The sequence below is a fragment of the Muricauda brasiliensis genome (genome assembly GCF_003057865.1).
Taxonomy (GTDB): domain Bacteria; phylum Bacteroidota; class Bacteroidia; order Flavobacteriales; family Flavobacteriaceae; genus Flagellimonas; species Flagellimonas chongwuensis.
Window position 1 is genome coordinate 1 of the sequence record NZ_QBTW01000013.1, and the last position, 57671, is coordinate 57671.

The 57671-nt window shown below is 40.3% G+C and carries 59 protein-coding genes (1 of these 59 running past the window's edge); 23 read left to right on the plus strand and 36 right to left on the minus strand.

Going from position 1 to position 57671, the window contains the following annotated elements; translation table 11 throughout:
* Nucleotides 1-224: 224 nt before the first annotated feature.
* Entirely contained in the window at nucleotides 225-1067 is an 843-nt protein-coding gene (locus DCK90_RS09875; protein WP_108246048.1) for a 1,4-dihydroxy-2-naphthoyl-CoA synthase, read from the minus strand.
* A gap of 192 nt (nucleotides 1068-1259) precedes the next feature.
* Here DCK90_RS09875 and DCK90_RS09880 point away from each other — a divergent pair, with 192 nt between their 5' ends.
* From DCK90_RS09880 to DCK90_RS09900, 5 genes are all read left to right on the plus strand, one after another.
* A complete protein-coding gene (locus tag DCK90_RS09880; protein WP_108246139.1) occupies nucleotides 1260-2789 on the plus strand; it encodes a prolyl oligopeptidase family serine peptidase in 1530 nt (509 codons plus the stop codon).
* A 129-nt stretch (nucleotides 2790-2918) separates the two neighbouring features.
* Complete coding sequence (locus DCK90_RS09885; protein ID WP_108246049.1) at nucleotides 2919-3503, plus strand: porin family protein; 585 nt, start codon at nucleotides 2919-2921, stop codon at nucleotides 3501-3503.
* Between the two features lie 269 nt (nucleotides 3504-3772).
* On the plus strand, nucleotides 3773-5527 hold the full coding sequence (locus DCK90_RS09890) for a serine hydrolase (protein WP_108246050.1): 1755 nt from the start codon (nucleotides 3773-3775) through the stop codon (nucleotides 5525-5527).
* 60 nt (nucleotides 5528-5587) lie between these two features.
* Nucleotides 5588-6475, plus strand: coding sequence for a carbon-nitrogen hydrolase (locus tag DCK90_RS09895; protein WP_108246051.1), 888 nt, complete (start codon nucleotides 5588-5590; stop codon nucleotides 6473-6475).
* A 1-nt stretch (nucleotide 6476) separates the two neighbouring features.
* A complete protein-coding gene (locus DCK90_RS09900; protein WP_108246052.1) occupies nucleotides 6477-7517 on the plus strand; it encodes an agmatine deiminase family protein in 1041 nt (346 codons plus the stop codon).
* Here the strand turns inward: DCK90_RS09900 and DCK90_RS09905 are convergent.
* Nucleotides 7514-8755, minus strand: coding sequence for a glycosyltransferase (locus DCK90_RS09905; RefSeq protein WP_108246053.1), 1242 nt, complete (start codon nucleotides 8753-8755; stop codon nucleotides 7514-7516). The two genes, DCK90_RS09900 and DCK90_RS09905, sit on opposite strands and share 4 nt — an antisense overlap.
* 62 nt (nucleotides 8756-8817) lie before the next feature.
* A complete protein-coding gene (locus tag DCK90_RS09910) occupies nucleotides 8818-10329 on the minus strand; it encodes a DEAD/DEAH box helicase (RefSeq protein WP_108246054.1) in 1512 nt (503 codons plus the stop codon).
* 241 nt (nucleotides 10330-10570) lie between these two features.
* Here DCK90_RS09910 and DCK90_RS09915 point away from each other — a divergent pair, with 241 nt between their 5' ends.
* Nucleotides 10571-11434, plus strand: a complete 864-nt coding sequence (locus tag DCK90_RS09915) for a sigma-70 family RNA polymerase sigma factor (protein ID WP_108246140.1) — start codon at nucleotides 10571-10573, stop codon at nucleotides 11432-11434.
* 416 nt (nucleotides 11435-11850) lie between these two features.
* Here the strand turns inward: DCK90_RS09915 and DCK90_RS09920 are convergent, their stop codons facing one another.
* Both DCK90_RS09920 and DCK90_RS09925 read right to left on the minus strand, forming a co-directional pair.
* Nucleotides 11851-12204: a hypothetical protein gene (locus DCK90_RS09920; RefSeq protein ID WP_108246055.1), complete on the minus strand. Its 354-nt coding sequence runs from the start codon at nucleotides 12202-12204 to the stop codon at nucleotides 11851-11853.
* Nucleotides 12205-12216: 12 nt separating this feature from the next.
* Entirely contained in the window at nucleotides 12217-12996 is a 780-nt protein-coding gene (locus DCK90_RS09925) for a hypothetical protein (RefSeq protein ID WP_108246056.1), read from the minus strand.
* Nucleotides 12997-13124: 128 nt separating this feature from the next.
* On the opposite strand from DCK90_RS09925, the gene DCK90_RS09930 reads away from it, so the two are divergent.
* A complete protein-coding gene (locus tag DCK90_RS09930; protein ID WP_108246057.1) occupies nucleotides 13125-14411 on the plus strand; it encodes a dipeptidase in 1287 nt (428 codons plus the stop codon).
* On the opposite strand, the gene DCK90_RS09935 is transcribed toward DCK90_RS09930, so the two are convergent.
* The 3 genes from DCK90_RS09935 to DCK90_RS09945 all read right to left on the minus strand — a co-directional run bounded on the left by DCK90_RS09935 (nucleotide 14408) and on the right by DCK90_RS09945 (nucleotide 16463).
* Nucleotides 14408-14827, minus strand: coding sequence for an acyl-CoA thioesterase (locus DCK90_RS09935; RefSeq protein ID WP_108246058.1), 420 nt, complete (start codon nucleotides 14825-14827; stop codon nucleotides 14408-14410). The genes DCK90_RS09930 and DCK90_RS09935 overlap by 4 nt on opposite strands.
* A gap of 170 nt (nucleotides 14828-14997) precedes the next feature.
* A complete protein-coding gene (locus DCK90_RS09940) occupies nucleotides 14998-15897 on the minus strand; it encodes a DUF72 domain-containing protein (RefSeq protein WP_108246059.1) in 900 nt (299 codons plus the stop codon).
* Nucleotides 15898-15983: 86 nt separating this feature from the next.
* Nucleotides 15984-16463, minus strand: a complete 480-nt coding sequence (locus DCK90_RS09945) for a hypothetical protein (protein WP_108246060.1) — start codon at nucleotides 16461-16463, stop codon at nucleotides 15984-15986.
* A 151-nt stretch (nucleotides 16464-16614) separates the two neighbouring features.
* Here DCK90_RS09945 and DCK90_RS09950 point away from each other — a divergent pair, with 151 nt between their 5' ends.
* Nucleotides 16615-17031 carry a glyoxalase gene (locus DCK90_RS09950; protein WP_108246061.1) on the plus strand — a complete coding sequence of 139 codons (417 nt, stop codon included), beginning with the start codon at nucleotides 16615-16617 and terminating at the stop codon, nucleotides 17029-17031.
* On the opposite strand, the gene DCK90_RS09955 is transcribed toward DCK90_RS09950, so the two are convergent.
* Entirely contained in the window at nucleotides 17017-17700 is a 684-nt protein-coding gene (locus DCK90_RS09955) for a DUF2461 domain-containing protein (RefSeq protein ID WP_108246062.1), read from the minus strand. The genes DCK90_RS09950 and DCK90_RS09955 overlap by 15 nt on opposite strands.
* A gap of 92 nt (nucleotides 17701-17792) precedes the next feature.
* On the opposite strand from DCK90_RS09955, the gene epsC reads away from it, so the two are divergent.
* The 3 genes from epsC (at nucleotide 17793) to DCK90_RS09970 (ending at nucleotide 20096) form a co-directional block, all read left to right on the plus strand.
* A complete protein-coding gene (gene epsC / locus DCK90_RS09960) occupies nucleotides 17793-18584 on the plus strand; it encodes a serine O-acetyltransferase EpsC (RefSeq protein ID WP_108246063.1) in 792 nt (263 codons plus the stop codon).
* Nucleotides 18577-19461 carry a cysteine synthase CysM gene (cysM, locus tag DCK90_RS09965; RefSeq protein WP_108246064.1) on the plus strand — a complete coding sequence of 295 codons (885 nt, stop codon included), beginning with the start codon at nucleotides 18577-18579 and terminating at the stop codon, nucleotides 19459-19461. The genes epsC and cysM overlap by 8 nt, the downstream gene beginning before the upstream one ends.
* Before the next feature lie 152 nt (nucleotides 19462-19613).
* Nucleotides 19614-20096 carry a hypothetical protein gene (locus tag DCK90_RS09970; protein ID WP_108246065.1) on the plus strand — a complete coding sequence of 161 codons (483 nt, stop codon included), beginning with the start codon at nucleotides 19614-19616 and terminating at the stop codon, nucleotides 20094-20096.
* Between the two features lies 1 nt (nucleotide 20097).
* On the opposite strand, the gene DCK90_RS09975 is transcribed toward DCK90_RS09970, so the two are convergent.
* The 4 genes from DCK90_RS09975 to DCK90_RS09990 all read right to left on the minus strand — a co-directional run bounded on the left by DCK90_RS09975 (nucleotide 20098) and on the right by DCK90_RS09990 (nucleotide 26115).
* Entirely contained in the window at nucleotides 20098-21567 is a 1470-nt protein-coding gene (locus tag DCK90_RS09975) for a magnesium chelatase (protein ID WP_108246066.1), read from the minus strand.
* A gap of 8 nt (nucleotides 21568-21575) precedes the next feature.
* Nucleotides 21576-22739, minus strand: coding sequence for a vWA domain-containing protein (locus tag DCK90_RS09980; protein WP_108246067.1), 1164 nt, complete (start codon nucleotides 22737-22739; stop codon nucleotides 21576-21578).
* A 118-nt stretch (nucleotides 22740-22857) separates the two neighbouring features.
* Nucleotides 22858-23706: a DUF4249 domain-containing protein gene (locus DCK90_RS09985; protein WP_108246068.1), complete on the minus strand. Its 849-nt coding sequence runs from the start codon at nucleotides 23704-23706 to the stop codon at nucleotides 22858-22860.
* Between the two features lie 3 nt (nucleotides 23707-23709).
* Entirely contained in the window at nucleotides 23710-26115 is a 2406-nt protein-coding gene (locus tag DCK90_RS09990) for a TonB-dependent receptor (protein WP_108246069.1), read from the minus strand.
* Between the two features lie 163 nt (nucleotides 26116-26278).
* Here DCK90_RS09990 and DCK90_RS09995 point away from each other — a divergent pair, with 163 nt between their 5' ends.
* From DCK90_RS09995 to DCK90_RS10015, 6 genes are all read left to right on the plus strand, one after another.
* Complete coding sequence (locus tag DCK90_RS09995; RefSeq protein ID WP_108246070.1) at nucleotides 26279-26818, plus strand: RNA polymerase sigma factor; 540 nt, start codon at nucleotides 26279-26281, stop codon at nucleotides 26816-26818.
* Nucleotides 26818-27360 carry a hypothetical protein gene (locus DCK90_RS10000; RefSeq protein ID WP_108246071.1) on the plus strand — a complete coding sequence of 181 codons (543 nt, stop codon included), beginning with the start codon at nucleotides 26818-26820 and terminating at the stop codon, nucleotides 27358-27360. Before DCK90_RS09995 ends, DCK90_RS10000 begins: the two co-directional genes overlap by 1 nt.
* Nucleotides 27344-28429, plus strand: coding sequence for a hypothetical protein (locus tag DCK90_RS10005; RefSeq protein ID WP_159075805.1), 1086 nt, complete (start codon nucleotides 27344-27346; stop codon nucleotides 28427-28429). The genes DCK90_RS10000 and DCK90_RS10005 overlap by 17 nt, the downstream gene beginning before the upstream one ends.
* A 69-nt stretch (nucleotides 28430-28498) precedes the next feature.
* Nucleotides 28499-29164: a hypothetical protein gene (locus DCK90_RS10010; RefSeq protein WP_159075806.1), complete on the plus strand. Its 666-nt coding sequence runs from the start codon at nucleotides 28499-28501 to the stop codon at nucleotides 29162-29164.
* Entirely contained in the window at nucleotides 29164-29310 is a 147-nt protein-coding gene (locus DCK90_RS16985) for a hypothetical protein (protein WP_159075807.1), read from the plus strand. The genes DCK90_RS10010 and DCK90_RS16985 overlap by 1 nt, the downstream gene beginning before the upstream one ends.
* A 43-nt stretch (nucleotides 29311-29353) precedes the next feature.
* On the plus strand, nucleotides 29354-30073 hold the full coding sequence (locus DCK90_RS10015) for a head GIN domain-containing protein (protein ID WP_108246074.1): 720 nt from the start codon (nucleotides 29354-29356) through the stop codon (nucleotides 30071-30073).
* A 13-nt stretch (nucleotides 30074-30086) separates the two neighbouring features.
* Here the strand turns inward: DCK90_RS10015 and hisIE are convergent, their stop codons facing one another.
* From hisIE to DCK90_RS10120, 21 genes are all read right to left on the minus strand, one after another.
* On the minus strand, nucleotides 30087-30683 hold the full coding sequence (gene hisIE, locus DCK90_RS10020; RefSeq protein ID WP_108246075.1) for a bifunctional phosphoribosyl-AMP cyclohydrolase/phosphoribosyl-ATP diphosphatase HisIE: 597 nt from the start codon (nucleotides 30681-30683) through the stop codon (nucleotides 30087-30089).
* Nucleotides 30684-30781: 98 nt separating this feature from the next.
* Nucleotides 30782-31537 (minus strand): imidazole glycerol phosphate synthase subunit HisF, encoded by a 756-nt coding sequence (hisF, locus tag DCK90_RS10025; RefSeq protein WP_108246076.1) that lies wholly within the window; start codon nucleotides 31535-31537, stop codon nucleotides 30782-30784.
* A 37-nt stretch (nucleotides 31538-31574) separates the two neighbouring features.
* Entirely contained in the window at nucleotides 31575-31901 is a 327-nt protein-coding gene (locus DCK90_RS10030; RefSeq protein WP_108246077.1) for a DMT family transporter, read from the minus strand.
* Between the two features lie 17 nt (nucleotides 31902-31918).
* A complete protein-coding gene (locus DCK90_RS10035) occupies nucleotides 31919-32437 on the minus strand; it encodes a DinB family protein (protein ID WP_108246078.1) in 519 nt (172 codons plus the stop codon).
* Nucleotides 32430-33161 carry a 1-(5-phosphoribosyl)-5-[(5-phosphoribosylamino)methylideneamino]imidazole-4-carboxamide isomerase gene (gene hisA, locus DCK90_RS10040; RefSeq protein WP_108246079.1) on the minus strand — a complete coding sequence of 244 codons (732 nt, stop codon included), beginning with the start codon at nucleotides 33159-33161 and terminating at the stop codon, nucleotides 32430-32432. The genes DCK90_RS10035 and hisA overlap by 8 nt, the downstream gene beginning before the upstream one ends.
* Nucleotides 33162-33164: 3 nt before the next feature.
* Complete coding sequence (locus tag DCK90_RS10045) at nucleotides 33165-33581, minus strand: GNAT family N-acetyltransferase (protein WP_108246080.1); 417 nt, start codon at nucleotides 33579-33581, stop codon at nucleotides 33165-33167.
* Nucleotide 33582: 1 nt separating this feature from the next.
* Nucleotides 33583-34167: an imidazole glycerol phosphate synthase subunit HisH gene (hisH, locus tag DCK90_RS10050; RefSeq protein WP_108246081.1), complete on the minus strand. Its 585-nt coding sequence runs from the start codon at nucleotides 34165-34167 to the stop codon at nucleotides 33583-33585.
* An 81-nt stretch (nucleotides 34168-34248) separates the two neighbouring features.
* The gene (hisB, locus tag DCK90_RS10055) at nucleotides 34249-35385 is read right to left on the minus strand and encodes a bifunctional histidinol-phosphatase/imidazoleglycerol-phosphate dehydratase HisB (protein ID WP_108246082.1); all 1137 of its coding nucleotides are present in this window, start codon (nucleotides 35383-35385) and stop codon (nucleotides 34249-34251) included.
* The gene (hisC, locus tag DCK90_RS10060) at nucleotides 35385-36434 is read right to left on the minus strand and encodes a histidinol-phosphate transaminase (RefSeq protein WP_108246083.1); all 1050 of its coding nucleotides are present in this window, start codon (nucleotides 36432-36434) and stop codon (nucleotides 35385-35387) included. The genes hisB and hisC overlap by 1 nt, the downstream gene beginning before the upstream one ends.
* Before the next feature lie 32 nt (nucleotides 36435-36466).
* Nucleotides 36467-37756 (minus strand): histidinol dehydrogenase, encoded by a 1290-nt coding sequence (gene hisD, locus DCK90_RS10065; RefSeq protein ID WP_108246084.1) that lies wholly within the window; start codon nucleotides 37754-37756, stop codon nucleotides 36467-36469.
* Between the two features lie 61 nt (nucleotides 37757-37817).
* Entirely contained in the window at nucleotides 37818-38675 is an 858-nt protein-coding gene (gene hisG / locus DCK90_RS10070) for an ATP phosphoribosyltransferase (RefSeq protein WP_108246085.1), read from the minus strand.
* Between the two features lie 199 nt (nucleotides 38676-38874).
* Nucleotides 38875-39690, minus strand: a complete 816-nt coding sequence (locus DCK90_RS10075; protein WP_108246086.1) for a prohibitin family protein — start codon at nucleotides 39688-39690, stop codon at nucleotides 38875-38877.
* 15 nt (nucleotides 39691-39705) lie between these two features.
* Complete coding sequence (locus DCK90_RS10080) at nucleotides 39706-41739, minus strand: VWA domain-containing protein (RefSeq protein ID WP_108246087.1); 2034 nt, start codon at nucleotides 41737-41739, stop codon at nucleotides 39706-39708.
* 4 nt (nucleotides 41740-41743) lie between these two features.
* Nucleotides 41744-42493 carry a 3-oxoacyl-[acyl-carrier-protein] reductase gene (gene fabG, locus DCK90_RS10085; protein WP_108246088.1) on the minus strand — a complete coding sequence of 250 codons (750 nt, stop codon included), beginning with the start codon at nucleotides 42491-42493 and terminating at the stop codon, nucleotides 41744-41746.
* Nucleotides 42494-42600: 107 nt separating this feature from the next.
* Nucleotides 42601-43473, minus strand: coding sequence for a succinate--CoA ligase subunit alpha (gene sucD / locus DCK90_RS10090; protein ID WP_108246089.1), 873 nt, complete (start codon nucleotides 43471-43473; stop codon nucleotides 42601-42603).
* Nucleotides 43474-43535: 62 nt separating this feature from the next.
* Nucleotides 43536-44471, minus strand: coding sequence for a UDP-3-O-(3-hydroxymyristoyl)glucosamine N-acyltransferase (locus tag DCK90_RS10095; protein ID WP_108246090.1), 936 nt, complete (start codon nucleotides 44469-44471; stop codon nucleotides 43536-43538).
* A 5-nt stretch (nucleotides 44472-44476) separates the two neighbouring features.
* On the minus strand, nucleotides 44477-45043 hold the full coding sequence (efp, locus tag DCK90_RS10100) for an elongation factor P (protein ID WP_108246091.1): 567 nt from the start codon (nucleotides 45041-45043) through the stop codon (nucleotides 44477-44479).
* Between the two features lie 4 nt (nucleotides 45044-45047).
* On the minus strand, nucleotides 45048-45833 hold the full coding sequence (gene lpxA, locus DCK90_RS10105) for an acyl-ACP--UDP-N-acetylglucosamine O-acyltransferase (protein WP_108246092.1): 786 nt from the start codon (nucleotides 45831-45833) through the stop codon (nucleotides 45048-45050).
* The gene (locus DCK90_RS10110) at nucleotides 45834-47246 is read right to left on the minus strand and encodes a bifunctional UDP-3-O-[3-hydroxymyristoyl] N-acetylglucosamine deacetylase/3-hydroxyacyl-ACP dehydratase (RefSeq protein ID WP_108246093.1); all 1413 of its coding nucleotides are present in this window, start codon (nucleotides 47244-47246) and stop codon (nucleotides 45834-45836) included.
* Nucleotides 47227-48264, minus strand: coding sequence for a UDP-3-O-(3-hydroxymyristoyl)glucosamine N-acyltransferase (gene lpxD / locus DCK90_RS10115; protein ID WP_108246094.1), 1038 nt, complete (start codon nucleotides 48262-48264; stop codon nucleotides 47227-47229). Before lpxD ends, DCK90_RS10110 begins: the two co-directional genes overlap by 20 nt.
* A gap of 23 nt (nucleotides 48265-48287) precedes the next feature.
* Nucleotides 48288-49511, minus strand: a complete 1224-nt coding sequence (locus DCK90_RS10120; RefSeq protein ID WP_108246095.1) for an HD domain-containing protein — start codon at nucleotides 49509-49511, stop codon at nucleotides 48288-48290.
* A gap of 37 nt (nucleotides 49512-49548) precedes the next feature.
* Between DCK90_RS10120 and porX the strand changes: the two genes are divergently transcribed.
* From porX to DCK90_RS10145, 5 genes are all read left to right on the plus strand, one after another.
* Nucleotides 49549-51093 carry a T9SS response regulator signal transducer PorX gene (gene porX / locus DCK90_RS10125; protein WP_108246141.1) on the plus strand — a complete coding sequence of 515 codons (1545 nt, stop codon included), beginning with the start codon at nucleotides 49549-49551 and terminating at the stop codon, nucleotides 51091-51093.
* Between the two features lie 7 nt (nucleotides 51094-51100).
* Entirely contained in the window at nucleotides 51101-51517 is a 417-nt protein-coding gene (gene tsaE, locus DCK90_RS10130) for a tRNA (adenosine(37)-N6)-threonylcarbamoyltransferase complex ATPase subunit type 1 TsaE (RefSeq protein ID WP_108246096.1), read from the plus strand.
* Nucleotides 51518-51919: 402 nt separating this feature from the next.
* Nucleotides 51920-52471 (plus strand): hypothetical protein, encoded by a 552-nt coding sequence (locus DCK90_RS10135; RefSeq protein ID WP_108246097.1) that lies wholly within the window; start codon nucleotides 51920-51922, stop codon nucleotides 52469-52471.
* Nucleotides 52472-52516: 45 nt separating this feature from the next.
* Nucleotides 52517-53716, plus strand: a complete 1200-nt coding sequence (locus DCK90_RS10140) for an alanine dehydrogenase (RefSeq protein WP_108246098.1) — start codon at nucleotides 52517-52519, stop codon at nucleotides 53714-53716.
* A gap of 4 nt (nucleotides 53717-53720) precedes the next feature.
* Nucleotides 53721-54101, plus strand: a complete 381-nt coding sequence (locus DCK90_RS10145; protein ID WP_108246099.1) for a DUF4258 domain-containing protein — start codon at nucleotides 53721-53723, stop codon at nucleotides 54099-54101.
* A 6-nt stretch (nucleotides 54102-54107) separates the two neighbouring features.
* Here the strand turns inward: DCK90_RS10145 and DCK90_RS10150 are convergent, their stop codons facing one another.
* Nucleotides 54108-54980 carry a CPBP family intramembrane glutamic endopeptidase gene (locus DCK90_RS10150; RefSeq protein ID WP_108246100.1) on the minus strand — a complete coding sequence of 291 codons (873 nt, stop codon included), beginning with the start codon at nucleotides 54978-54980 and terminating at the stop codon, nucleotides 54108-54110.
* A 19-nt stretch (nucleotides 54981-54999) separates the two neighbouring features.
* Nucleotides 55000-56172, minus strand: a complete 1173-nt coding sequence (locus DCK90_RS10155) for a proline dehydrogenase family protein (protein ID WP_108246101.1) — start codon at nucleotides 56170-56172, stop codon at nucleotides 55000-55002.
* Between the two features lie 526 nt (nucleotides 56173-56698).
* On the opposite strand from DCK90_RS10155, the gene aroB reads away from it, so the two are divergent.
* Nucleotides 56699-57671, plus strand: the 5' portion of a protein-coding gene (gene aroB, locus DCK90_RS10160) for a 3-dehydroquinate synthase (protein ID WP_108246102.1). The gene runs 83 nt beyond the window's last position; only the first 973 of its 1056 coding nucleotides appear in the window; the start codon lies at nucleotides 56699-56701; its stop codon lies off the right edge, out of view.

The window sequence follows — 57671 nt, forward strand, 5'->3', positions numbered from 1 at the left end:
TCTCGTAAAAGAGTCTTGACCATAACGGCAGGGCTCTTTTCTATTTAGGGCTATCCTGAATCAATCCAAGACGCATCTCAACTGCGCTCGATGTGACAACTACAGTTGTGCATTACTTGTCATTTCGAGCACAGTCGAGAAATATAGATGCTTAAACCCATTTCACTCTTTCAAAAAATGACAATGGGTAATTGTAAATTGTTTATTGGTAGCTGTAAATTGATTTACGGAATCCACTTGTCCTTGCCAAAATCCGGTTTACGCTTTTCCAAAAATGCGTTTCTACCCTCTTTTGCTTCGTCCGTCATGTAGGCCAATCGTGTAGCTTCACCAGCAAACACCTGTTGTCCGACCATGCCATCGTCTGTAAGGTTCATGGCAAACTTTAGCATTTTTATGGATGTGGGCGATTTGGCCAAGACTTCCTGGGCCCATTGATAGGCAGTATCCTCTAATTCATCATGAGGGATAACAGCGTTTACCATCCCCATTTCATATGCTTCTTGTGCGGAATAGTTCCTTCCTAAAAAGAAAATCTCACGGGCCTTTTTTTGCCCTACCATTTTGGCGAGATATGCGGAGCCGTAGCCGCCGTCAAAACTGGTAACGTCGGCATCGGTTTGTTTAAAAATGGCATGTTCCTTACTGGCAAGGGTCATATCGCACACCACATGTAGGCTGTGCCCTCCCCCAACGGCCCATCCGGGCACTACGGCAATGACCACTTTGGGCATAAAACGAATCAAGCGCTGTACCTCTAAAATATTTAAACGGTGGTAGCCATCGTCACCCACGTAGCCTTTATGTCCACGTGCCTTTTGGTCGCCCCCGCTGCAAAAGGCCCATTTGCCATCCTTAGAAGATGGTCCTTCGCCAGAAAGCAGCACTACCCCAATGGAGGTATCCTCTTGCGCATCGTAAAAAGCTTTGTACAGTTCGCTAGTGGTTTTGGGGCGGAACGCATTGCGTATATCGGGGCGGTTAAAGGCGATACGTGCCACGCCATTACATTTTTTATAGGTAATATCTTCGAATTCCATGGCGGTCTGCCAGTTGGGTGATTCCATAGTTGTAGTTTTTATTGAATCACAAAATAACGGAAATTCTAGATCATGGTGGTTTTGAATTACTCCTGCCGACACCACTAAAAGAATAATTTGATTAAATTAATGATTGACAACAGTTTAATGTATGCCAATCCTTGTAGGTAGTTTTATTTTTTTCAACTACCTATGAAAATCACTACTAACCTATTTACCATGAGATTGACAATTCTACTATTTTTAATATTCCTTCAAACCACTTCAATAGTTTCTCAAACCTCTCTTAAAGAAATCGACCTTAATAATGGAAAATTCAAAGTGGGATTCCAATATTATACGACCTATGATAGCACAAGAACTTACAGTAGAATATATGACTACACCAATAAAAAAATAGAAAGACCGATTCCAGTAAGTATATGGTATCCCACTGAACAGAATGTGGATGATGTTGAACCGCTGACGGTCTTAGATTATCTTGAAATTTTAAAAGAAGAGGAAGAATGGGAACATCTGCCCAATGATCAAATATTGAATTGGTTTTATTATCAAAATACCCCCGCTAATCAAAAACATCTTATAGAAGAATCTACTGCTTATGCAAATGTGGAATTTGCAAATGGAGAATTCCCAGTAGTCATCTATAGGCCAAGTTTTCAAGCGTCTTCCATTGAAAATTTTATGCTTTGTGAATATTTGGCAAGTAACGGTTTTGTGGTCATATCAAGCCCAAGTAGAGGAACGGAAACTCGCTGGTTCAGCAGCAATAATGCCAAGGAAATTGAAACACAGGCTAGGGATGCGGAGTTTTTGATCAAGGAAATAGGGAAACTTTCTTTTGTGGATTACGAAAAGATTGCTCTAATGGGGTTCAGCTTTGGGGGACTATCAAATATCATAGTGCAAAATCGTAACGACAATATAAAAGCAATCGTTAGCCTTGATGGTACAGAAAGATATCAATATGGATTACTGGAGCAATCCCCATTTTTTGATTCTAAAAAAGTAGACGTTCCGTACATTCATATGGCTCAGAAAGAAATTCCTGAAACAGTTTTAAAGGAAGATAAGATTGATTTCGAACTAAATACTGTATTCCAATTATATGATAGCATAACAAACAGCAAAGTGTATCGGTTGAGGTTTCATAATCTGACACATAGCTACTTCAGCACATTGGGAGTCCTTTTTGCAAATAGAGATGAAAGACAGGACAAAAGCGATTCTGAAATTATGGAATCGTACAAATGGGCTGCGATTTACACCTTGAATTTTTTAGAAGCTACTTTGAATAAGAATAAAAAAGCAATGGGGTTCATTGAAAACAGGCCAGAAAACAATGGGGTGGGGGAAAAACTGATAACTCAGAAAATCAAACAACAAACAAAGCAAACATTCTCGTTTCAGGATTTTAATCAGTTGGCTTCAAACCAAAACTATGAAAACTTAATACAACTACATGATTCAATTGTAGCGATGTATCCTTCGTTCGAAATTCCAGAGGGTAGTTTAAACATACTCGGATTACAACTTGTTTTCAATCCAAAAACATCATTGCAGGGAATAAACGTATTTTTATTGGCAACAAAACTTTATCCGGATTCTTCAAACCTCTATGATAGCTTGGGTGAAGGATATTTGTTCATTGGTGAGAAGAAAAAGGCCATAGAGAGTTTTGAAGAGTCTCTGGCATTGAACCCTCAAAATCCCAATGCCATTGATCGATTAAAGCAACTTAAAAAATAAAGGCCTGTTTTTCCTTCTAAAAATCAGATGTCTGACTTTTAGCGTCAATATTTTCTTGGTATGCATCAACCCCCAAATTACTTCCATTCTACTTTCGTGATGGATTAGAAACCCCAAAATATTTATATCATGAAAAAGAATTTAATTTTATTAGGTGTCCTGTTTGTAGGATTTACCTCTTTTGCGCAGAATACGAACAATGTACAACTAGGAGTGCGTGGTGGTGCCAATTTTGCCACTGTTGCAGGTGATGATTTTGATAGTCCGGATTCAAGAACATCATTTTATTTAGGCCTTTTGGCCGAAGCGCCATTGTCCGACCATGTATCGTTGCAGCCAGAGGTGTTCTACTCTGCACAAGGTTTTGATATTACCGATGAACCGGATACACCAGATGCGCAATTTCAGGTAGACTACATACAAGTTCCTGTGCTTTTAAAGTTTTATATAGCAGATGGACTTAACATTCACGGTGGCCCACAGTTTGGTTTTAAAGTGAACGAAGAACTGGATTTTAACCCAGGAGAGGATTCTGGAGATTTTGACTCAGATTCCATCAACAGCTTTGATTTTCAGGGAACCGCCGGTGTAGAATATAAATTCCCATCTGGATTTTTTATCCAAGGAAGATATTCTTACGGTTTTTCCGAAATGATCGAGGACGTCGATGTTCATAACTCCGTTTGGTCCGCAGGCCTTGGATTTATGTTCTAAAAGAACTGTACAAAAAATTGAAAAAGAAAATGGGAAACTCCATCTATTCACTTAGATGGAGTTTTTTTATGCTTAAAATGCTTTAATGATTTATTTGTTGGGTAATTTTAGTCTTTCAGGTTAAATTCATCCACAAAGTTCAACTGGATTCAAAATAATGCTCATTAGGTACTGTTTTTATAGGGTATGACACTAAGGTGACATCTAAATGTCGTGGCGCTGTCATGCATGCTACGATAACTTTGTTCCCGAACTAAAAATCATATATCATGAACAATTCATCAATCGGGGAACGATTAAAATATCAGAGAAAAATTAAAGGTTATTCCCAAGAAGAACTTGCAGACAGAACCAATGTAACCGTACGAACCATCCAACGAATAGAAAAGGAAGAGGTCTCCCCCCACCTAAATACCATCAAACTTTTGGCCATTGCGCTAGATATTGAAGTGGATGAGCTTGTTGCTTTGGATGATCCAAAAGAAGAAACCGTAAAAAAGAAATGGTTGCTCTTGATGCATGCAACACCCTTGGCCGGGTTGATCTTACCACTATTAAATGTGTTGATTCCACTTTTTCTGTGGATTCACAAGCGGGAAGATAATCCTGTGTACAACGAACATGGCATCAAGGTCATTAATTTTCAGATTACCGTATTGATACTTGCGATTTTGTCTTTTATAAGCTTACTGACTATTGAAAAGTGGGGCTTTTTCATTTTCATTTCAGTGGTACCGATTTGTATTGGAATAATGCTGTTCAACATCGTGTATGTAGTACAAAAAAATAAATGTTACTATCCGTTCTCCATTCCATTTATCAGATTGAAGAAAAGCAGAACATTTGTTTTGATGGCTTTGATGGGCATGGCGCTAATGGGCAGTTGTACTGCTCAAAAACTAGAAACCATCGAGCGTTTGGACGGTTATGTGATAACCAAGGACTCTGTAACTGCCAAAATCCACCAATTGATGGATGATGCCAAAATATATGGTACTGCCATATCAATTTTTAACGATAACCAACCTGTCTATAAAAAAGTATTTGGTTATAAAGATTATCCAAACCGTATACCATTTACCGATTCCACCAACATTTATGGGGCATCCTTTAGCAAAGCGGTATTTGGTGTTTTGGTGATGAAATTGGTTGAGCAAGGTGTTATTGACCTGGATACACCGCTTGAATCTTACTTGCCACAAAAAATATATGAATACGAACCCCAAACAAGTTGGCACGACGATTTTTCAAGTCTTAAGGAGGACTCGCTCTACACCAAAATAACTGCTAGAATGTGCCTGACCCACACCACCGGGTTTAAAAATTATCGATGGTTTGAAGAGGATTATAAACTCCGCACCCATTGGGAACCCGGCACCAAATTCGGATATAGTGGCGAGGGTTTCATTTATCTACAAGTGGTTTTGGAAAAGTTAACGGGCAAAGGTCTGGAACAGTTGGCCCAAGAATACATATTTGAGCCTCTGGACATGAAAAATTCCGCCTACGAGTGGAAAACCAGATTTGACAAGGATTTTGCATTGGGCCACGATGAAGATGCGAAAGCACTTAAAAAGGATAAGGACAATGAGCCCCGGGGCGGAGGTACTCTGGAGACGACTGCCAAAGATTACACCAAATTTCTCACCGCTGTGCTCAACCAAGAATTGATCAGTAAGGAATCCTACGAAGAAATTTTCTCCCCACATATCAGAATTAAGACCGAAAAACAGTTTTATGAAGGTGAAGGCAAAATCACGGATAAATATGATGACATCAATCTTGGGTATGGTCTTGGCTGGGGTTATTTTGAAACACCATACGGAAAAGCGGTTTTTAAGGAAGGACATGGAAGCGGATTTGTACATCATTCCGTTTTGTTCCCTGAGACCGGAAAAGGTATTATGATCATGACTAATTTCGAGAACGGCAACAGTATTTTCAAGGAATTGTTGGAGGTGATAATGATGGATACTTACACACCCTGGGAGTGGGAAAATTATATTCCGTACGATAAAAAATGACCCACTTTTATAACATTACAAGTATCTTTACTAGAACATAATAGAATTTTTCAGAAGAGTATGGCAAAGAAAAAGTACATCATATCGGTAATACAATTAAACCTGGACAACACACCCGAAAACAATTTGGTCAAATGTACCGAATGGGTAAAAAAGGCAGCAAGTAAAGGGGCCGAGGTCATTTTACTGCCCGAACTGTACAGTAGCCATTATTTTTGCCAGAGCGAGGACACGGAGAACTTTGCGTTAGCGGAACCACTTTATGGCACTTCTTTCAAGGCGTTCAGTGCGTTGGCAAAAGAACTCGGTGTGGTCATAATAGTTCCGTTTTTTGAAAAACGAATGGCCGGAGTGTACCATAACAGTGCCTACATAATCGATACGGACGGAACAGAGGCCGGACTATATCGCAAAATGCACATTCCGGACGATCCACATTTCTATGAAAAATTCTATTTCACCCCAGGAGATCTCGGGTTCAAGAACATTCCGACCAAAAAAGGAAATATAGGTACCTTGATTTGTTGGGACCAGTGGTATCCGGAAGCTGCAAGATTAACGGCTTTGCAAGGAGCGGAAGTACTCTTCTACCCTACTGCCATTGGCTGGCATCCCCAGGAAAAAGAGGAATTTGGTGAAAAGCAGCACGGTGCTTGGATGAATGTAATGAAAGGACACGCCGTTGCAAATGGGGTCTATGTGGCTGCCGCCAACCGAATCGGGCTTGAAAAATATCTTCCGGACACTAATGGTATCGAATTTTGGGGATCCTCCTTTATTTGTGGCCCCCAAGGAGAGATCTTGGCGCAAGCATCCAATGATCAGGAAGAAATATTAATGGCCGAAGTAGATTTAGATCTTCAGGAAAATGTAAGGCAAAATTGGCCGTTCCTCAGGGACAGGCGTATAGATATGTACGGTTCCATTACCAAACGTGCCATCGACTAATATGAAGAAGGAAAATTGGGTATTCCCCGCAGAATGGGAAAAGCAAGAGGGCATTTTGCTTTGTTTCCCACATAATGGTAACGATTGGCCAGGTAAATACGGAGCCATTCAATGGGCCTTTGTGGAATTCATCAAAAAAGTTTCGCAATTTGAAAAGGTGATTCTTGTGGTTTCATCAGAAAAGCTTCAGGTTAAAGTACATGGTTTGCTGGGCACGGCGCACGTTAACATGGAGAAAGTTTCCTTTATCGTGCACAAGACCAACCGGAGTTGGATGAGGGATTCGGGCCCTATCATCGTCAAAAATGGAAAGAAACGGAAAGCAATCAACTTTAACTTTAATGGTTGGGCAAAATATACCAATTACAAACTGGATAAACACGTGCCCAAAAAGGTCTCGGATTTTTTAAATATTCCTGTTGAACACGCAGTGTATAAAGGAAAACCCATTGTTTTGGAAGGCGGAGCCATCGATGTGAACGGTAAGGGCACCTTGATCACTACAGAAGAATGCCTTTTGGACCCTAATGTTCAGGTAAGAAACAAAGGTTTTATCAAAGAAGATTATGAGGCTATTTTTAAGGAGTATTTTGGAGTTACCCATACCATATGGTTGAAAGACGGTATCAAAGGTGATGATACACACGGACACGTTGATGATTTAGCTCGATTTGTAAATGAAGAAACTATTGTCACCGTGGTTGAAAATGACCCCAAAACATCCAATTATGTTACGCTACAAGAAAATTTGAAGCGTTTGAAGCAGGCGAAGTTGGAAAATGGGAAATCACCAAAGATTATCGAGCTGCCAATGCCCCATCGCTTGGAATTCGATGGTTTGGAATTACCAGCCAGCTATGCAAATTTCTTGATTTTGAACAAAGCTGTTTTGGTGCCAACCTTTAATGATAGTCGTGATCGTGAAGCTTTGAATATCTTGTCAGAGGTATTCAAGGATAGAGAAGTAATCCCAATAAATGCCATTGATTTAATATGGGGATTCGGAACTTTACACTGTCTAAGTCAGCAAATACCAGTTTAGGTACAACCTTTATTCTTTTCCTCAATCCATTTGGCCATGTACTTAGTGCTCATCATGGTTTGGTATTGTAACAACTTTCCAATAAAATTTTGTTTACGGTGAGTTTCCAATACGCTGCGTATGTGGTTCACTCGCTCCACCAGTCGGTCTTGTAAAAATGCTCCATCATACATAGTTTGAAGAAGTTCGAGCCCCTGCTCTTGAGCTGTTTCCCATAAGTCTTTGCTTTGATGAAGTTTTACGGAGATTTGGGCAAAATCTTTCCAATTATTTGTGATCGAGCCGTTCCAAGGAAGATCTTTGTGCATACCTTCCGCACCTACCGTGGTAGTTACGCTGGGCGTTCCAGTTCGCATGGCATCCATTAGTTTCCCCTTTATACCAGCTCCAAACTGTAAGGGTGCCAACAGTACTTTTGCCTTATTGAGTACGACATCCACATTTTCGGTCCATCCTTTCACATAAAAACCTGATTTAGGATGGTGCATTTGACTTACTTGTTGCGGTAAGTATGCGCCATAAATGTGAATTTCAGCGTCAGTTAATTCTTTTCTTATGCTAGGCCATATCTCTTGTTTTAGAACTTTAACAGCATCAATATTCGGGCTATGCTTACCATTGCCAATGCTTACGAAGCCTTGTCTATCTTCAAAAGAGGTAAACTTTTTCCTGGATATGGCCGAAGCATCGATCATGAAAGGTAAATGCATGAGCAACTCCGATGGAATATGTAGTTCTTTTTGTAAAATCTCCATTTCGTAAGTGGAAATTATTAGACTAAGGTCACAACGATAGGTACTGGCTATTTCCCGTAAGGTCATTGGATGGTTTTTCCAATCATCGATTACAAAGGGACTTTGTTTTTTTTGAGCTTCTTCCCTAGCCTTTCGTAAAGCATGTAAATCTTCTGTATTGAGGATGCGTAACGCTTTTGGGGCAAATTCAGCGACGCGCCATCCAAATTGCTCTTCGACCATAAATCGGTCAAAAATGACAATGTTGGGCAAAAGTTTTTTAATAAAATCATCAAAACTCGAATCGTTGAGTTGTATGGCGACTTCGGCGACTCCAATTTTTTCTAAATCCAGACTATACTCCGTTCTGCTTGCCGTACTAGCAAAGGTGATGTTGTAACCAAATTTTAAAAATGCTCCCAATAATTGTTGCATACGACAGCCGGCAGCAGTAGTGGTCGGCTCTGGCCATACAGACCCAATGACAAGGAGTTTTTTTAACATACTAAATTACATGTACATGGGTAAATGGTAAAAGTACTACGTCAGAATCCAATAATCCAGATTTACATTTTGGCCGCAAACATTTTGGAAATACTCGAGCGCAGTTTACGTTCATAATCCTCCTCCAGCCACTCTTTGTAGTTTTTTGTGTTGTTCATGATGCAGTACGAATACTGCTTAACACGATACTGGATTTCATCTTTGAGCTCTTTGGCCAAAATTCGGGCATCGAATACATCCTCACTGTTTTCCACGCATATTTGGGCGTGCTGCTCAATACTTTTTTCAAGGACCAATTTTGATTTTTTGCCCTGCGCGAAAATCTTTTTATATTCTTCTTTTACATCAAAGGTGATGTTGTTCGAGTTACTGAATTTAGCACGAAGCTCATCTGGCATCTCATAAACAAAATCACGCTCGATTTCCTCATCATTTTTAATGTTCTCCAAATAAAAGTCCGGAAAATGGAATATTTCCTGCCAATCGATCGGCGCATCCCATGGGCCAAAACGCGCAATATTGTTACCCATATCGATTACGTTGAACTCATTTTTGTTTGGAAGAACCCTAGAGCCTCTACCGATCATTTGGAAATACAAGGTGAGTGATCTTGTGGCCCTGTTCAAAATAATGCTCTCAACCGTAGGTTCATCAAAACCTGTGGTGAGAATACTAACTGAGGTCAATATGGCATCGGGGGTTTCCGCGAACCACTCCAGAATCTCTTTTCGCTCCGTGGCCGTGTTTTTATTGTCCAAGTGCCTAACGTTATAGCCTGCTTTTTTAAAGGTCTCATAAACGTACAGGGACGTGTTGATACCGTTGTTGAAAATCAACGTTTTTGTGCCCTTGGCAATCTCCTCGTATGCTGTGAGCAGTTTACCGAGCATACTGTGGGCACTGTAAAATTCATCGGAAGATTTTACGGTATAGTCCCCATTAATGCCCAGTTTTAGGGTACGTAGGCTAACATCGTAATTGTATAGATTGGCCTTGGCCAAGAAATTTTTATCGATCAACGATTGTATGGACTCCCCAATGATCAAATGCTTGTAATTGTCCTTCATGGGGAGTTTAATGTTGGAACTCAATGGTGTGGCCGTTACTCCCAAAATGGTGGCCTTGTCAAAATATTTAAAGAGTTTCCTAAAGGAATTGTAGTGAGCTTCATCGATAATGACCAAGCCAATATTGTTGATTTTGACTTTTTCTTCCTGTAAACGGTTGTTCAGGGTTTCCACCATGGCAACAAAGCACATGTAATCGTCCTGATCATAAAGCTCTTTAACTTCACTGTTGATGACTTTGTTGGCTACTCCAAATCCCTTGAGCATTTTGGAAGTTTGTTTACTAAGCTCTATTCGGTGTGTGAGTACCATTACTTTTTTTCCGGTCTGCTCGATAAACCTGCGGGTGATTTCAGAAAACACCACTGTCTTTCCGCCTCCTGTTGGTAGTTGGTACAAAATGTTGGTACCCTCCGGAAGCTCGTCCAGTTGGGTGAAGATTTTGTTCAGGTCTTCTTCCTGATAACCGTATAATGTTTTCTTCTTGACTTTTTTGTTTACCTCCAAAGGGAAATGCGTTATGGATTGTTAAATAAAAAACCCTACAAAATTAGGGGTTTTTTGCGCTTGAGACCAATCCTTCTTGGCTTTTCTATCAAAATTGTATTAACAATTAAAATATCACGTCTTTTTTTGCGAATCGCTTATTTGCTCATAACATTTTGATAACAATAACATTTTGGACTTGGAAAAATGCATATTATAATGTATAATGATAGTTTATAACACTAGTAAACCAGATACAAGAATGAGGCAGCTAAAAATCATCAAACAGGTCACGAACCGTGAATCCAAATCACTTGACAAATACTTGCAGGATATCAGCAAAATCGATTTGATCACCGCGCAGGAAGAAGTTGAGCTAGCACAGAAGATCAGGACCGGAGACCAAGCTGCTTTGGAAAAATTAACCAATGCAAACTTAAGGTTTGTGGTATCCGTTGCAAAACAGTACCAGAATCAAGGGTTGAAGCTCCCAGATTTGATCAATGAAGGAAATGTTGGATTGGTAAAAGCAGCCAAACGTTTTGATGAAACCCGTGGGTTTAAATTTATTTCCTATGCTGTTTGGTGGATTCGCCAGTCCATTCTGCAAGCTTTGGCGGAGCAGTCCCGTGTGGTACGTTTGCCATTGAACAAAATTGGATCCATAAATAAAATAAAAAAGACATTTTCATATCTGGAGCAGGCACATGAACGTCCACCATCCCCAGAAGAGATTGCCAAAGAATTGGACATGACGGTTTCCGAAGTGAAGCAATCATTGAAAAATACAGGTCGACACGTATCCATGGATGCGCCATTAAAGGAAGGTGAAACTTCCAATCTATACGATGTTCTAAATGCCGGGGATTCTCCAAAACCAGACAAAGGGCTGATGCACCAGTCTCTGAACACGGAGATAAACAGAGCTTTGGACACCTTATCGCCAAGAGAGGCCGATGTGGTACGGTTGTACTATGGTATAGGGGACCAACCGTCCATGACTTTGGAAGAAATAGGAAGCACATTTGATTTGACAAGGGAACGTGTGCGTCAGATTCGGGAGAAGGCCATTCGAAAATTAAGACATACATCAAAAAGTAAAATCTTGAAATCCTATCTTGGATAAGCCAAGACAGTTAATAAAATAGAAAAGGGGATGTTTTTTTACAACATCCCCTTTTCCATGATATACACATAAACATCATTGCTTGCTCAAAAGACTAATATCAAAGTCAGTGAGCATGTCTTTCAAATCTTGAATAAAATTCAAGTAAGCGGCGTTTTCTTTGTTTGGGTTTTTCATGGTAATAAGTGTTGGGTTGTTGGCTAACTATAGGTAATCAAGTTCGGCAAGTTCGTTTACTGTCAAAATTTCGTTGAGTTCTTGTAAAAAGGCTAAGTACTCTTCTCCGTAGGTATCGTATAACATGGTAATCTTTGGTTTTGGTTCGGGGGTTTTTAGGTATAACGCAGTTTCACATATAACATTATGTTGCTTTCACAAATTGTGGTGAACATATCAAATTATGAAGTGAAACGTTTTTATTTCATATTTAAAATATCAAGTTCAACTTCAAAATCAAGTTCGTTGTCTATTTTGCTCGGCCTAATATTGAACTCGTCATAAATAAAGCAAAGATTCATGGGCAATCTTCTTCGCTCTGCATCGGACAACACACCCAATTTTGACTGCAGTTCGTTTTTAATGGCAAAAGCCTTGTTACTTATTTTTGGATTATGATGGAATTCCAATTCAGAAAGGAAAGGTATCTCTTTCCTATCCCCTACCTTCAACATTTCATCCAATAACATTAATTGGCACTCCAAGTCTTCCGTATGTTGGAACAAAGGATAAAATATACTTTGAAGGTATTCGGGCAGTTGGTTGTTTTCCATCTTGATTTTGTGTTAGATTGTACGGAATATCTCCATTTCAAAATCTATTTGCTCTTGAATGCGTGGATATTCTTGAAGAAATTGATCGTACAAAAAGTAAAGGTGTTTTTTATCCCTATCCGTTTTGCACAACCTTGAAATTTGTTGGGTTACTTCCAAAAGCCCTGATGTCTTCATCATACGCAATGAAGGCATTATTTTTTGGCAGGAAAGCTCAAGCTCAGTATAATTTTCGTTCATTAGATTGACTTTGGCACTTCCAACAAACTCAAAAATGTTTTGTTTGAACATGCGCACCAACTCTTCCAACAGTTCAATTTGCCCCATGCAATCCTCCAAAACGGGTTGGAGATCAATTTTTTGGGAAGAAAAACCAGCTTGAAGGCTCTTCTCTATAAATTCAAAATCGGTTGACATACGTTCTGTATTTTTATTCTGATCTTGAGGCTTCTCTTGTATGTTCTGTATCCTTTTCTTAATCTCTTCCACAATACTTTTTTGTGGTTCAGAAAGATTTGTTTCCTCCAAGGATTTTATAAGCATCAAAATTTCGTTGTCATTCGGGGCAGTAAACGATTTGCTATCAGAACCTTGGATGCCTACGTTTTTGTAAAGGTCTTCGAGTTGCTTCATTTCGGAAATCCCAAAAACTTTGCTTTCAAGTCCAAACTTGAACATTTCAAAAGTCTTTTTAAGTTCCCCAGCCTCAACTACTCCCAATTCTTCATAAGAAAAAGAACTCAAACCTATTTCAAGCTTTTCCAGATACGTTAACAATTCGCGTGTTCCCAATTTTTTGCGTTAATGGTTATTAATCACATTAAAAATGTTGATTAAACTGAGGGATTACAATTTATTGTTCCGTAGCATTCGGATATTGTTGTCAAATTGCGTTATTTGTATGTGTAAAAAAACCAACCATGAAATATTTTTATCTATTGCTTAGTATTACCTTATTGATTTCCTGCGGGGAGAAAAAACAAGAAAAGACCGAAGAAACCTTGGAAGAGAAAGCGCAACGAATTCACGACTCCGTGATTACCATCGATACTCATGACGATATCAATGTTCAGAATTTTACGGACAGTATCAACTACACCCAGAATTTGGATACCCAAGTAAACATACCCAAAATGAAAGAGGGTGGTCTCGATGTGGCTTGGTTAATAGTATACACAGGTCAAGACACCTTAACAACCGAGGGTTATGCCAAAGCCTCTGAGAATGCAATTTCCAAATTCGAGGCTATCCACAAGCTCTGTGAGCAAATTGCTCCTGATGAGATCGAGTTGGCTCTAACCTCCGATGATGTGAGAAGAATTGTGGCCGCAGGCAAAAAAGTGGCCATGATTGGTGTAGAAAATGCCTATCCAATTGGCGAAGACCTTTCCAAAATCGAAGAATACCAACAACGTGGTGCCCGTTACATGTCTTTGGCGCATAATGGTCATAGCCAATTGAGCGACTCCAATACGGGGGAACAAGACAGTGTTTGGCTACATAATGGTTTGAGTGAGCTTGGAAAAAAAGCGGTAACAGAAATGAACCGTGTTGGAATGATGATCGATGTTTCGCATCCGTCAAAAGAAGCGATGAAACAAATGATCGAGCTTACCAAAGCTCCTATAATTGCATCACACTCTTCGGCCAGAGCACTTTGCGGTCATAGCCGTAATCTTGACGATGAGCAATTGATGTTGATGAAGGAAAACGGAGGTGTTGTGCAAACCGTGGCTTTTAGTTCTTACTTGAATACCGAGAAACATGAAGCACGTTCTGCCTACATGACGGAGGTCTACAAAAAAGTAGCCGATTCATTGGAAGTTAACTGGTACGAGCGCTCACAATTTGGTTCTTTGACCGATGAACAGCGCGAAGAGTTCTTTGCCAACTACGGTAAAATCAGAAATATCGGCGAAGAATTGTCTGAAACCGACCCCAACGTGCCACCTGCGGTAAACGTATCCGATTTTGTGGACCATATCGACTACATGGTAAAGTTGATAGGTATTGACCACGTGGGCATCAGCTCCGACTTTGATGGTGGTGGTGGAATTGAAGGATGGTCGGATGCATCCGAAACCTTCAACGTAACCTTGGAACTCGTAAAAAGAGGCTATACCGAAGAAGAAATCGCCAAATTATGGGGCGAAAATCTATTAAGGGTATTGGATGAAGTTCAAGCGGTCGCCAAAACAATGAACTAAGAAGTTGTTTTTTGCTCTTCTTTTTCTTTTTTGGCAAGTCGGTCCTTAACGTATTCTATTTTTGTTTTACCGTGGGCCTTTGGATTACCGTTCTCGTCTAAGTTTACCATAATAATATTGTCTACGGTAACAATACTTTCGTGGGTCATCTTATTTCTAACTTCACAGTTGAGCGAAATTGAGGTGACCCCGAATTTTATCACTTCGATGCCAATTTCTATGATGTCCCCCTCGTGGGCGGTGCTCATAAAATTGATTTCTGACATATATTTGGTTACGATTTTTTTGTTTTCAAGCTGTATAATGCTGTACAATGCAGCCTCCTCGTCTATCCAAGCTAGGACCTTGCCTCCAAAAAGAGTTCCATTGGCATTCAAATCTTCGGGTTTTACCCATTTTCGTGAATGAAATCGCATAGTTGAAACTTTTATAATTCAAGTACAAAGTTAGCGGAATCCTTTGAAGATTTTCTTGATAAAACCTTTAATTTATGCGAATTACGAATTTAAAATATTTCGTAGAGGGCAAATATTGAGTAAACAATTTTAAATGCCATAGATTTTAAACTTGATCAATTTGTGCCATTTTAATCGAACAAACCTTTTTGGGTAGGCAAAGTAGTCTTGGGTATATGCAAATTACAATTCATTTTAGCATTTAACTGCTCAATAAAATAAGCGGATAGCAAAGGAGATTCGAGTTCAAGGTTTTGATGCACAAAAAAGTGAATGTTCTCCAATCCCATGGCTTTCCAAGAATTTAAACGTTCTATCCAATCATCCAAACGGGGATAATCTGATTTATGGTTTGCGCCTACATATCTAATAAAAGCTTCATTTGTGGTCAACCGCATATGCATAAGGTCCCTCCTTCCGGCGGTATCTACCAAAACGTTGGAGATATTGTTCTCTTCCAGTAAGTGATAAAGCTCTTGCGCCACCTTGTCATCATTGAACCAATCCGTATGCCTAAACTCCATGGCCAACGGAAACTCTTTGGGCCAATATTCCACAAAGCGCACTACCCTATCCCAGTTTTTCGGTCCGAAATTGTTGTGCATTTGTAAAAATATGGTTCCAAGTTTTTCTCCGAGCAAAGAAGTTACCTCCAAATATCTATCGGCGATTTCATAAACTTTGTCGTTCATGCGGCGAAGGTGGCTCACCTCGTTGGTCATTTTCGGGAAAAACTTAAAGCCATCAGGGGTTTTGTCCCGCCACTTTTCATATTGTTCTGCTGGGAAGATGCGATAAAATGTAGCATTGAGCTCAATACAGTTGAATTGGGAGGAGTAGTATTCCAATTCGTCCTTTGTACCCCTTGGATAGAAATTCTTCAAATCTTGCCGGTTCCATTTGGCGCAGCCCACATACACTTTGGTTTCTGTCCCTGTTTTAGAGTTTGATAAAACTACCGGGGTATCTGGGTGGTCGGGTGGTATGGTGAAATCTATGTTTTCTGGGTGGTCTACTTTTCCGAATTTCATATCTCAGCTTATTTCTGTAAAAATAAAAAAGGCCAAGGAAAATAATATCCTTGACCAAATTAAAGAATAAGATTGTAAATTTAAGCTTAGTTACATGTATCTTCATCATTAGGCGCATACGGTAATTGTCCTTTTCCTGCCGCATAGCCTGCAAATTGACCTTGAACATAATCATTGTTAGGTTGATTAGCTGATAATGCAGCCAAATCATCATAATAGTCCTGAAAAGTATTTTGAGTTAGTTGGATTAGACTGTGAGCTTGTGCGGTTGTAGTCCATAAAATACTCACCGTTTTTGGATTGTGAGCATCATTTTCAATTACACGAATTTTGTAACACTGGGGGTAATCATAGTCAGCAGCAACATAGTTATAATGGTATACCCAATCCGTATACCCTCTTTTCCAACCACAATCATATTGTTCATTTGGGAAAATATCGTATCCGTCGCATTCCCTGACAGGTAATTGAGCTGATACTGCGTGGATTTCTGAATCAGTTTGGAGGTTTTCCTGAGAACAAGAAAATAAAACGAACAATGCTGAGAATAAAATAACTTTTTTCATGTTTTAGTTTTTAATTTTTATCAATGTAAGAAAATATAACATTAAAAGAAAGCTTATACATCGTTCTGTTGTTCATAACCTAGTTGACAACTATTCTCAAAATCAAAAGTCCACGATTAATCATTCTGTAATTTTATTAAAAATCACAGCCATGGATTCAGCATCCGACCGTCGATTGGACATTCGTCCCACCATTAAATCATCACATTTTAACAGCCAAATGGGTTTTGATGAGCATTTTCAAAACAAAACCTTACGTCCTGTAATCAAACTCCAAAATGATTTATTAGTAGAGGCTTTCAAGAACTATGCGAACAAGCACAAGGGGGCTTTTTACGAACTTTCTCTGGAGAAAAAGATGGAGTATATAGAAAGGGCCATTCAAAAGGACATCAAATTCAGAAACTCTTTAAAAGGAATGGTCATCGGTCAATTCACCGTAGAAGAGTACCGCGACTATATCACCAACTCTTCAGCACTCAATAAACGCATGATGAACATGGTGGTGGAACGCTTAAAAGATCAAATTCAACTTTTAGAGGAAGAAGAGGCCCTATTCCAAAATTGATTCTCCATTCAAGTTGGTGGTGAGGATTTCGCTCATCAAATTAAAATAAGGGCGAATGGACTTAAAGGATTTGTCCACTTCATCCAAAAAAGAAGGGGACAGCACTTCTTTATCTGTAAGATTCCGAACAAATACAAACTGTTTTTTTCGAATCAAGTCAATATCTGGGTGTTCCTTGTCAAAACCTTTGGGTGCCGTTTTTAATTCATCACCACGCAATTCACCCCAAGTTTCTTTCAATTCTTTTTGATTGATGACTTTACGGAACTCGTCCGCATCCATTTCCAGTTCTTTTCGAATACGAAACAGGTCTTCCTTGTTCGGGTCCCAGAATCCTGTAGCCAATAAGGACTCGCCTGGTTTTAAGTGAATATAATAACCGCCCCGTAAGTGTGTCCCCAGTCGGGAAAAAGACCCTGCAAAATGACTTTTGTAGGGTGTTTTGTCTTTAGAAAACCGTACATCTCTGTAAATCCGGAACAGCTTCATTTTTTCAATATCATCATGGTGGTTTAAGTTTGTCTTTACAGCTTCTAGAAATGACTTTACCTCGGACTGATGTTTTTTGAAATCAGTTTTATGTGCTTCAAACCAATCCCGGTTGTTGTTCCTTTTTAGCTCTTTCAGAAAATCAAAAACTCCTTTGGATATTGTAATATTAGACGCCATATGTCGATAATATGTTATTTTTAAACTAAAGTTAGCCTTTTATACCTTCGCATGGTAAGGATTTGTCTAATTTTAAGACAATACAGAGCAGTATGGACAAGGATAAAATCATCGCCGAACTCAATAGGCACAAAAAACTGCCTTACCTGGATTATAGATTAAAGCAGGAGACAGAGGATTTCACAGACACACTTTTTTATACCCTATTTGATGCTAACACCCCAGTTGCCGTAAACTTGGAGCTATTGGAGAATAAATTCAATCAGCTGATGGATATGGCATGTTGGGATTTGGAGAAGCCCAATGAAGAACTTTGGGGTAATTATGTGAGCCATCTGCCACAGATTCTGGAAAATCTAAATTTAGACGCAGAGGCCATATTAAATTGTGACCCTGCCTCTCTTTCCCTTCAGGAAATTTATATGGCCTACCCCGGTTTTTATGCCATCGCCATTTATAGATTGGCACATGAACTTTATGAAGAAGGGGTACCATTGATTCCTAGAATGATGACCGAATATGCGCATAGACAGACCGGTGTAGATATTAACCCCGGAGCTAAAATCGGAAAGTCTTTCTTTATCGACCACGCAACGGGAGTTGTAATCGGAGAAACCGCTATAATCCATGATAACGTGAAGATTTATCAAGGCGTTACCTTAGGTGCGCTATATGTGGCAAAAAACTTGGAGAAAACCAAACGTCATCCCACCATAGAGAACAACGTGACCATCTACGCAAATGCCACTATTTTAGGCGGAGATACCATTGTTGGCGCTAACTCCGTCATTGGGGGTAATGCTTGGATAACAGCCTCCGTCCCCCCTAACTCAACCGTTTATCACAAACCAGAAATTAAAATAAAGACAACCCCAAATGTCTAACAGCATACTAGATCTTATCGGAAACACCCCAATGGTGGAATCCAAAGTGTTGAATACCAATCCAAATGTAAAAATCTTGTTTAAGCTTGAAGGGAACAATCCCGGAGGAAGCGTAAAGGATCGCCCAGCTTACAATATGATAAAGAGCGGGCTTGAACGCGGCGATTTTACAAAGGAAACCAAATTGATAGAGGCCACCAGTGGCAACACCGGTATTGGCTTGGCCATGATTGCTGGTCTTTTTGGGTTGGATATTGAATTGGTAATGCCCGAAAATTCTACCAAAGAACGGGTGCAGACCATGCGGGCCTATGGAGCAAAAGTGACTTTGACCCCTGCCGATGTTGGGATTGAAGGTGCTAGGGATTATGCCGAGGCCAAGGTCAAGGAAGAAGGATTCCAAATGTTGAACCAGTTTTCCAACGACGACAATTGGAAAGCGCACTATAAAACCACAGGCCCTGAGATTTGGAGGGATACCAATGGGGAAATCACCCATTTTGTATCCAGTATGGGTACTACGGGCACCATAATGGGAACTTCCACATATTTAAAAGAACAAAATCCAAATGTCCAGATTGTTGGTGTGCAACCTACCGACGATTCCAAAATCCCGGGTATCCGAAAATGGCCTAAGGAATATCTTCCAAAAATATTCAATCCAGAAAAGGTAGATACAGTAATGGAGGTCAGCGAACAGGAAGCCACCGAAATGGCAAAACGCCTTGCCAAAGAAGAAGGTATTTTTTCTGGAATGAGCAGTGGTGGAGCCGCAACCGTTGCACTTCGCTTGGCCGAAACCTTGGAAACCGGTACAATTGTATCTATAGTTTGCGATCGTGGTGACCGCTATTTGTCTTCAGATCTTTTTGATTAGGTAAGAAAGTACTTTTTAGCATCTATTTTTCAGGTTTTTACGTCGGATTTTTCGGATTGTCCAACATTATTTGCCGATTGTCGATTTCTTTGAAATAGGAGTTTTGAATCTTCGTTCTTTATGTTGTCAAAGTCCTTAAATATCAAGATAGTATGGATGCACTGTCAAAAATAATCACTTGGAAAAGAAACGTTCTTGCCAGTGTAGTGGTTTTGCTATCATTGGTTTTACTTAATTTTTATGGGGTTTACACCAATCAATTCTACTTTACAAAACCGGACAATTACATATTTCCCTTACTGACCTCTGTACATTTTATCTATCTATATGTGGTTTGGTTTAAAATTACCGAAGATGAGTTGCCGGATCCTAAGATGCGCAATATCGAGTACATACTTTACGCCATTATGATAGTGTATGTCTTCAAGATTTATGACAGTATTACAATTTTAAATTCCATAGAAACCTATGGAGAGCACGTAATCCCTGTTACTTTTAAACCAATGGCTACTCTTTCCGTGGTACTCTACAGTATTTTACCTATTCTAACGCTTTATACTTTCTGGTTGAGAAAGCGATATGTTGGTATTTATAATTTTGAAAATTATAACGACAACCTAAATATTTGGCAATAGTTTACAGTCCACGGATATAGCTTCCGTAGAGGTCTTTGAACTGATAGCCTTGTTGAAATCGATGTTTGCTCAGTTTTTTATGGGCAACCAACCCCCAAAGTACCAGTTCTTTTAGGAAATACGTGTCTTCTTTTGAAGCATCTGGTTGATATTCCTTCATTAGATTGTTCAAGGGACCGATGGAGTCTAACTTGGATTTATAATCGGCTTCTTTTTCATCGTCCAATAAATCAAAACCTTCACCTTCAAAAAACCAAGTTACCAGTTCGTCGTATTCGTTTTCTTCTTCTTTGCGCTGAAGCTTTTCGATTTTTGGGAAATAACTAGGGAACAATGATTTTGCACCATCTTCTATCAAACTCTCTGCAACGGAACCTGCTCCCTCCTGCTCTCCTTCATAAACCAGTTCTATCTTTCCAGTGATGGAAGGCACAACCCCCATAAAATCGCTCAAACGAACGGTAGTTTTTTTGTCCCCGGCAACAATGGCCCTGCGCTCGGCTGTACTCAATAAATTTTCAAAAGCCGTAATGCTCATACGGGCACTTACCCCACTCTTGGCATCTACATACTCGCTGTTTCGTGCTTCAAAACTGATTTGTTCCAATAAATCCATCGCAATTTCAGGAACATAAACAAAATCAGATTGGCGCTTATCGAGCCGTGCTTCTTGCTTGGTGATTTTCTTTGCAATCTCGATGGTTTCAGGATAATGGGTCAAAATTTGTGAACCAATTCTATCCTTCAAGGGGGTTACTATACTACCCCTATTGGTATAATCTTCTGGGTTTGCAGTAAACACAAACTGAATATCCAAATTCAACCGAAGTTTAAACCCTCTAATTTGTATATCCCCCTCTTGCAGTATATTAAACAAGGCTACTTGAATTCTTGCTTGAAGGTCAGGAAGCTCGTTAATTACAAAAATGCAGCGATTGGCCCGTGGTATCATTCCAAAATGAATCACACGGTCATCCGCGTAAGACAATTTAAGATTGGCCGCTTTAATGGGGTCCACATCTCCTATCAAATCAGCTACGGTAACATCGGGTGTGGCCAATTTTTCATAGAAACGTTCGCTTCGGTGTATCCAACTCACAGGAGTATCGTCCCCTTTTTCCTTGATCAGCTCGGTGGCGTATCTGGAAATAGGCTCCAATGGATCATCGTGAATTTCAGAACCTTCCACAATGGGCATCCATTCATCCAACAGTTGAACCATTAAACGGGCCAAACGTGTTTTTGCTTGCCCTCTCAATCCTAGTAAATTGATGTTGTGACGAGATAAGATGGCCCTTTCCAATTCAGGAATCACCGAATTTTCGTAACCCCAGACACCTTCGAACACCTGTTCTCCGTTGGAAATTTTTTCCAATAGATTCTCCCTGAGTTCGTCTTTAATACTTTTACTTGTATAACTAGTTGATTTTAATTCACCTAGTGTTGTGATTTTGGTGTGGTCCAATTTCATATGTTGTGTTATCCTTTTATTCTTCTTTTTCTATTTTGTTCGTAGTCTTCAAAAATCATTTCGCCCAAACCTTTTAGGCCTGTGTAAAAAGCTTTCCCTTTGTTTGCCTTGGTAAACTCACGTACAAATTGCATCAGATAGGGGTCTTCTGCAATCATAAAGGTGGTTATGGGGATATGAAGCTTTCTGGCCTGTTGGGCCATTGCGTAGCATTTTTCAACAATATATTCGTCCAGCCCTACGCTATTTTTGTAATAATCACCATTCGGAAGCCGTAAACATGAAGGTTTTCCGTCAGTAATCATAAAAATCTGCTTGTTGGTATTCCGTTTTCTGCGGAGCATATCCATGGCGAGTTGCAATCCGGCCACGGTATTGGTGTGGTACGGCCCTACTCTTAAATAAGGTAAATCCTTAATCGGAATAGGCCAGGCATCGTTTCCGAACACCAAAATGTCCAAGGTATCCTTTGGATAACGGGTCGTAATGAGTTCAGCAAGTGCCATTGCCACTTTTTTGGCGGGTGTGATTCTGTCCTCGCCGTACAAAATCATACTATGGCTGATGTCGATCATCAACACTGTGCTCATTTGGGCTTTGTGCATGGTATCTTCCACCACCAAATCCTCTTCGCTCAACGAAAAGTTATCCAATCCGTGGTTGACTTGTGCGTTTTTTAGACTTTCTGTCATACTGATATGCTCCAATGAGTCTCCAAAACGGTATTCACGGAACTCACCAGTGTGCTCATCGCCTTTGCCTGATTTCCCTGTTTTGTGGTTTCCAGAACCACTTCGTTTGATTTTACCAAAGATTTGGTCCAAGGCGCGTTGACGGAGCATGCGTTCCAGCTTGGCTGTTACGGAAAGACTTCCGCCCCCTCCATTCTCATCGCCTTCTTCACCTTCGCCGCCCTGAGGGCCATCCATGTCAAATTCCTCACGGATGTATCCTTTGGACTTGAGGTCTTCGATAAAGTCATCAATTGTGTAATCGTCGTCGGTAAGTTCGTATTCTTTGTCCAATTCACGGAGCCAGTCCAGAGCCTCCTCCACATCACCCGAAGTGTGGGTTACTAGTTCTTGAAAAATCTCAAAGAGTTTTTCGAACGGAGTTTGGTCCGGAGCTTCGTAATTGGTAAAACGAAACCCTTTTCTTGTATTCATAGCCATCACATAAATTTACGGCATTTCGCTGTAATGACTAAACGTTTAGAAAAAACTTAACGCTATAAACTAAAAAAGCGCCGAGCCCTAGAAACTCGACGCTTGGGCGTCCAACCAACTTAAACTAGTCTTCCACAAAAGTGTAACTCGTTTTCACCACCTGTGACAACCTGAAATACCCAAAGGCATAGTTTTCAGGATTTGTAATATTGATACAGTTGCCTTTCACATCGACTGGTGTCGACTCAAAAAGACCAACACCGCCCAATTGGGAGATGAGTATCTTTATATAATCATAATAGGATTTGGAAATTCCGTACATTCCTATGTTCACCACATCGCCGGGCTTAAAGGGTTCTATGTCCGTATTATCGTCCTCCTCAATTTCGTACCACCAATCAATCTCATTGCCATTCAAGAATTCATCTTTCCCTTCTTCCAAATCAGGCAGCAAATCACCCTCTCGTTGAAATTTGAAAAGATAGTGGTTCCCTTCTTCCTCTGGATCGGTAAATACCACATGTACTTCCAATACTTCATCATCAAAACCATCTTTACGGTCCTGAAAAACATTGGTGATATCCGTCACAGGGGTCATGGTCTCTTTTGCGGCATATACCTCACCATTATATTCAATCATTAGGGAATAGGTCTGCCCTAGAATGGGTTCAAAATTCATGGTAAGGTATTCTCCGTTGCCCTGATCTTCAAAATTATAGATTGCTCCATTGTCATCATTGGTCACCACAACAGAGGCACCTGTTACCTCCGTGTTGGTATTGGTATTAAAAAACGGAGTGGATTCTCTCAATCGGATGGTCTGTACATTTCCGTCCGTTCCTTTTTCCCAATTCAGTGATGCTTCTACCACCAATCGTTTTGGTCCTTCTTGAACTTCCACATCCACTACGTCCTCACAGGAGGCAAAAATGATAGCGGTAATCCCCAATATGATTTTTTTCAATGTCTTCATGATTTAAAATTTAAAGTTGTAGGTCAATGAGGGTACTATACCAAAAATGGCTGTTCGGGTAGCTTCGTTGGCCCCAGTTTCCAGATTTTGCCCAAAGGAAATCGAAGCGGCATTTTTTCTGCTATACAGATTATAGACACTGAACACCCACTCGCCCTTAAACCGTTTATTCTGATATTTTCTGGGTTTGTAATTGATGGAAACATCCATCCGATGGTAGGCTGGTAAACGGTCCGAATTTCGTGGAGCGTAGCTTGCTATGGACAAATCCTCGTACACATATTGCCCATTGGGATAAGTTACTGGTCTACCAGTTTGAAAAACCAGATTGGCCCCAAAACTCCATTGATCGTCCAATTGGTAAGCTCCCGATAAGGAGATGTCATGTGTTCTATCAAAAGAAGCATTATACCAATTTCCATTGTTGATTCCTGGTCCTCCAGCGGTTCCTCCCAAGGTTCGTTGCTCCGACTTGGAAAGGGTGTAGGCAATCCATCCCGTAAAATCACCCTCGTTCTTTCTAAGCAGGAGCTCCAATCCATAAGCCCTCATTTCTCCATTCAAAATTTCGGTCTCAATGGTATTTTGACCAATCAAATCGGAACCATCTATATAGTCGATTCTGTTGTCAACGGTTTTGTAGTAGGTCTCTACTTCTAGCGAATACACCATGTCCTTAAAATTGTGAAAGTATCCCAAAGCATACTGATTGGACAACTGTGGTTTTATGAACGGTCCACTGGGCGTCCACACATCCAAAGGGGTTACGGATGAAGTGTTGGACAACAAATGAATGTATTGGGCGGTACGTGAATATCCTACTTTTATGGATGATTCCTCGTTAAGCAGGTAAGCCAATGAAATCCGAGGTTCAATATTGCCGAAAGTTTCAATAACATCACTTTTGTCAAAATTGGTCTCCCCCGTTGCTTCACCGCGCTCATAAATGCCCAGTTCAGGATTGTACACTACGGGCCGATCGTTTGCATAAGTACTGATAGGCTGACCTCCAAACCTTGAAAATGCACTGTAACGCAGGCCATACTGTGCTGTAAGCTTTGGGCTTAGTTTGTGTTCCGCACTGACATACAATCCGCTTTCCAGCGCTTTTTTCTGGTCTAACTTTAATGGATTGACGGGTGATGTCTCGGCAGTGGGGTTTACTTCCCCTGGGTTGAAATCATAATAAACACCGTTGGCACCAAAATCCAATTTAAAGGCATCGCTCAAATAATACTTAAAGTCGTATTTGAGGTTGTAGTTGGTGATGGACGACAGCCATTCAAATTCATCCTGGGCAAACTCCAGATCGTAGTCATATCTACTTAAAATGGCAGAAAGATTGGAAAACAACCTATCGTTAAAAATGTGGTTCCAGCGTAGATTTCCTGTGGAATTTCCATAACTACTGTTAAAACTGCTGCCCAGTTTAAAGGCGTCGCGACCAAAATAACCGCTCAAGAAAAGCTTGTTGTTACGATTGATGCTATAATTGGTCTTTAGGTTCAGGTCATAAAAACTTACACTATTTTCATCGCCTGCGGCTTTGAGCAACAGATCTACATAGGAACGGCGGCCAGCAATTAAAAAGGATCCTTTGTCCCCAAATACGGGACCTTCTGCGGTTAACCTACTCGAAATGGCCCCGATTCCCCCGTTCAGTTCAAAATTTTTACTGTTCCCATCCTTCTGTCGAATATCCAGTACGGAAGATACCCTACCCCCAAAGCTAGCAGGAATACCGCCTTTGTAGAGTTTTACATCCTTGATGGCATCCGCATTGAATACAGAGAAGAACCCGAACATGTGCGAAGTGTTGTAAATAATGGCCTCATCCAGAAGCACGAGGTTCTGGTCCTGTGCACCGCCCCTCACATGAAATCCACCCGTACCTTCTCCATTATTGGTGACCCCTGGCAACATTTGAAGGGATTTCAATACATCCAGCTCCCCTAATACCACGGGCATTTGTTTCACGGTGCCTATGTTCATCTTTACCACGCTCATTTCAGGTTTTCGCAATATGGCCCGTTCTGGTTCATCTGCCATAACGACCACTTCCTCCAATGCGGTCGAAAATTCTGAAATTTCCACATCGTGCACCATGTCATGATTCAGATCAATCTCAATGTTCACCTCATTATAGCCCATGTATGAAATGCTCAACACATATTTTCCTTCGGGAGCGGTAACGGAGTAAAATCCATATTCGTTGGTAATCCCGCCAATGGTAGTCCCGCTCAAGAATACAGAGGCACCGAACAACGTCTCCCCGTTGCTTTTGTCGGTGATGGTACCGCTAATGGTGTGGCTGGTCTGCCCTATGACGGACATACAGCCCAAAAATAAAGACCACAATAACCAAACGGTATACTTGATTATTGGGTTTAATTGTGACTTACTGTTCATTTTTTGATGTTTTGATGGTTGTACTTTAAATTTTCAACATCATAGACAGGTCAAAAAAGGAAGGGTTGCATGTATAAAATTTTTTAAAAGTTTTTTTCTTCATAGTGCAACCCTTTCTTTTTTCTTTTGTCTTTAGCTACAGATAAGGCATCAACCTAAACCATTGGAAACCGAAATCCGTTTTACGCATAAGGCTATAGTAGAGCAGTGCAAAGCAGGCAATAGCAACTCACAATACGAGCTGTATTCCCGCTATGTGGATGCCATGTACAATGTGGGGTTCCGCTTTTTGGGCAATGCGGAAGATGCAGAGGATATAGTACAGGACAGTTTTGTGGATGCCTTTAAAAACCTAAACAACTTTAAGTACGAAAGTAGTTTTGGTGCATGGCTGAAGCGAATTGTCATCAATAAGAGCATTAACCACCTAAAGGCTAAGCGTATACCTGTGGTTCCCATGGAGGCACATGAGTTCCATCTAACGGATGAAGAGCCCATAGAGGCAGAGGCAACGGATTTGAACAAAGTAAAGAAGGGCATTGCCCTGTTACCCGATGGATACAGGGAAATCATCAATCTATATTTGATTGAAGGGTACGACCATGTGGAAATTGGGGAGATTTTGGGTATTTCTACAAGTACTTCAAAATCCCAGTACCACAGAGCAAAGAAAAAATTATTGGAAATCATCAATGAACTGTAATGGACAATTTTGAAAAACATATTAGGGACCATGCAGCCCAATTCAACGAGCGAAGGGCGGACAAGGACAAAATGTGGGCAAAGATTTCAAAAGAACTGAATCAAGAGCCATCCAAGGTTATCCCACTATGGAAAAGGCCCCTTTTTCGTGTGGCTGCCTCAGTGCTATTACTGCTGGGTGTAGCTTCGTTTTTTGGACTAGCGGTGTTGAACAATAATGCCAACAAAACACAATATGCTTCCAAGGAATTGATGGAAATAGACATGTATTACAAAGACCTGGTCTCCTACCAAGTGCAATTGGTAAGGAACAATCAGAATCTTTCAGAAGAGAACAAAGCGGAATTCCTATCCTTTATGGATGAACTTGATGCTGAATATGAAGTACTCAAAAAAGAGATGCAGAAAAACCTTGACAATGAGCAAGTGCTGGAAGCTATAGTGAGCAATTACAAAAAGCGCATTGAACTCATTGAGAATTTTTTGCACCAGATAAACGAATCTAAAAAATTGGATGAAGATGATTATGGATACACATTATAAAGCGGTCCTATGGATGGCCTTTTTACTGGTTTCAGTGAATTGTGCCATGGCGCAGGAAAAGGTTCATAAAACCATTGAAAAAAGCTTCCCGTTCACGAATTCGGGAGAGTTTCAAATAGAAAATAAATATGGTAACGTAACGCTTAAAGGGTGGGAACAGAACAAAGTTCAGGTAAACATTTCTGTTACCGTGAACCATCGTAAAAAAGAGAACGCCGAGGACTTGTTGGGACGTATTAGCCCAAATATCAAGGCGAGCAACAGCTATATTTCCATTGTTTCTGAAATCTCCAATAAAAATACGGGGTGGTTGGCAGATATATTGAATCGTGCCAATCCCATTGACTTTGACCGCAGTCATGTTCAGATAGATTATGAGATCTATCTTCCCAAAAAGGCGAGTCTTAGAATTACCAATCGTTTTGGAGATGTGGTCATTGAAAACTGTACGGGTATACTAAATACCTTGATCGAGCACGGTGATTTATGGATCGGAGAGAATTTGAACAAGGCGGATATTGTTTTGAAATATGGTAAAATCCGAGCAAAGGATTTGAACTATGCCGACCTTGATTTGAAAATAGGGGAATTGAACATGGAAAATTCAAAAAACCTACGATTAAAAAGTGATGGTTCGGAAGTCCATATCAATTCGGTCAATTCGTTGGAGGTGTATTCCAACAAGGACAATATTTCCATTAACGAAGCAGAATCCCTGTTTGGCAACCTGGAATTCACCACGTTCAAAATAGAACGATTGGCAGGCGATGTAGATGCTACAATGAAAATCACCGATTTTCAGGTGTACAATATTATAAATCCTTCGGCTGACATATCCATACAACAGGAATCCGCGGATATCACTTTGAATATCGACCATTTTCCCCACAATTTCACGGCAACCTTGGAGCAAGGTGTGGTTCGCTTGCCAAAATCATTTGAGAATGTAGGTTCCGAAATGTTGGACAAAGGCCGTAGGCTCAGAAAAATAAATGCCACTTATGGTACCGAAAGAAGAGGAAATATTTCCATACAAGGCGAAAAAGGAATTGTGACCATTAATGATTAAGAAATGTAAATGCAACCTTTTAACGAATGCCTTGTCTTTAAAACAAAATCAATCATAAATCCAATTAAAATGAACAATCAAAAAACAACAACTTTATTACTCTTTTTGCTCATGTGTACTATGGGATCCGCCCAGAACGATGATAACGAATACATCACCTTTAATGATCGAAAAAATGTGGTGCATGGAGTATATCTAGGCTTATCCACCTATTTTGGTGAAATCGAAGGCGAGGACACTTACATCGGAGGACTAAAAGTGGCCTATGTGGCCAACAGACAGTTTGAAGTGGGTTTTATGGGCAATGTGCTTTATTCCCGACAGAATATCTTTAATCCAAGAACCAATAACAACGATGATATTGTGGCCATATATGGAGGGATACATTTGGAACCCATATTGTTTGGCAAAAAAAGAGTAAGTCTGTCCTTTCCAGTATTGATAGGCGGCGGCGGTGTGGGCTACGTAGATCATAATGCCGTGGTGAACGATGAAAACGTTGATCTTGATGATGACGATATAGACGCTGTATTTGTACTTGAACCAGGAATGAATGTATTGTTCAATATTTCTAGATTCGTGCAATTGGAGGCCGGTTTCCGCTATAGAATGTCCAGCAAAATAGAGTTGTCACAAAGCCCAGTGAACCGTCTCAATGGTTTTTCAGGCGGCATTGGGGTGAAATTAGGAGTGTTCAACATGGGGCGTAACCGTTACAAAAAGCAGTTGGACTAATGGAAAATTACAGCAACCGTCTTCACCATCCTATAAAAACACTACGGGTCTACACAAAAAACAAGCAAGTATTCGCCCAATACGGAAATAGCGGTTGGGCCGTTATTCCGTTTCAATGGGTGCCTGTTCCACTTTTCAACCCTTAGCATTTCTTGCACACATCATTACATCAATCAAAAATCAAAACAAATGAAAACACAAATCAGTTTTATACTGCTTTCCGTACTGTTGATTTTCTCTTCGTGTGACTATGAGAAGATTTACGCCGAAGGTGAAGTGACTTCTATCAAATATGATATAAATGATTATAATGGAGTTAAGGTTTCCGATGCATTCCATGTTTATGTACTTTTTTCCGAATCTGAAGAAGAAATCCGAATTGAGGCCAACAACAATCTGCACGAAAAAATTGTCGTCGAAAAAGATGGTGACGAATTAATCATCCGATTGAGAGACCGCACTTCGGTAAGCGGTAAGGCCGTGATGAACGCATACATCACCACCAAAAACCTTTCCAAGTTCAAAATTGACGGTGCGAGCAGGTTGATTTTAGAAAATCAATGGGAAATACAGGACGGAAAGATTACAGTCTCCGGGGCCTCTGATTTTAAGGGTGAATTGCTCGCTGATCGATTACAAATGAATCTCGAAGGAGCCTCTTCCGTTGATCTTTTTGGTAGTATCTCATTCTTGGAAGCAGAAATTTCAGGGAGCAGTGACCTGTTGGATTACGACCTTAATATTTCCAATCTGGACATAAACCTGTATGGGACGAGCACGGCCTTTCTTTCTGTAAATGAAAGTATTTCCATAAAAGCTTCAGGTGCCAGTGTATTAAACTACAAGGGAGACGCGACGATACAAGAAAGTGAACTTTCTGGCTCCTCTAGTATTATAAAAATGGATTGAACACCTCCTGTGGTCAATGTCTCTGCTCTAGAATATTGACCACAGCATTGAGGTCAAAGTTCTTTGCCTTCAGCAATATCAAATAATGGAACAGCAGGTCAGCACTTTCATTTAGGAAAAGGTCATCGTTGTCGTCTTTGGCTTCGATGACTGTTTCCACAGCCTCCTCCCCTACTTTTTGGGCAACCTTGTTGATGCCCTTTCGGAACAGGGAAGCCACATAACTATCAGGATTATCTTGGTCGTTCTTTCTGGATTCAATGATGTCTTCCAAGGTGGATAAAAAACCATATCCTTGAACATTTTCCTCGGCCCAGCACGTATCGGTCCCTTTATGGCAAGTAGGCCCAACAGGGTTTACTTTCACCAAAAGTGTATCGTTGTCGCAATCTACTTGCATGTCAACAAGGTTCAAAAAGTTGCCACTTTCTTCTCCTTTGGTCCATAAACGTTGTTTGGAACGGCTAAAAAAAGTGACTTTTTGGGTTTCTTGGGTTTTTTCAAACGCTTCTTGGTTCATATAGCCCAACATCAACACATTTTTGGTGGTTGCATCTTGAACAATGGCCGGTACAAGTCCGTCTGAATTTTTATTGAAGTCTATTTGCATTTTTATTTTTTCTTAAGTCGTCACATCGTGATGCTGTCCTGAGCTGTCATCCTGAGCGCAGTCGAAGGGGCGATCGAAGGAGCATCGATATACGGATTTTATATTCTTACAGGAATTCCTTCTTCCTTTAATTCTTGTTTAAGTGCATTGATTTCGATTTCCTTAAAATGAAAAACACTGGCGGCCAATGCCGCATCAGCTTTTCCATCCTTAAAAGTATCTGTGAAATGAGATATGGTTCCTGCCCCACCTGATGCGATTACCGGAATATTCACTAAGCTTGATAATTCCGATAGAGCTTGGTTTGCAAAGCCATTCTTGGTACCATCATGATCCATTGAAGTGAACAAAATTTCACCAGCACCACGTTCTTCCACTTCCTTGGCCCAATCAAAAAGATCTAGTTCTGTAGGTACCTTCCCTCCTACCAGATGGACTTTCCATTGTCCGTCAACCTGTTTGGCATCAATAGCGACTACGATGCATTGTGAACCGAATTTGGCCACCAATTCATTGATCAATTCAGGTCTTTTCACCGCTGATGAGTTAATGGAAACCTTATCGGCCCCGTTTTTTAGGAGAATGTCCACATCTTCCACAGAGGAAATCCCTCCACCAACGGTAAAAGGAATATTGATGGTCTCAGCCACATGATAGACCAGTTCAGCCAAGGTCTTTCGTTTTTCCTCCGTAGCAGAAATATCCAAGAAAACCAATTCATCCGCACCTTCTTTGGCATAAATGGACGCGAGTTCCACAGGGTCTCCTGCATCTCGTAGGTCAACAAAGTTGATTCCTTTCACAGTGCGTCCGTTTTTAATATCGAGACAAGGTATTATTCTTTTTGTAAGCATTTATTCTTCTTTGACAACACTTTTTGTTAGTGCTTTATTAATGTGAGACTACCTTTAAACCAACAATTGAAGCAATCAATGTTGTTATAAAAAACAATCTCCAAAACGTTGCGGGTTCCTTAAAAACAAAAATTCCAAACAGTACTGTCCCCACAGCACCGATACCGGTCCAAACCGCATATGCTGTACCTATCGGCAATTCTTGTGTTGCTTTGACCAACAAAAACATACTGATTGTAAGGCAAACTACAAATCCTATGTACCAATACGTCATTTCCGTCCCCGTTGTTTCCTTGGCCTTTCCAAGACAGGCAGCAAATGCAACTTCAAAGAGTCCTGCAATTATCAATAGTATCCAGTTCATGGGTTTTATTTAGTATGCTAACTTTCGTTCTTTGCATTGAGGTTGACCCCACCGTAAAAACCAAGGTCTTTGTTTTGTAAAATTTTGGTCCATAGTGCTATTTGTCCTGTGTGGTAGGACAAATGTTCCGTAACATGAATAATGTTGCCCACTCCAGAAAAATTAAACCCTTGAACGTTTCGTTTACGCAATAATTCATTGAGCGGGGCATCGTAGAACGCTCTTTTGGCGTCCGAAATGGTATCTTCCAGTTTTTTGACAAGTTCTACTTTGGAATAGCCTGAATCGGTGGAAAACTCCTCATCCCTTACACGTTCATCCTCCAAATTTTGAATGGAAGCTATCCCGTATTGGGTAATGTTCCCGCACAGGTGAAGAATAAGATTGGCAATACTATTGCTCGATTCATTCGGTTTTTCCCAAAGTTGTTCCTCGGACAATTGATCTAAACAGATTTTGATCATGCGAAGACTTTCATTCATCCGATAGCCCGCGTTCCATACCAATTCTTCCTGGAGTTCTCTTTCTTTATCCATTTTTAAGAATATATTGTTCCAATTGCTTTAAACTGATCTTGCCTTCATAAATGGCTTTTCCAATGATTGTACCTTCACAACCAAGTTCAGCAAGTCTGGGGAGTTCGTCAAAAGTGGAAATTCCACCACTGGCAATTAAATTTAAGCCTTTTTTGGTTTGGGCCAACATTTTTTGATACAAGTCGAACGCAGGCCCTTGCAGCATGCCATCCTTGCTTATATCCGTACAAATCACATATTCGACACCTTCGGATTGATACTGCTGCACAAATGGAATCAGCTCCAAATCCGATTCTTCTTGCCAGCCCGAAACCGCTACTTTCTCGTTATTGGCATCGGCACCTAGAATGATTTTTCTAGCCCCGTAGGTCGACAACCAGCTCAAAAAAGTTTCCCTGTCTTTAACAGCTATACTTCCGCCCGTAATTTGATGTGCTCCGCTTTGAAAAGCAACATGCAGGTCATCACCCGATTTTAATCCACCGCCAAAGTCAATTTGCAAACTGGTCTTTAAGGCAATGGTCTCCAATACTTTGTAGTTGACAATATGTTGGGATTTAGCCCCGTCCAGGTCTACCAAATGCAAATGTTGAATACCATGCGCCTCAAACTCCTTCGCAACTTCCAATGGATTTTCATTATAGACTTTTTTGGTGCTGTAATCTCCTTTAGATAGACGTACACATTTACCATCAATGATATCAATAGCTGGAATCAATCTCATTTTCTAATCATATTTTACTCGTTCTATGGACATCCACATTTTTGAATCCCCAACTTTTTTAAAGCCCAGATTTTCATAAAAACTATGGGCGTCCAATGTTTTTAGTGCTACGGTGTTTACTTTCTTCACATCAGGTTGGTCCAAAATATATTGCACCATTTTTTTTCCAAGCCCTTTGCCTTTGTTAGGCTCAAAGACAACTACATCCATAATGTAGGCAAACACCAAACCGTCTGTCATCATTCTGGCGTAAGCAACCTGCTCACCGTTCTTATTAAACATTCCAAAGCAGATGCTTTTTTCAATGGTCATCAAGGTTTCCTCCCAGGTTTTTTCCTTTCCCCAGTATGTCGAGGTTACCTCTTTGTGGATTCTTGGGATATCCAATTTCTCCTTGTCCTTCAAAATGTGGAACTCCATATCAGGCAATATTTAGAAAATTGTTCAATATTTCACTACCTACATCGCTGCTTTTTTCGGGGTGAAACTGTACCCCATAAAAATTTTCTTTTTGCAGAGCCGCACTATATTCCACATCGTATTCGGATTTGGCAATGGTTTCCGAGCCAATCGGAGCATAAAAACTGTGCACCAAATAGATATAGGATTTCTCAGGAATATTTTTGAACAGCTCATTTTTTAAATCCGAAATCTGGTTCCATCCAATTTGAGGAACTTTGACTTTATTGGAAAATTTAACCACATCCAAATCAAATATGCCCAAGCCTTCCGTATTTCCTTCTTCGGATGAATGGCACATGAGTTGCATACCCAAACAGATACCCAAAACTGGCTGTTTCAAGGTTGGAATCACCTTGTCCAATCCTGTAGCTCTCAACTTTGACATCGCAGAACTCGCCTCCCCTACACCTGGAAAAATGACTTTATCGGCATTTCGAATTTCTTCTGCATCGTGACTCAAAATAGCTTCAAAACCTAGCCGTTTTATGGCAAATATGATGCTTTGGATGTTCCCTGCGCCGTAATCTATTATTACAATTTTCATGTATTCTTTAATCTTTTGTCATTTCGAGTAAAGCAAGAAATCTAGATTTCTCAATCGCGAGCTCCTTCGAAATGACATTTTTTATAGCATGCCCTTTGTAGAAGGCAGCACCATTTTTTCAGCATCCCGTTTTACTGCCATTTTGATGGACTTGGCAAAAGCTTTGAATATGGCCTCGATTTTATGGTGTTCGTTGGTTCCTTCGGCTTTAATGTTCAAATTGGCTTTGGCGCCATCGGTAAACGATTTAAAAAAATGTATGAACATTTCAGTTGGCATATCCCCCACTTTTTCCCGTTTGAACTCGGTGTCCCAGACCAACCAATTGCGTCCTCCAAAATCAATTGCGACTTGCGCCAAACAATCATCCATAGGCAACGCAAAACCATATCGCTCGATGCCCAGTTTGTTGCCCAAGGCTTTGGAAAACAGCTCGCCCAAAGTAATAGCGGTATCCTCGATGGTGTGATGTTCGTCCACTTCTAAATCGCCATCGACCTTGATTTCCAAATCCATTTGTCCATGCCTCGCCAATTGATCCAACATATGGTCAAAAAAAGCCAAACCAGTTTTAATGTTACTTTTCCCGGTGCCATCAAGGTTTATTTTGATATAAATATCGGTTTCGTTGGTTTTTCGGGATATTTCCGCAACACGGTTCTCCAATTTTAAAAACTCATAGATTTTCTCCCAATCGTTGGTTTCTAGAGCAATAAAATGGTTCAATTCATCACGTTTTACCGTGATTTCCCCTGTGCCCAAGTGCGTTTCATCATTAATAAAGATGCCTTTGGCGCCCAAATTCTTGGCCAGTTCCACGTCTGTCAAACGGTCACCGATTACAAAAGAATTGGCCAAATCATATTCATCGGAAAAATAGGAGGTCAACATTCCCGTGCCAGGTTTACGGGTATTGGCATTGTCTTTTGGAAAGGTTCTATCTATAAAAACCTGATCAAAAACGACTCCTTCATTTTCAAAGGACTTTATAATAAAATTGTGCACGGGCCAGAAGGTGTCCTCTGGAAAAATATCGGTTCCCAAACCATCTTGGTTGGTGATCATTACCAATTCATAATCCAATTCCTTTGCAATCTTTCCCAAATAGGTGAAGGCCTTTGGATAGAAAATCATTTTTTCAAAGGCATCTATTTGTTCATCAACAGTTTCCTTGATGATGGTACCATCGCGATCAATAAAAAGTACTTTTTTGCCCATTATTCCAATTCTTTTAAAATGGCTATCAATTTTTTGTTTTCTTCCGGTGTCCCCACGGTAAATCGAAGGGTGTTTTCGCACAAGGGTTGAGTGCTTCGGTTGCGCACCACCACTTGTTTATCCAATAGTTGTTGGTAGCGTTTGTTGGCATCATCAACTTTGGCCAATACAAAATTGGCATCGGTTGGATATAATTCCCTTACAAATTCCAAACCGTTCAAAGCATTAATCAATTCATCTCTTTCATCAAGAATCTGTTGCACCTCTTTATTGACCAAGTCTTGGTTCAACACCCGTTGTAAGGCACGTTGCTGCGTCAATTGGTTGACATTGTAGGGTGGTTTGATTTTGTTCAAAACACCGATAATTTCTTCTGATGCATAGCATATGCCCAATCGGATACCCGCCAATCCGTAGGCTTTGGATAGGGTTTGGGTCACAATCAAATTGGGGTAGTTATCCAATTTCGACAACCAACTTTCATCTTTTGAAAAATCGATATAAGCTTCGTCAATTACAACCAAACCTCGAAAGGATTTCAGCAATTTTTCGATGGCTTCTTTTTTGAAAGCATTGCCTGTAGGATTATTTGGTGAACAAATGAATAACAACTTGGATTTGATATCAACCGTCTTTAAAACTTCATCCACGTTGGGTTCGAATTCCTTTGTTAGCAGAACCTCCTTGTTTTTAACTGCATTGATGCCTGCCAGTACCTTGTACATTCCGTACGTTGGTGGCAGCGTGATGATGTTGTCCTGGTTGGGTTCGCAAAACGCCCTGTAAATCAAATCCAAGACTTCGTCACTTCCATTTCCCAATAAAATTTGATTTTCCGATACGCTTTTTTGATCCGCCAGCACTGACTTCAAACTTCTTTGGTAAGGGTCTGGGTAGCGGTTGACACCATTATCGAAGGGATTTTCGTTGGCATCCAAAAAAATCATTTCGGAGCCATCCGAAACATATTCGTCCCGTGCGGAGGAATACGGTTGTAGCTTACGTACCGATTCTCTTACTATATTGTTTATGTCGAATGTTTTCTGCATAGCATTTGGTCTCGACTGCGCTCGACCTGACATTAATCTTGATTCAAACTTTTTAATCTGAGGGTTACTGCGTTTTTATGCGCCTGCAATCCTTCTGCATCTGCCATTAATTCAATGGCGGTGCCTATACCTTGTATACCTTTTTCAGATATTTTTTGAAAGGTCATGCTCTTCGTAAAGCTATCCAGATTCACACCGCTGTATTGTTTCGCGTAACCGTTAGTCGGTAAGGTGTGATTGGTGCCCGAAGCATAATCGCCCGCACTTTCAGGTGTATAGTTTCCAATAAAAACCGAACCTGCATTCTGAATGTTTTCGAGATAAAACTCCTCTTTTTTTACACAAACAATAAAGTGTTCTGGACCATATTCATTGATTAGTTCCAGTGCTTCCTGATCGTCTTTTACCAAAATCAACCTGCTGTTTCCAATGGATTTCCTCGCAATCTCCTCCCTTGGTAATTGTTGGATTTGATGTTCTATCTCTTTTTCGACAGCATCAATTAATTTTTCGGAAGTGGATACAAGTATCACCTGACTGTCGACACCGTGCTCAGCCTGGCTCAGTAAATCCGAGGTTACGAAGGCTGCATTGGCGGAATCGTCGGCAACCACCAATAATTCACTGGGGCCTGCCGGCATATCAATGGCCACGCCGTATTTGGTTGCCAATTGCTTTGCAACTGTTACGTATTGGTTGCCCGGGCCAAATATTTTGTATACTTTCGGAATGCTTTCCGTGCCAAATGTCATCCCTGCGATGGCCTGAATCCCTCCTACCTTGAAAATTTGCGTTACTCCACATATTTGGGCCGCATATAAAATAGCAGGATTGATTTCCCCGTTTTGATCAGGCGGACTACAAAGCACAATTTCTTTACAACCAGCAAGTTTAGCAGGAATTGCCAACATTAAAATAGTTGAGAATAAAGGTGCTGTTCCGCCTGGAATGTACAAACCTACTTTTTGAATTGGACGTTTTTCCTGCCAGCACTCCACACCTGGCATGGTTTCCACTTCAACTTTTGCTGTTTTTTGGGCAGCATGGAATTTTTCAATATTTGATTGAGCAAGGTTAATGGCCTGCTTCAATGCATTAGAAACGGAATTGCTTGCGTTTTCAATCTCGTCTTCTTTTACCAAAATAGAATCCAAAGTGACTTTATCAAATTGGGCCGTGTATTTTTTGATAACCGTATCACCATCAGCCTGTACCTCTTTAAAGATACTGTTGACAATCTCCTCAATATCTGAAACGCTCTGGGTGGGACGCTTTAAAATTTCGTTCCAATCATTTTTATTTGGTTTTACTATTTTCTTCATTTTACACCCCTAAGGTCCCCTCAAGGGGACAATTATTCATTAAAATCGTATCTTTTATTGTCTACAATACCATTTTTTCGATTGGACACACCAAAATTCCCTCTGCGCCGGCTGCTTTTAGCTCATCGATGACTTCCCAAAAGGTTTCACGATTGATTACAGTGTGGACGGAACTCCATCCATCTTCGGCTAATGGCAAAACGGTGGGGCTTCGCATTCCGGGAAGAATGGAAATAATCTCATCCAACTTATCGTTCGGAGCATTCATCAATACATATTTGTTATTGCGAGCCTGCAATACGGACTTGATCCTGAATTGAATTTTCTTTAATAGTTCTTTGCGCTCTTCGGAAATGGTGGGCGATACGGCCAATACGGCTTCACTCTTTAGTATCACTTCAACTTCCTTTAGATTATTTTTGAAAAGCGTACTGCCGCTGGAAACAATATCGCAAATTCCATAGGCTAAACCAATATTCGGGGCAATTTCAACGGAACCATTGATGATGTGCAATTCCGCCGTCACTCCTTTGGAAGCTAGGTATTCCTTGACCGTATTCGGATATGAGGTGGCTATTTTTTTTCCTTCAAAATCCTTAATGGAATTATAGGTTACTCCTTTGGGTACGGCCAAGGACACGCGACATTTGGAAAAATTCAAACGCTCCGCGATGGAAATGTCCTTTCCTTTTTCAATAAGCACATTTTCCCCGATAATGGCAATATCCACTACCCCATCCCTTAAATATTGAGGGATGTCGCCATTTCGTAAATAAAAAACTTCCAAGGGAAAATTTCGCGAGGTAGCCTTTAATTGGTCCTTTCCATTATCGATGGAGATACCGCAATCTTTTAAAATGGCGAGGGAATCCTCGTTCAATCGACCACTTTTTTGAACAGCAATTCTAATTTTTGTCATTTTTCAATCGTTTTGTCCGAAAAACCAAATGGGTACAAAAAACAAACCCGTTTGATTTCTCAAACGGGTTAGAATATATTTTAAAAACAACAATACATTTCTATCTCGCTTGAGGGCAAGTATAAAAATGATGATGTGTGTTTTTGTTCCTCATTATGCTTCAAAAGTAGGATATATTTTTATATCAAAAAAGCAGAATTTAGTTATTTCCCAAAATTAATGGCAATCCGTCATCGCCGGAACCTACCACTACAATTTTAGCATTCGGGGATTCCGCTAACTTTAAGGTTGCATCTATGCCTTTGTCCTGCAATATCTTATCTGTTAAAGATGCGCTCAAAATACGGTTGGCATCGGCCTTACCCTGTGCTTCGATTCTAACTTTTTCAGCTTCCTTTTCGGCAGTCACCAATCTAAATTCATATTCCAATGACTCCTGTTCCTGCCTAAGTTTACGTTCTATCGCATCTTTTATGGTCGGTGGCAAGGTCACGTCCCTTACCAAAACTTCGTTTAACTGAATGTATTGGTCTTGAACAATTTTTTGGGTTTCCTCGAATATTTCTTGTTGGATGGCATCACGCTTACTTGAATATAGCTGTTCCGGCGTATACCTGCCCACAACACTACGGGCAGCAGAACGTATTGCGGGAAGCAATACACGTTCTATGTATTGTTCACTTTTTTCTTGGTGTAATTTTCCAAGCTCATCATATATCGGTTGAAACCAAACTGAGGCCTCCAATTTAATATCCAATCCGTTGGATGAGAGCACGTTCATTTTCTCCAACCGCTCTTGTTGGCGCACTTCATAAATATAAACTTTGTTCCAAGGCGCTACCAAATGAAAACCTTCCCCTAATGGCGGTTGGTCCGTAACGACACCTCCTCCAAAATATTTATACAAAACTCCAGCTTCCCCGGAACCAATGGTAACGGTTGACCGTGATGCAAAAATGATGATGAAAATAATCGCCGCCAATGCAGGCAACGCAATCTTAGGTAATTTATCCATTTTACTTACTTTGATTTATATTAATCCGTTATATTTTCTGATGAACCATTCCGCTGCAAGCGAAAGTATGATGAGTCCGAGTAAAATACGGAAATCTATTAAAGATACAACATTATCCCTGCTTTTTTGGACAGGTAAGAACTGTTGTGATGATGACAGATTGGCCTGTAGTTCATCCAATTTGTCCAAATAGTAGACCTGTCCACTATTCTTGGAGGCCAAACGCTCCATTTTTTTATAATTGGCGGATATCAATTGTTTTTCTGGATTAAAGTCCAATATTCTGAAGGTACCGGTACGTGTAAGGTTTGCTTCCTCAACGGTAACGGTGAACCTATATTCCCCTGCTTGGAGGTCGCTCAGGTCCACTTCATAAAAAGAACCTTTCAGTAACATGGGCGACACCCTTGAAAAATCGTTTTCCTTACCTTTTATGGTAATGGAAATATTGGCATTGGCATCAAACTGGTAGCTTTCATCAAAATAGGAAGCCCTGATCTTGGTCATGTTAGCATTGTCAAAAATCAGTTCGTAATCCAATTCCAATCGGTTTCGTTGTTTGTTGGACCCTAAATACACCATCAAGTTTCCGATGAATTCATCAAATTCCTGAAAATTGTCATCATACCGGTACACTTGCGCTCGCCAACGCCAAATATTCTCTCCAAAAAGAACGGCTTCCTTTGTGTTGGATTCGGTCAAAATTGAAAATAAAGGCTTTTCAAGGTTAATACCCTGCAACTGTTGGAACATCAATGTTTCACTTTCTTTGTTCAACTGAATATCTGCCAAGGTTCCCTTTAAGGGTGGAAATCCGTCAACAGCAAAATTGCCAAAACCAAATAACCCGAAGGCGTTGTTCAAAACAGGTAAAATATCCTCTGCTTGTCTGCTACCCGAAACGGTGAAGCTCTCTTGAATACCGTTCAAAAAATTCCAATCCGTTTTGCTTCCAGTGATGGTAAAATGGTTGGTATTTGAATTATTGATAAACTCGTAAATACTTCTAAAATTTCGGTTGGGCTGATATATAATGATCAATCCCATGTCTTCCAATTCGGATTGACTGACGTTGGGTTTTAAAAGGGTAACGGAGCGCTGTTCGTTGGATTCTATAGACTTTTTTAATGCACCGATATCCGGATGGAGCATATCGGAAATGATGGCAACATTGGTTTTTTCATCAATCACCTCAATGGCGGTTTCCTTGGAATTGTTAGCGATATTGCGCTCATTTTCCAAGGCTCCCACTTCAATTTTAATGGTTTTGATGCCCACGCTTTGTGCTTCCACCAAGGTGTTTAACGTTTGGCTGTTTTTAGTGGCGTTAAGATCAATTCGTTCTTGATGGACTCTACTCCCATTTATTGAAATAGTCACCGTGCTGGATACCGAACGGTTACCTTGATACCGAATAGTGGATTCAATAGGAAAACTGTTTCGCAAAAAAGCGTATTTGTTCGCATTGATGAGTCCTACTGAAATATCTTCATATTGGGTGGTATCGCCAATCACCACAGGATTTATGGTGGAATTCTCGTTCAACGTGATGTATTCGTAATCCCGACCCAGTGTCTGGTTTCCATCAGAAAACAAAACGATGGTATTATTTCCGTTTACGAAAACATCTTTCAACGTCGAGAGTGCATTCGAAATGTTGGTATTTTCATGGTCAAATCGTATGGAATCCGTGGAAGAAAGGGAAGTCCCGAATTCGTACTGATGAACATCAAACCGTTCGGTTAAAGCTTTATTTTGTTTGATTTGAGAAATGGCGCTCGAAATCTCTGTCTCGGAAGAAGCACCGCCCATTGAGGTAGAATTGTCCACCAAAAGAATCAAGTTTACTTTTTCGATGTAATAATCTTTACTGACAAACTTTGGATTGATCAAAAGCAAAAGGCCGCAAAACAAGGTGATAAACCGTAATGCGGCCAATATAATCTTTAGAGAACCCTTTCTTGGGTTTTTATAGAAGTATTGAAAATAGACAAAGGTAAGCGCGGCAGCAACTGCTAAAACTATAAGAAGTACCGTGCTCAACTCCATTCATCTAGGTTAACATTCCACCATCAACATTGAGTACCTGTCCCGTTACGTAATCGGAAAGATCGGATGCTAAAAACACACAAGCGTTGGCTACATCTTCTGGGCTTCCACCACGTTTTAGTGGAATTCCCTCTCTCCAACCTTGAACTGTTTTCTCGTCCAATTTCTCGGTCATTTCAGTTTCGATAAAACCTGGCGCAATGGCATTGCAACGGATGTTTCTTGAACCTAGTTCCAAGGCCACGGACTTTGTAAAACCAATCATACCTGCTTTTGATGCGGCGTAGTTGGTCTGTCCGGCATTACCTTTCACTCCCACAACACTACTCATATTTACGATAGAACCTTTACGCTGCTTCAACATGGTACGTTGAACCGCTTTGGTCATATTGAACACGGATTTCAGGTTGATTTCAATAACAGTATCAAAATCTGCTTCGCCCATTCGCATCAACAAGTTGTCCTTAGTGATACCTGCGTTATTGATCAATACATCAATTCGTCCGTCAAAATCTTCCAAAACCTTGGCAACAAGCGCTTCGGATTCTTCAAAACTGGCGGCATTGCTTTTATAGGCCTTGGCTTTTACACCCATATCCGTCAATTCCTTTTCCAATTCCAAAGCTGGAGCTTCGCTAGAGCTGTAGGTAAAGGCCACATTTGCTCCGTGTTTTGCAAATACTTCGGCAATACCCCTACCAATTCCTCTACTGGCTCCTGTTATAATTACATTTTTCCCTTCCAAAAGTTTCATACAATGATTGTGTTTGAATGGTTAATAACCAAATATAGTTGTTGTTTTGTGTTTAGACGAAAAAAAATCCCGCATAAAACGGGATTTAGTATGGTTTTAACGGTCGGTTACCCAACCACTTCTTTCACTTTTACGCCAATTTCAGCTGGAGAATCGACCACGTGGATTCCACATTCTTTCATGATTCTTTTCTTTGCCTGGGCAGTGTCGTCGCTTCCACCTACAATGGCACCGGCATGTCCCATGGTACGTCCGGCAGGAGCAGTTTCACCAGCAATAAATCCAACAATAGGCTTTTTGCTTCCACTCTCTTTGTACCATCTAGCAGCTTCCGCTTCCAATTGACCGCCGATTTCACCGATCATAACAACACATTCGGTTTCTGGGTCATTGATCAATAGCTCAACCGCTTGTTTTGTGGTAGTTCCGATAATAGGGTCACCACCGATCCCGATAGCTGTTGTAATTCCCAGGCCTTGGCGAACTACTTGATCAGCAGCTTCATAGGTTAAGGTTCCTGATTTTGAAACGATTCCTACTTTTCCTTTTTTGAATACAAACCCAGGCATAATACCAACTTTTGCTTCACCTGGAGTTATTACACCTGGACAGTTTGGACCGATCAATGTACAGTTCTTATTTTTGATGTAATCGTTGGCCTTGACCATATCCGCTACTGGAATACCTTCGGTAATCGTGATGATTACTTTGATTCCGGCGTCAGCAGCTTCCATAATAGCGTCCGCAGCAAATGCGGGCGGAACAAAAATAATCGTGGTGTCGGCACCAACCTCTTTTACAGCATCTTCCACTGTATTAAAAACTGGTTTTCCTAAATGTTCTTGACCTCCTTTTCCTGGGGTCACACCACCAACCACGTTGGTTCCGTATTCAATCATTTGTTCGGCGTGGAATGTTCCTTCACTACCGGTAAATCCTTGTACAATTATGTTTGAATCCTTGTTTACTAAGACGCTCATATATTTAACTTAATGTAGAGATACAAAAATATAGTTTACTAAAGTTTTTATCTATTGATTTCTTAAATCTTTTTCAGTTTTTTCAAGATTTCTGGAATCTTTTTAATGTATGCGATCTGTTTAAGTTTTTCGCGCGCTTCCTCTGCTGGGTAACCAAAATAGGTTTTGCCGCCTTCAAGGGATTTTGAAATACCTGATTGTGCCAAGACGACTGCTTTTTTGCCAATGGTCGCACCGCTTGTGATGCCTACTTGTCCCCAAAGGGTCACTTCGTCCTCGATGGTGCAACAGCCGGCGATGCCAACATGGGATGCAATCAAGCATTTTTTGCCTATGATCGTATCATGCCCAACTTGGATTTGGTTATCCAATTTGGATCCTTCCTTAATGGTTGTTGATGCGGTTACACCACGATCTATGGTACATCCAGCCCCGATATCTACATTATTTCCGATTACGACGTTCCCTCCAGAAAGTAATTTATCAAAACCTTCTGGTCTATTTTTGTAGTAGAACGCATCGGCGCCCAGCACAGTTCCTGCATGAATGGTTACATTGTCACCAAGAATGCATCTATCGTAAATCGTTACATTTGGATGAATCACGCAGTTTTTACCGATTTTCACATGGTTTCCAACAAAAACGTTGGGCTGAATAACGGTACCCTCCCCTATCTCTGCTGATTCAGCTATAGTTGAAGCTGCAGTTTCAAAGGGTTTGAAATGTCGGGTCAACTTATTGAAATCCCTGAAAGGATCATCGGAAACGAGCAATGCCTTGCCTTGCGGGCATTCCACTTGTTTATTGATGAGTACCACCGTCGCATCTGATTGTAGGGCTTTGTCATAATATTTGGGATGATCCACAAATACGATGTCCCCTGCTTCCACTACGTGGATTTCATTCATGCCAAGTACAGGAAAGTTTTCATCACCAACAAAATCGCAGGCAATGATTTCCGAAATTTCCTTTAAAGTATACGTTTTCGGGAATTTCATTAAGGCTATTCTTTAGCACGTTCCAAGTAAGCGCCTTTCTCCGTATCGATCTTGATCTTGTCACCTTCGTTGATGAAAAGAGGTACATTAACACTGGCTCCTGTTTCAACGGTAGCCGGCTTGGTAGCATTGGTCGCCGTGTTCCCTTTAACACCGGGCTCCGTATGGGTCACTTCCAAAACAACACTGGCAGGCATTTCAACAGAAAGCGGCATATTATCCTCTGCGTTGAAAATGATTGTAACGACTTCGCTCTCTTTCATGAGGTCATAAGCATCAAGAGCATCCCTTTGCAAGGCAATTTGAGTGTAGTCGTCCGTGTTCATGAAGTGATAGGTCTCACCTTCACTGTACAAAAATTGATAGCTACGTGTTTCTACACGGACATCTTCAATCTTATGTCCTGCGGAAAATGTATTGTCAATCACCTTTCCAGTGGTGACACTTTTCAATTTGGTACGGACAAATGCAGGTCCTTTACCGGGTTTCACATGAAGAAATTCTACGATTTTGTAGATATCGTGATTGTACTTGATGCACAATCCTTTTCTTATATCAGAAGTACTTGCCATAAATTTAATTTGAACTGAAATAACCTTTCATAATTCCACGCTGCGAATCTCGTATAAATTGAAGAATCTCATCTCGCTCTGGAGTTGCCTCCATTTCAGCTTCAATAATGGATGCCGCTTGGGAATTGTTATAATTTTGTTGATAGAGCAGTCTATAAATATTTTGAATCTCACGAATCTTGTCGGACTCGAAACCTCTTCTTCGTAATCCAATGGAATTGATACCCACATATGAAAGGGGCTCCCTTGCTGCTTTTACATAGGGAGGTACATCTTTACGAACCAAAGAACCACCGGTTACAAAGGCATGGTTTCCAATGGATACAAATTGATGCACAGCAACCATTCCAGCCAAAACCACATTCTGACCAATGGTAACATGACCTGCCAATGTGGAATTGTTACTGAAGATACAGCCATCACCTACAAAACAATCATGTGCGACATGGCAATAGGCCATAATTAAACAATTGTTTCCGATCACCGTTTTCATACGGTCGGAAGTGCCTTTATTGATCGTGGCACATTCTCTAATCGTGGTATTGTCACCAATTACAACTGTAGTCTCCTCACCTTGATATTTAAGGTCTTGGGGCATTGCAGAAATTACCGCTCCTGGAAAAATACTACAGTTTTTTCCAATTCGGGCACCTTCCATTATGGTAACGTTGGAACCAATCCAAGTTCCTTCACCGATTGTAACATTGTTGTGTATGGTGGTGAAGGGTTCAATTACCACGTTTTTGGCAATTTTAGCTCCTGGGTGTACGTATGCTAGAGGTTGGTTCATTTACGAATCTGTATTTTTTGTTTTTACGATTTGGGCCATTAATTCAGCTTCCGACACCAATTTTCCATTGGCATAAGCGTAGGCTTGCATGTGGCAAATCCCTCTCCTGATCGGAGATATCAAATCACATTTAAATATTAAGGTGTCTCCCGGAACTACTTGTTGCTTGAACTTCACCTTATCTATCTTCATAAAGAAAGTCAGGTAATTCTCAGGGTCCGGAACCGTGCTCAAAACAAGTATCCCTCCAGTTTGCGCCATGGCTTCAACCTGCAATACCCCTGGCATAACAGGCGCTCCGGGGAAGTGGCCAACAAAAAATGGCTCGTTCATGGTCACATTTTTGACCCCGACAACATGTGAGTCGGAAAGTTCCAAAATTTTATCCACCAATAAAAATGGAGGACGGTGCGGCAACCTTGCCATGATTTCGTTCACATCCATTAAAGGCTCTTGATTCAAATCATAGCTGGGAACTTTGTTCCTCTTTTCTATTTTGATGATTTTGGACAGTTTTTTGGCAAACTGTGTGTTCACAAAATGTCCAGGTTTATTTGCGATTACTTTTCCACGAATACGTGTTCCGGCCAAGGCCAAATCACCGATAACATCCAGCAGCTTGTGTCGTGCTGCTTCATTGGGATGGTGTAAAGTCAAATTATCTAAAATGCCATTAGGCTTTACGGACAGTTTTTCCTTTCCAAAAGCTTTTTCAAGCTTCTTCATGGTAGACTCAGAAATCTCCTTGTCGACATAAACGATGGCGTTATTGAGGTCACCACCTTTAATTAGGCCGTTTTCCAATAACATCTCGAGTTCATGAAGAAAACTGAATGTACGCGAATCCGCGATTTCAGCCTTAAAATCGGACATTTTTTCCAACGTGGCATTTTGTGTGCCCAACACCTTTGTACCAAAATCCACCATGGTGGTCACTTGATATTCATCCGAAGGAATAATAGTAATTTCACTGCCTGTGGTTTCATCTTTATAGGAAATAACATCCTTTACAACATATTCTTCTCTTTCTTCATCTTGCTCCACGATACCGGCTTCTTCCAAAGCTTTCACAAAAAACTTTGATGAACCGTCCATAATGGGTGGTTCGGGGGCATCGAGCTCAATTAAGACGTTGTCGATATCCAATCCCACTAGTGCAGCGAGCACATGTTCCGAAGTGTGGATTTTAACACCGTTCTTTTCAAGATTAGTGCCTCTTTGGGTATTCACCACATAGTTGGCATCGGCCTCAATAATGGGTTCACCTTCCAAATCAATTCTTTGGAACGCAAAACCGTGATTTTCGTCCGCGGGCAAAAAGCTCATGGTTACGTTTTCACCCGTATGTAGTCCTACACCTTGTAGCGTTACTTTTTTGCCAATGGTGCGTTGTTTATTGCTTGGTTTGCTCACCTTCAACTCTTTTTTCTATGTTAGAGATTTGACTTGCCAGTTTGGGCAAATTCTTAAAGTGTACATATGATTTATTGAAGTCCCCATAGTTCAAAGCAGGTGAACCTTGAAGCGCTTCATCATCTTTTACATTTCTTCCAATTCCGGATTGTGCTTGTATTCGCACCCTATCACCTATGGTGATGTGCCCAACGATTCCCACTTGGCCTCCGATCAGGCAGTTCTTGCCAATTTTAGTGGAACCTGCTACTCCGGTTTGTGCTGCAATGGCCGTATGCTCGCCAATTTCAACATTATGCGCAATCTGAATCTGATTATCCAGTTTTACGCCTTTTCTTAAAATAGTGGAGCCTAAGGTGGCTCGGTCTATTGTGGTGCCGGCACCAATGTCCACGTTATCTTCGATGATCACGTTCCCCGTCTGGGGCACTTTACTGTATTCGCCGTTGGAATTAGGGGTAAAACCAAATCCGTCCGCCCCAATAATTGCTCCACCATGGATTACACAATTGTTTCCGATAATGGTCTCCGAATATATTTTTGCACCTGCAAAAACAATAACATTGTTGCCAATGCTCACATTATCGCCAATGTAAGCGTTTGGGTATATTTTAACGTTATCACCAATTTTTACATTATCACCTAGATACGCGAATGCACCAAGATAAAATCCTTCGCCGTATTTCGCCGTTTCAGATATGTAGCAGGGATTTTCCACTCCTATCTTATTGTTTTTTACCTGATTGTAATACTCCAATAGTTTGGAAAAGGATTTATAGGCATCCTCCACTTTTATGAGCGTTGTGGAAACGGATTGCTCCGGTACAAAATCCTTGTTCACTATAGTAATGGATGCCTTGGTGGAATAGATATAAGAGGTGTATTTTGGATTGGCCAAAAAGGTCAGTGAGCCTTGCTCTCCTTCTTCGATCTTGGACAACTTATGGACAGCGATTTGAGGATTTCCCTCAACTTCCCCTTCTAAGATTCCGGCAATTTGGGTAGCTGTAAATTTCATTGGTGCAAAAGTAACAAAATTTGTTAAACGGCTTTCTTTGGATAACAGCTGTAATATTTGGTTACCGTTTCGGCAAGCGCTTTAAGGCTGAGCTGGTCAGACTCCTTAACTACATCTGAAATTTTTCCGTTCTTTTTTAAAATTTGAATGGCCTCATCCTTACTGTATGCTTTATTGGATATTTCTCCCTGGAATACGAAATTGGATGCTTCTTCAACGGAAAGATCATGCTTTTTGGTGATCCATTCCAACTTTTCATCCAATTTTTCCGTTGCAATGGGTCGCTTTTTGATTTTAATATGCAAAAGTCGTCTGTTCAATAACATTTCACATAGCTTGGATAACACAAAATCATCATGGAACTGCCAATTTTTTAGAGCGCCCATAATATCTATATCATCCAGTTGGGCAAAAGTCTTCAGAATTTGGGTATTGAAATCCAAAGAATGGTTATTCTTCAGAAAAAATAGCAAAGGTTCGCTTGCGGCTAGTTGCTCCCCTTGACTAAGCAGAAATCTTGCGCGCTGCATTATACGAACCAGTAGTTGCTCTGCTACCAATCCCGTTTTGTGCAGGTACACCTGCCAATACATGAATCTACGGGCCATCAAAAACTTTTCTACCGCATAAATGGCTTTCTCTTCCACAACTAAGTTGCCGTCGACTACATTCAACATGGAAATCAACCGCTCCGAATTTATGTTCCCTTCCGTGACACCTGAGTAGAAGCTATCTCTTTTTAAGTAATCTAAACGATCCATGTCCAATTGACTGGATACTAACTGATTTAAAAAAGGTTTGGGATAATCTCCCTTAAAGATGGAAATGGCGATATCCAATTGTCCATTAAACTCCTTATTGAGTTCCATCATAAATTTCAAGGAAATCTGCTCGTGGCTAATTTCTTTGGCCACAAAACCTTCCAAAGCATGTGAAAATGGGCCGTGGCCTATATCATGCAGCAAAATGGCACATAATAATCCTTCCTCTTCTTCTTTAGTGATTTCTACATTTTTTAACTTTAACACCTGAATGGCCTTCGTCATTAAATGCATACTGCCCAATGCATGATGGAAGCGCGTGTGATGCGCACCTGGATAGACCAAATAGGACAACCCCATTTGGGATATCCGCCTCAACCTTTGAAAGTAAGGATGCGATATCAGACTAAAAATTAGTTCGTTGGGAGTTCCAATAAAACCGTAAATTGGGTCGTTGAAAACATTAAGTTTATTGGTTTTTACCAAGGATTTTTGTTTTATTTTCCACAAAGATAAACACTATATGAACAAGATAACAATTCTTTGGGTCGATGATGAAATAGACCTATTAAAACCCCATATATTATTCCTAGAGAGCAAAGGCTACAAGGTAGTGACCAGCCAAAGTGGACAAGATGCCATTGAAGAAGTGACAAATACTTTTTTTGACATTGTTTTTTTGGATGAGAACATGCCCGGACTGTCCGGTCTGGAAACCTTGACAGAAATTAAGAAGTATGATGGCTCCATTCCGGTTGTAATGATCACCAAAAGTGAAGAGGAATATATTATGGACGAGGCCATTGGGTCCAAAATAGCAGATTATTTGATCAAGCCCGTGAATCCAAATCAAATCCTTCTTTCCTTAAAAAAGAGTTTGGACAATTCACGCTTGGTCTCAGAAAAGACCACGGCCAATTACCAACAGGAATTCCGTAAAATAGCCATGGATCTTTCCATGATCAATACGCAAGAGGAGTGGGTAGAACTGTACAAGAAATTGATTTATTGGGAGTTGGAACTGGAACAAATCGAAGATTCGGGCATGTTCGAAATTTTGGAATCCCAAAAAGTGGAGGCCAATTCGCAGTTCGGCAAGTTTGTAGATAAGAACTACAAGAGTTGGTTCAAGGACGGTGAAGCTCCTGTGATGTCCCATACCCTTTTTAAAAGCAAAGTAGTCCCCGAGCTTGATGATAGCAAAACTCTTATGGTGGTCATAGATAATTTAAGGTATGACCAATGGTTGGCTTTTGAGAAAACATTGTCCGTTCATTATAAAAAGAAACAGGAATGCGCCTATTTTAGTATTCTGCCAACTGCAACACAGTATGCCCGTAATGCACTTTTTTCCGGTTTGATGCCCTCCGAAATGGAAAAACGTTATCCAGACTGGTGGAAAAACGATACGGACGAAGGCGGCAAAAATTTGCATGAATCTGATTTTTTGGGCGAACAGCTTAAAAGATTGGGATTGAACCTTAAATGGGAATACCATAAAATAAGCAACCTAAAACAGGGGAAACAACTCGCCCAAAACTTTAAGACTCAAAAGAATAATAATCTTACCGTGGTGGTCTATAATTTTGTGGATATGCTCTCCCATTCCAAAACCGAAATGGAAGTGGTAAAAGAGCTGGCCTCCAACGATAAGGCCTATCGGTCGCTCACCTTGAGCTGGTTCAAAAATTCACCGTTGCTGGAGATTATCCAGCAGGCCCAAGCCTTGGGGATGAAATTGATTTTGACCACGGATCACGGGACCATTAATGTAAACCAGCCCTCCAAGGTAATCGGCGACCGTGAAACCAGTTTGAATCTACGCTATAAAACTGGACGAAGTCTCACCTATCAGGAGAAGGACGTGTTAGCTACCAAAAACCCACAGGAAATCCATTTGCCCAACATTAATTTGAGCAGCAGTTTCATTTTTGCTAAGAACGACCTGTTTTTTGCCTATCCGAACAATTACAATCATTATGTAAGTTACTATCGGAATACCTATCAACATGGTGGTGTTTCTTTGGAAGAAATGATTGTCCCTTTTGTAGTTTTGGACCCTAAATAATATCGGAGTGAAGAGAACTTTTCAATTGAATGAAATCCACGAAGTGGCCAAAGAATTATTGGAAAAGGCACCAAACAAGGTCGTATGCCTTTATGGAGATATGGGAGTAGGCAAAACGACTTTGGTGAAGGCTGTCGTTGAGCAGTTGGGAGCTGTGGATATCACAAGCAGCCCCACTTTTGGTTTGGTAAATGAATATTCCGATGTTAATGATAAACCTATAGCCTATCATTTCGATTTTTATCGACTTAATGATGAAATAGAAGCACTGGACATGGGTTTTGAAGATTATTTAAACTCCGATGCTTGGTTGTTTATTGAGTGGCCAGAAAAAATACCTTCATTGCTTCCCAATGATGCCGTAAGCGTATTCCTGCACTTTATCGAGGAAAGCACACGTTCAATCGAGTTAAATATTTCCTAAAATAGTATTGGTATATCTTCAAAAAAATTATTGCACAGAGCAAGTGTTTTTCGATAAAACGTTGATTTTTTGCGTTTAAAAACCAATTTTATCGGTAAAACGTATGGTGGGTTGAAATATTTTCCTACATTTGCAATGTGAATTAATTCATTTATTAACCAAAAACTCTTTTACGATGAACACTAAAAAAGTTTTTTTTGGATTGCTAGCTGTTGCATTTTTGGCAATGACCGCTGTATCTACTACAGTTACTTTTGACGACAATCAAACAGTAAGCATTGAAAAGAAGAAATTAGTTAAAATCTAAGTTACTTCTTTATCCAACAACCGTTTAACCCCTTTTTTTTCAAGAAGGGGTTATTTTTTTACAATATTCATGGATTTTTTGAGTTTACAAGAGTGATGAGCAAAAAGTCTACTGTAAGAAAAAGGTTTATAATTGAAGGGGCCGTAGCATTTATAATCGCTATAACTCCCATTCTATTTTATTGTTACAAATATCTTCCCATTCCGCCAGGCAGCACCACTTGGACTTATTTTGGTATTGAGTTCAAAGAAAATAATTTTGGTGAGGTCTCTACTGCAATTTATTATTACTTCAATAAATTTGTTCCTTTGTTACTATTGGTGATATGGTTTGTTACCTCCAAAAATTGGTGGTACCATGCCATATTGATTCCATTGTCCATGTACAGTTTTCAATTATTCACTGCATTGAACTATTCAAATAGTGAACGAATCGATGAGAATGAGATTCTGTATGTTGTGGCAGTCACCATGGTTGTTGTACCTGTGGTATATTTTATAAGAATAAAACTGGTGGACAAGCACGTACATGGAATCGATTTGGATGCTATGGATACCGAACTTCAAATTTTAAAGGAGAAAGAAGAATTACGCAAGGAACGCGAGAAATTGGAACAGCGTCAAAAGAGCGTTTCAAAAAAAATGTAAATTTGCTCAAATGTCAAATCGGCATCTTGCATAGATTTACTCCATATGAGCCACGCTTCCTCCCCATTTAGCAAACAACAATTGCTTCCCCAAGAAGAAACCTTGGAGGTCACTAAACAAAAAGGCGAACTTTTTATCGGTATACCCAAAGAAAACCAGTATCAAGAAAAGCGGGTTTGCCTTACTCCAGATGCCGTCAATGCCATTACAGCCAACGGACATCGAGTATTGCTGGAATCCGGAGCTGGGGAAGGTGCCAATTTTTCCGATATTGATTATACCAATGCGGGTGCGGAAATAACCAGAGATACAAAGAAAGTTTTCTCCTGCCCCATCATTTTAAAAGTGGAGCCCCCTACTCTTTCGGAAATTGAAATGTTGAATCCGCAGACCATTGTTATCTCTGCACTTCAGATAAAGACCCAAAACAAGGAGTATTTTGAAAAAATGGCCAAAAGCAGGTTAACGGCCATAGCTTTTGAATATATACGGGATGACGATGGAAACTACCCGGCAGTCCGTTCATTAAGTGAAATAGCGGGAACTTCCTCTATTTTGATAGCCTCCGAACTAATATCAAACCCCAACACGGGCAACGGATTGATGTTTGGCAACATTAGCGGCGTTCCACCAATTGAAGTAGTGATAATCGGTGCCGGAACTGTGGGCGAGTTTGCGGCTAGGTCTGCTATTGGACTAGGTGCAAATATCAAGGTCTTTGACAACTCCATCAGTAAATTGAGAGCGCTGCAGGCCAATTTAAAGCAAACGGTATACACCTCCACTGTACAGCCTAAAAATTTATTGAAATCCCTAAAGCGTTGTGATGTGGCCATCGGTGCCACGCGCGGAAAGGACCGTTCTCCTGTTGTGGTTTCCCGATCCATGGTGGAAAACATGAAAAAAGGTGCCGTGATCATCGATGTAAGTATTGATATGGGAGGCTGTTTTGAAACTTCTGAGGTAACTACACACAGAAAACCGACTTTCGAGAAATATGGAGTCATTCATTACGGGGTGCCCAACATTCCTTCGCGGTATCCAAGGACTTCCTCCATTTCCATTAGCAATATTTTTACACCCTATTTGTTGAAAATCGGTGAAGAGGGCGGTCTAGAACACTCGTTAAGATTTGATAAAGGCCTGCGCAATGGACTTTACATGTATCACGGGATTTTAACGAACAAATCCGTAGGTGATTGGTTCGGCCTGAGCTACAACGATATTAACTTTCTTATTTTTTAAATAAATGGCATTTTTAAAACGATTGGGATGGTACTTGGTTGGACTGTCCATTGGATTGATTTTTTTGGTTTTTATATTGAAGAAAAAATCAGGTGAGGAAGGATTGGATTTTTGCTATTTACCCAATTGCAGAGTGCTCAAGGACATGCGCTCCAAACCACTGATTTTCTCTGAATCGCTTCCCGAACAATATCAGGATACCCTGATAATTAAGTCCTTTTTAAAAGACGGAAATGTGGATTTTGGAAAGAGCGATACCAAATCCGAACCCTGCAAAACCTATTACATTTCTCATGAATACAAGGGTCAGGAACTGGAATTAAAGGCCAAGAATTGTGAGGAGAAGATAATCATTGAAAATGTGTACAATAATCGAGATGATTGATGTTTTTTAGTTAACTATTTTGGTCAAATTATTTTTTTGCTTACTGTGTCTATAGGTGAAGTACAGAGTGAAAATCAAAGATATCTGTAATAATATTGATAATAAAGATCCTTCAAACCCAAAATCACCTCCATTAATTATATTTCTTTCGGAAAACGAAAATTCAATCAATGAATATGAATTCATCCCGCTTACGTTAAACCCAAATAATGATTGAAAAAAGTTCCAACTGAAGTGAAATGCAATGGGAAACCAGAGACTTTTAGTGTAAATGTAAGGTAAGCCCATAATAATTCCTGCCAAAAACAAGTTGACAAATCCTATCCATGAAATATTCGGATTAGCTGAGTGCATTATAGAGAACAGTATAGCTGAAAGGAGTAAAGCCAAAAAATTGTTCATCGATTCCATGAAATTGCGAAGAATATAACCTCTTAACAAAACCTCTTCCGAAAAGGAAACAATAGTATACAGCACTAGTGTCAAAAGAAATTCAATTCCTATGAAATTCATTTCTTTGAACTCCAATTGTCCAAACAAAACAAGCAAGCCATACCCCATGCCCATTATTAAAAGACCCGCTAAAACCCCAAATAAAATATCCTTGCCGTTATTTTTAAAATAAAGGCCAAGATCAAGGAAGGACTTTTTGTCCACATATTTCATGAACAAGGAGATAAGCAAAAGAAAACCCATTAATCCAAACGCGGCAACAATAATTCTTTGAAGGGTTGTCTCTTCCTGAATCCCAACTTCAGCTACGGAAGTCTCCTGCCCAGAAACGACCATACCTACAAATTGAAAAATACCCACAAAAAATAGATAAGGTAAAACTAATAGGAGTACACGCTGCCAACCCTTTATATCATTTTCCTCCATTACCACACTTATAAGTTGTTCAATCTGCCATCTTCCTACGTTTCCGCTCTTTGGTAATCAAAGTAAGTTCCCTAGAGGTTTGCCCGGCCACGGAAGTGTTTTCTTCTGCCCTTCTAATCAAATAGGGCATTACATCACGAACAGGCCCGTATGGAATATATTTTACAGAGTTATAACCACTGGCGGCCAAGTTATAGGTAATATGATCGCTCATCCCGAACAACTGACCGAACCAAATCCTAGCGTCATTTTCAGGAACTTTACGCTCTTCCATTAAATCTACCAATTTGAGGGTACTTTGCTCGTTATGGGTTCCTGCGAATATGGAAAAATACTCCAAGTGTTCCATCATATAATCAATGGCAGCATCAAAGTTCTCATCGGTCAATCGTTTGCTTTTGCAGATAGGACTTTCATAACCTTTATCGTCGGCCCTGTCATTCTCTTTCTCCATGTAGGCACCGCGAACCACTTTAGCGCCAATTTTAAAACCTTCTTCTTTGGCAGCTTCGTGTAATTTTATGATGTAGCCCATACGGTCCCAACGGTACATCTGGAAGGTGTTGAAGACAACTGCTTTTTCCTTGTTGTACTTGCGCATCATGTCCAAAACCAAATCATCGGCTGCATCTTGCATCCAACTTTCCTCGGCATCAATTAAAAGGGAAACATCAAGATTGTGGGCTTTTTGGCAGACTTTTTCGAATCTGTTCACGATTCTTCCCCACTCTGCCTGTTCCTTTTCTGTCAACTTGGTGCCGGCAGTAACTTTTTCGAACAATTTAAACCTTCCAAAACCGGTAGGCTTGAACACGGCAAAGGGCAAAGCGTCCTTTTCTTTGACAAAATCCAAGATTTCCAGAGTTTTTTCCATGGCAAAATCAAACTGATTGTCCACTGATTTCCCCTCGGCAGAATAATCGAGTACCGAACAAACTCCGTTACCATACATATTATCTATAATGGGCAAACAGTCCTTTTCGTTTACGCCACCACAAAAATGGTCGAATACTGTGGTCCTAATCAATCCCTCTACAGGCAAATGGGCTTTTATGGCAACATTTGTCAAGGTGGTTCCTATCTTAACCAAAGGTTCTATGGAAATCATTTTAAAAAGAAAATAAGCTCGCTCCAACTGGGAGTCCGACTTTAGCTCAAAAGCTATGGCAGTGTTCTCAAAATTCGGTCGCATTCAAAACTAGGCATTAAGACCCTAGGTCTATTGTTCTATATTTTCTGATTTTTAATGCTTGGAACACGGGATCGATAAGTTCAAGATGTATTCTTCTACATAATTCCTCAACTCAAAACATTGAAAACCAGAACAGTATTTCTTATTTTGAAAATGCCTTGTTGTTGAATGAAAAATCTATTCAAAACCTATGCATTTTACGCTTCCAAATATAGTCACGCAGATTCTATATTTTTGCACTGGAAAAGATAAAAATTAACTTAAACCATGCAGATTTTTATCCAACATGGATTCACAAGAAACAAGGTGGTTCACCAGAAGAAAAAAAACGAAATAATTTAATGGGTGCGAACTTCAACCAAACAGGAATTGCTATAAAAGTGACGAATTCTTTTTGTTAAGTAGCTTGTTCCGAATATAACATAATCAGCAAAAAAAGAATCAACCTATTAAGATTTTGATATAAGTTAGCCGGCAAGGGGCTTAAATATAAAAATAGTCTTTATTTAGTGGTGTAATTAAAATTATGGAGTCGGTAAAATCACAATCCTACGAAGTACATTTAGATGAATTGGCAAAAGCGGCGATTAACCAGCATATTGCCAATAAAAATTATTCAAAAATATTCCTATTGGTGGACGAAAACACCAAGGAGCATTGTTTGCCTATTTTTAAAGAAATCTTTGACCATAGCATTGATTCCCTACTTGAAATAAAATCCGGGGAGGAAAACAAGCATATCCACACCTGTTTGCAACTTTGGGAGGATCTTTCCAATTTTGATGGTGACCGCAAAAGTATCCTGATCAATCTTGGAGGTGGCGTACTGACCGATATGGGAGGATTTGTAGCCTCAACTTTTAAAAGAGGAATCGATTTTATCAATATCCCCACTACCCTGCTCTCTATGGTGGATGCGTCCATTGGTGGCAAAACGGGGGTTGACCTTGGCTCGTTAAAAAATCAAGTTGGTGTCATCAATCAGCCACAGATGGTTTTGATTTTCCCTAAATTTCTAAAAACGCTCGATGCACGCCAAACGAAAAGCGGATATGCGGAAATGCTGAAGCATGGTCTTATCCGGGACAAGGCGTATTGGGAAGATATCGTAGCTAAAGGAGATTTTACGGATGCGGCTCGTATCCAAAAGTCTATCGCAATTAAAAATGATGTTGTTTTACAGGACCCAACAGAGCAAGGGGTGCGTAAAATCTTAAATTTTGGACATACCTTGGGCCACGCTATCGAATCCTATTGCTTGGACAATCCCAATAAAAAAACATTGTTGCACGGAGAGGCGATTGCTGCTGGGATGATTTTGGAAGGTTATTTATCGCATGAGCTTAGAGGGCTTTCAAAATTGGCTCTGGACGAAATCAAGAAGGCGTTCCTAACTTATTTTGACAAAGTCGAGTTTACCGAAGATGATATTGATGCAATTCTACAGTTACTCAAATACGATAAGAAGAATTCGCACGGCAATGTAAATTTTGTATTGC

What these genes read in the sequence shown, in the direction of transcription:
- DCK90_RS10010 (WP_159075806.1), top strand. Translation starts at nt 28,499, where the DNA reads ATGAACAATCAAAAAACAACAACTTTATTACTCTTTTTGCTCATGTGT.
- DCK90_RS10080 (WP_108246087.1), bottom strand. Translation starts at nt 41,739, where the DNA reads ATGGAGTTGAGCACGGTACTTCTTATAGTTTTAGCAGTTGCTGCCGCG.
- hisH (WP_108246081.1), bottom strand. Translation starts at nt 34,167, where the DNA reads ATGAAAATTGTAATAATAGATTACGGCGCAGGGAACATCCAAAGCATC.
- DCK90_RS09975 (WP_108246066.1), bottom strand. Translation starts at nt 21,567, where the DNA reads ATGAAATTGGACCACACCAAAATCACAACACTAGGTGAATTAAAATCA.
- DCK90_RS09930 (WP_108246057.1), top strand. Translation starts at nt 13,125, where the DNA reads ATGAAATATTTTTATCTATTGCTTAGTATTACCTTATTGATTTCCTGC.
- DCK90_RS10030 (WP_108246077.1), bottom strand. Translation starts at nt 31,901, where the DNA reads ATGAACTGGATACTATTGATAATTGCAGGACTCTTTGAAGTTGCATTT.
- DCK90_RS10000 (WP_108246071.1), top strand. Translation starts at nt 26,818, where the DNA reads ATGGACAATTTTGAAAAACATATTAGGGACCATGCAGCCCAATTCAAC.
- porX (WP_108246141.1), top strand. Translation starts at nt 49,549, where the DNA reads ATGAACAAGATAACAATTCTTTGGGTCGATGATGAAATAGACCTATTA.
- epsC (WP_108246063.1), top strand. Translation starts at nt 17,793, where the DNA reads ATGGACAAGGATAAAATCATCGCCGAACTCAATAGGCACAAAAAACTG.
- DCK90_RS10035 (WP_108246078.1), bottom strand. Translation starts at nt 32,437, where the DNA reads ATGGATAAAGAAAGAGAACTCCAGGAAGAATTGGTATGGAACGCGGGC.
- hisIE (WP_108246075.1), bottom strand. Translation starts at nt 30,683, where the DNA reads ATGCAAATAGACTTCAATAAAAATTCAGACGGACTTGTACCGGCCATT.
- hisA (WP_108246079.1), bottom strand. Translation starts at nt 33,161, where the DNA reads ATGAGATTGATTCCAGCTATTGATATCATTGATGGTAAATGTGTACGT.
- DCK90_RS10145 (WP_108246099.1), top strand. Translation starts at nt 53,721, where the DNA reads ATGGCATTTTTAAAACGATTGGGATGGTACTTGGTTGGACTGTCCATT.
- DCK90_RS10140 (WP_108246098.1), top strand. Translation starts at nt 52,517, where the DNA reads ATGAGCCACGCTTCCTCCCCATTTAGCAAACAACAATTGCTTCCCCAA.
- DCK90_RS09985 (WP_108246068.1), bottom strand. Translation starts at nt 23,706, where the DNA reads ATGAAGACATTGAAAAAAATCATATTGGGGATTACCGCTATCATTTTT.
- hisF (WP_108246076.1), bottom strand. Translation starts at nt 31,537, where the DNA reads ATGCTTACAAAAAGAATAATACCTTGTCTCGATATTAAAAACGGACGC.
- DCK90_RS10135 (WP_108246097.1), top strand. Translation starts at nt 51,920, where the DNA reads ATGAGCAAAAAGTCTACTGTAAGAAAAAGGTTTATAATTGAAGGGGCC.
- DCK90_RS09875 (WP_108246048.1), bottom strand. Translation starts at nt 1,067, where the DNA reads ATGGAATCACCCAACTGGCAGACCGCCATGGAATTCGAAGATATTACC.
- hisB (WP_108246082.1), bottom strand. Translation starts at nt 35,385, where the DNA reads ATGGGCAAAAAAGTACTTTTTATTGATCGCGATGGTACCATCATCAAG.
- DCK90_RS10155 (WP_108246101.1), bottom strand. Translation starts at nt 56,172, where the DNA reads ATGCGACCGAATTTTGAGAACACTGCCATAGCTTTTGAGCTAAAGTCG.
- sucD (WP_108246089.1), bottom strand. Translation starts at nt 43,473, where the DNA reads ATGAGCGTCTTAGTAAACAAGGATTCAAACATAATTGTACAAGGATTT.
- DCK90_RS09915 (WP_108246140.1), top strand. Translation starts at nt 10,571, where the DNA reads ATGAGGCAGCTAAAAATCATCAAACAGGTCACGAACCGTGAATCCAAA.
- DCK90_RS09980 (WP_108246067.1), bottom strand. Translation starts at nt 22,739, where the DNA reads ATGGCTATGAATACAAGAAAAGGGTTTCGTTTTACCAATTACGAAGCT.
- DCK90_RS10075 (WP_108246086.1), bottom strand. Translation starts at nt 39,690, where the DNA reads ATGGATAAATTACCTAAGATTGCGTTGCCTGCATTGGCGGCGATTATT.
- hisG (WP_108246085.1), bottom strand. Translation starts at nt 38,675, where the DNA reads ATGACAAAAATTAGAATTGCTGTTCAAAAAAGTGGTCGATTGAACGAG.
- DCK90_RS10095 (WP_108246090.1), bottom strand. Translation starts at nt 44,471, where the DNA reads ATGAAATTCCCGAAAACGTATACTTTAAAGGAAATTTCGGAAATCATT.
- hisC (WP_108246083.1), bottom strand. Translation starts at nt 36,434, where the DNA reads ATGCAGAAAACATTCGACATAAACAATATAGTAAGAGAATCGGTACGT.
- DCK90_RS09900 (WP_108246052.1), top strand. Translation starts at nt 6,477, where the DNA reads ATGAAGAAGGAAAATTGGGTATTCCCCGCAGAATGGGAAAAGCAAGAG.
- DCK90_RS09955 (WP_108246062.1), bottom strand. Translation starts at nt 17,700, where the DNA reads ATGGCGTCTAATATTACAATATCCAAAGGAGTTTTTGATTTTCTGAAA.
- DCK90_RS10150 (WP_108246100.1), bottom strand. Translation starts at nt 54,980, where the DNA reads ATGGAGGAAAATGATATAAAGGGTTGGCAGCGTGTACTCCTATTAGTT.
- DCK90_RS09970 (WP_108246065.1), top strand. Translation starts at nt 19,614, where the DNA reads ATGGATGCACTGTCAAAAATAATCACTTGGAAAAGAAACGTTCTTGCC.
- cysM (WP_108246064.1), top strand. Translation starts at nt 18,577, where the DNA reads ATGTCTAACAGCATACTAGATCTTATCGGAAACACCCCAATGGTGGAA.
- DCK90_RS10005 (WP_159075805.1), top strand. Translation starts at nt 27,344, where the DNA reads ATGGATACACATTATAAAGCGGTCCTATGGATGGCCTTTTTACTGGTT.
- fabG (WP_108246088.1), bottom strand. Translation starts at nt 42,493, where the DNA reads ATGAAACTTTTGGAAGGGAAAAATGTAATTATAACAGGAGCCAGTAGA.
- DCK90_RS09990 (WP_108246069.1), bottom strand. Translation starts at nt 26,115, where the DNA reads ATGAACAGTAAGTCACAATTAAACCCAATAATCAAGTATACCGTTTGG.
- DCK90_RS09895 (WP_108246051.1), top strand. Translation starts at nt 5,588, where the DNA reads ATGGCAAAGAAAAAGTACATCATATCGGTAATACAATTAAACCTGGAC.
- efp (WP_108246091.1), bottom strand. Translation starts at nt 45,043, where the DNA reads ATGGCAAGTACTTCTGATATAAGAAAAGGATTGTGCATCAAGTACAAT.
- DCK90_RS09880 (WP_108246139.1), top strand. Translation starts at nt 1,260, where the DNA reads ATGAGATTGACAATTCTACTATTTTTAATATTCCTTCAAACCACTTCA.
- DCK90_RS09950 (WP_108246061.1), top strand. Translation starts at nt 16,615, where the DNA reads ATGGATTCAGCATCCGACCGTCGATTGGACATTCGTCCCACCATTAAA.
- lpxD (WP_108246094.1), bottom strand. Translation starts at nt 48,264, where the DNA reads ATGAAATTTACAGCTACCCAAATTGCCGGAATCTTAGAAGGGGAAGTT.
- DCK90_RS09890 (WP_108246050.1), top strand. Translation starts at nt 3,773, where the DNA reads ATGAACAATTCATCAATCGGGGAACGATTAAAATATCAGAGAAAAATT.
- DCK90_RS16985 (WP_159075807.1), top strand. Translation starts at nt 29,164, where the DNA reads ATGGAAAATTACAGCAACCGTCTTCACCATCCTATAAAAACACTACGG.
- DCK90_RS09945 (WP_108246060.1), bottom strand. Translation starts at nt 16,463, where the DNA reads ATGAAAAAAGTTATTTTATTCTCAGCATTGTTCGTTTTATTTTCTTGT.
- DCK90_RS09935 (WP_108246058.1), bottom strand. Translation starts at nt 14,827, where the DNA reads ATGCGATTTCATTCACGAAAATGGGTAAAACCCGAAGATTTGAATGCC.
- DCK90_RS09885 (WP_108246049.1), top strand. Translation starts at nt 2,919, where the DNA reads ATGAAAAAGAATTTAATTTTATTAGGTGTCCTGTTTGTAGGATTTACC.
- DCK90_RS10045 (WP_108246080.1), bottom strand. Translation starts at nt 33,581, where the DNA reads ATGGAGTTCCACATTTTGAAGGACAAGGAGAAATTGGATATCCCAAGA.
- lpxA (WP_108246092.1), bottom strand. Translation starts at nt 45,833, where the DNA reads ATGAACCAACCTCTAGCATACGTACACCCAGGAGCTAAAATTGCCAAA.
- DCK90_RS09940 (WP_108246059.1), bottom strand. Translation starts at nt 15,897, where the DNA reads ATGAAATTCGGAAAAGTAGACCACCCAGAAAACATAGATTTCACCATA.
- DCK90_RS09905 (WP_108246053.1), bottom strand. Translation starts at nt 8,755, where the DNA reads ATGTTAAAAAAACTCCTTGTCATTGGGTCTGTATGGCCAGAGCCGACC.
- hisD (WP_108246084.1), bottom strand. Translation starts at nt 37,756, where the DNA reads ATGAAGAAAATAGTAAAACCAAATAAAAATGATTGGAACGAAATTTTA.
- DCK90_RS09920 (WP_108246055.1), bottom strand. Translation starts at nt 12,204, where the DNA reads ATGGAAAACAACCAACTGCCCGAATACCTTCAAAGTATATTTTATCCT.
- DCK90_RS10015 (WP_108246074.1), top strand. Translation starts at nt 29,354, where the DNA reads ATGAAAACACAAATCAGTTTTATACTGCTTTCCGTACTGTTGATTTTC.